Source organism: bacterium, assembly GCA_029210965.1.
GTDB lineage: Bacteria > BMS3Abin14 > BMS3Abin14 > BMS3Abin14 > BMS3Abin14 > JALHUC01.
This window is the reverse complement of the sequence record JARGFZ010000017.1, coordinates 1-53,278: the sequence shown is the minus strand read 5'-3', so window position 1 is coordinate 53,278 and position 53,278 is coordinate 1. Positions and strand designations below refer to the sequence as shown.

The following is a 53,278-nucleotide window of genomic DNA, read 5'->3' as shown; positions in this document are numbered from 1 at the left end:
GGGTGGTGGAACGAATACTGGCCGGGGACATGGAGGAAGCCAAGGCTGCCCTTACAGTGGCGGTTAAGCACGATCCCAACGCGGAGCAGTTCGCTTACCGCTGCGACGCTTGCCACGAGCCCCACGGATTGACGATGAACGCCAACGGCAACCCCAACATCGCCATGCTCAAGGGCAGTGTCGAGGTGATGAACTACAGCGTACCTGGTTCCGGCAGCAACGCCACGACGCTGATCTCCATGGTGTTCGAGTCCAGGACGGGCGCTGACAGCTTTGACGACGGATCGACCCAGGGCAACAACGTGTGCGTGCAGTGCCACCAGAACAACCCGCGCCCCAACGGTACGACGACGACCATGGCCAGTGTTGACGGCGATCACACGGGCCTTGACGATTACAGCAACAACGAGCAGGGCAACAACTGTGTGGCCTGCCACCAGCACGATTACGATGCCAGTGTGTCTACTGTAGACGGTTTCATGCCTCTTTCGTGTGACGGTTGCCACGGGTATCCCCCGACGAGCGATGCCCATCCGAAGCATGTTGGTTCCTACGGTTACAACTGCAACGTGTGCCACCAGAACGCGGGAGTGCACAATAACATCTCACCGGTGGCCAACACGACAGCTTACAATGCGCTGGCCGATTCGACCCTTTCGAACCGCATCGACGTTGTGTTCGACACCACGAACCCCAGCGGCGCCTACACGCCCGCCAAGGGGAGCCGTGCCGGAGTTGGCCAGGGCATCTGTACCGGCCTCTACTGCCACGGGGACACCTTCACCATATCCGCTGGCGGAAGCGACACGACGCCGGTGTGGAACAGCACAGCATCGGGCGCCTGCGGGGCGTGCCACAGCGTGTCCGACCCGGGCAGTTCGAGCCACACACAGCACGTGTCCATGGCATCGACCTTCGGCATCGCTCCCCTGGGCTGTGGCGACTGTCACACGCCGGGGACGCCGGCATCGGGTACCCACGTTGTGGGCACACAGCCCAATTTCATCGGGTCCATCCTTTACACCGGGACCGTCTCGGATGGCGACAATTCGGCGGCAAGGGGCTCCTGCGGCGTCAACGACTGCCACAACGATGGGACGGGCAGCGCGTCAGCCACGGCCTACACCTGGGGCAGCAGCTATGCCGACTGCTCCCTGTGCCACGCAGCGAGTCCTGTCACGGTGGCCCACGATGAGCACCTGGCCCACCCGACGGTGGACTGCATGGATTGTCATGACGCGACTTCGTCCACCTCGATGTCGGGTAAGGCAACGCATATCGACGGCGATGTGACCATGGCAAACGGAGCCAGCGCCTACAACGGTACCACCACGGTGGGTGACGGCGGAGCCTTCGGCACCTGTGATACGGGGGCCTGCCACGACGCTATTACCGACATCGCGTGGAACGCCGCTCCCACCGGCTGCGCCGACTGCCATTACAACACCCTGGACGTGAACAGCTTCAACGGCCGGGACGAAACGGCAAGCGTTGTGGCCAGCGCCGAGTGGTCTGCCTACGGCCACTCGGCACAGGGAGCCGGCGTGGCGTGCTCCGACTGCCACGACCTCGCCGGAACGTCCCACGACTTCAGCGCGACGCTGAGCGCCGGCAACGCCTTCCGCCTCAACGGCACCTTCACTTCGGGCACCGGCTGCAACACCCAGGCTGCGGGCTGCCACTCCATCGCCGTGGTCAACCATTCGGCGGCAGCGATTACCGGAGCAGGCGGCTCACTGAACTACACCTGGTCCCTCGCCCCCGAGTGCCTCAACTGCCACGACCCCCACGGCGACGGCTCCAACAGCTTCATGATCTCCAGGGAGATCTGGGACGAGGAGACGGGCACCTTCACAACCACGGGAACGCCTCCGGCCATGCCCACGGAACAGCTTTCCCTGGCCTACACCGACACCACCACCGGCATTACGTCGGCCCAGGTGAGCTACGCGGACACGACGGTGTACTCGAGTATCTGCCAGGAGTGCCATACACAGACGGGCGGCGGCCTCGGCTTCGTCGACGGCCTCTATGCCAACTACAGCGGCCATGCCGGCTACCCGGGCAACCCAGGCGACTGTGATCAGTGCCACAAGCACGACACCGGCTTTACCGCGGGCTGCGCGGGCTGTCACGCATATCCGCCCACCTCCGGGGCCCACCAGGCCCACGGCGGCACCGCTGGCGGCAAGCCGGAGTTCAACTGCGAGACGTGCCACGGGCCCAACCCCGGTTCGGCTACATGGCACAACCAGTCCAGCGTATCCACCTACGATCCGGACGTTCACTTTGACAACATCACACTGAGCAGCGACCTGAACACGACGTTGCGCGGGGCTGAAAACGCCTACTACAACACCACCTGGACCAGGTCTGGCGCATCAGTGGCGCCTTCAGTGACCAAGTCCGCGGCCTACGCCTTCCAGTGTTCCAACGTCTACTGCCACGGTCTCGAGAGTGTGACCTGGACGTGGGACGCTGATGCCGCAGGCAATCCTGCGAGTGCCCAGGCCTACATTACCTGCGGCGGCTGTCATGGCCTTGGTGGGGATGTGGACGGCGACGGCGCCATCGATTCGGCCAGCTTCCGCAGCCGGGGCGGAACCCTTTACCAGGCCACCAACACCGCAGCCAACTACGCCGGGCCCCTCAGCGGCTACAGCCGCGGCGGCCACGGTGACACCCTGATCAACAACGGCCCGTGGGCCGAAGACACCGCCCCGGGCTTGTCGCTGCCCCTGGCGTGCACCGAGTGCCACGACAGTTCAACAGATCACTTCCCGGTAGACAGCGCTGACCGGTATCGGGTGGGAACAGTGATCACCAACGACGCCCTGCAGACAACGGTGACCAACTTGTGTATCAATTGTCACACCGACAACACCTCCTTCAAATTCCGGGCTTCGCCCAAGCACCCCAGCGATCACTTTACCCTTTGGGGCGGCGGTGGGACGGTGGATGTCTTTGTGGGTGACACAGGCATGTCCGTTTACAGCACTCATGATCCTGTCAACGTTTCCGGTCTCGGCTACCACATAGATCAGTATGTGGATCACTGGTTCGAGTGGGGTAATGAGGCCACTACAGATACAGCTGACGATTTCCAGCCGTTCCTGCCCCTGGGGGACAGCCTCGACAGCGCATGGAACGCCAACAACGACACCGGGGACCGGGTCACCTGCGTTACCTGTCACAACCCCCACGGTTCGGATCTTTTCGTCAATGGGGGGACTCCGGGGAGCGCCGGCACCGAAGCGCAGATCCCGGCCAACAAGATGCTGCGGCTCAGGGACATCGACGGGGAGCTTTGCGGGGCGTGTCATAATTAAGAAAATAGAAAATGGAAAATAGGGAGTAGCGGTAAAAACATCCGGGCAGGGAGACGCGGTGACACGATAACACGGTGACGCGGTGACACGGAGATCCCCGGACGCGGAGGCACGGAGACACGGAGACACGGAGACACGGAGACACGGAGACATGGAGACATGGAGACACGGAGACACGGAGACACGGAGAGAATACCATTACGAAGTGCCTGGTGCGAGGTTCATAAATGTCAGCGCTTGTCACTGCGAGGAGCATCGAGATAGACGAGTGTGACGCGGCAGTCTCGAATCGGGATCGTTTCCGTCTTCGCCTAGGCTTCGACGTGACAAGTCGGCACAAACAATTGCCTCGCGATGACAGGATACGAACAGTTACGACGGCAATAGGGAAGTTTTACTGGATCCTGGATATTGGATCTTGGATCTAAACCTTTGAATCTTGGAAATAACACCGGCCAGAACGGTTGGGAATTGGAATTTACCTTTGAGATATGAGATCTGAGATTTGAGATTGAAACCTGTCTTACATAGCCTGTTTGGCTTCGGGGCCACGCTGATGATGGTCGCTGCTGGCATCCTTGCGACACCGGCAGGCGTTTTTGCCTGGACCTCAGCCGGTCCGTGGGGCGGGGTGATCCACGCCCTGGAAAATTCACCGGCCGAAGGAAATACCATCTACGCCGGAACCGGCAACGGCATATACCTGCGAAATGTAACCGATGCGGGTGGGGCTTGGCAGCCCTTTGAGAATACTCTCGGTTACCGTGTCCTGCAGCTTCTCCCTGACCCGGCCAACGATGTCGTTTACGCCGTCGTCAGAGGATCCCGGGACGATTTTAACTTCGACGACACCATGTGGTCGGGGTACCTGTACGAACTGAACATGACGTCCGGTACCTTTGAGTCACTTTTCGGCGTGGACGACCCTGCCACCGCCGGGACAGATGAGACCAGGGAGGTTTCTTCCATGGTCCTTTGCGGGCCTGGAGACCTCCTGGTGACGACCCACGACGAGGAGTTGTGTACCGAGTTCATCAATGCCCAGGGAGAGTGCGTCAACTCCAGCGGCAATGCGGTATCTCCAATGCAGGTGGGTTATGTGTACCGACGTGCCGCGTCGGGGGGCGCGTTCAGTAGTGGCATCGATCCCGGATGGTATCCTTTCAATCTGCCCATTCAAAGCGCTCTTGGCAGTGCGGGATCGAACACGGTTTACCTCGTACGCTCCAACGATGACGGATCCTATTCCGACATGGTTGTAAGCGATGCAACGGGATCGTGCGGGACCACCTGGCGTGCGGAATTGGACATGAACAAGATGGGGACCCTGACCGAAGGGGAGAAGCCCATTTCCCTCGGTTACAGCTTGGCAGGGCACGTGCTTTTCGGTACCCGGGGAGGGAAGGTTTTCAGAAAATCCGATGCCGGGTCCTGGGCAGCACACGGGACAGGTCTTCCCACCTCGTTCCCCGTGGTGGATTTCGGAATAGACATCCAGGGCCGCATGGTCAGCATCCTGCGTAAGCACGGATATGTGGGCAGCAACGCGGACGATCCCAATGGCGGTGTCTGGTACCTCGACGACGCCACCTGGAGGCCTTCATCCGTCTATAATTATGTTTCGAGCCGTGTGCGGGCCGTGCTCCCCCTCGGAGGAGATGAATGGGTCGCTTATGACCAGGCCGGGATCTGGCGTTACATGGGGGGACAGGGGGCTGCGGTGGAAGATGACCGTGGTATCGCGGCGGTGAGCCTGGACGGTATGGTCATAAACCCGCGGCACCAGGACCGCGCCCTGGCTTTCGGTGCCAGTGGCCTGTATGAGAGAATAGACGGTGACTGGAGCAGGGTCATCCTGTCCTATATCCGGTTTGTGAGCAACCATGCAGACTCCAACCTCGACGTCATGCAGGATATCAGGGACAAAGGATATATCTCGGCGGAGTTTTCCTTCGACGACACAGGTACCATCTGGGTCGGCGGAAAAGCGGGTGTGGGCCTTCTCAAAGGGGTGGTGAGAACCCAGGATCCCGTGAGCTACTGGTTCGACCAGGTATTCTGGGACATCAATACAAAGAGCACCATCACCGACCTCCTGGTGGATCCCTTTGACTTGGATACCATCTGGTTCACGAACGTGAGTAAAGATGGGATCTACCGGTCTATCGATGGTGGTGGGAACTTCGCCTCCATGACCACCCACCTTTCGACTGCCCGCCATTACCGGGCCAACCTCCTGGTGTCCGACCTTCTCGAGCCTGAGCAGCGTTCCATCCTCGTGGGCACCGATTCGATACAGGATATAGTCCCCGGTGTTCTTTTCCTGGAAGGGTCTGGAGCGTTTGAAGAAACAGGTCTTTACATGAACCAGTCCGTGGGAGGCCTGGATTTCAACCCTGCGGAACTGGGCACCAAAAAGGCGGTGGCCGGGGCCAAAAACTGTGTGAGTGGAATGGCTTTGACAAGGTCCAACGACACCTGGGTTCTGGACACAGCTGTTCCCAACCCTGACGGTCTGCCCCAGAGTCAGATCATAAAAGCGTTGGAGATCCCCCACGGGGCGGATGCCGATGGCCTGGCTGACGCCTTTACGGTAGCCCACCAGAACGGGACCAGCTTCATGGGCCTTTACCACTCCCGTGCAGGCACCTATCAGGGCAGCCCCGGGGCCCAGTGGGACCGGCTTGATGGTGAGATCGACCTCTACGGTCCAACATCGGTCACGGTGCACCCCAAGGATGGGAACCTGCTCTGGGTTACCACACAGTGCGGGTCGGCCTTTACCTTAAGGAACGATCATTTCAATGATATGGCCGGGCCTCTGTTCCCATGGGGCAGTGAACTGGAAATATTGAATACAGCTGATGTCCTGGCAGGTATGGCAGGCACCATGGAGCTTTCCTGGATGGCCCCCGGGGACGATGGAGACATGCCGGGGTGGGCCGATCGATATGTGCTTTATTACAGGACGGACCGAGCCTTTGCCGGTACGAGGGACCTGGCGGATGTGGGGGTTGTTTCGGTGAACGGTATGCCGGCTCCCCACATCTCTCACCGTGTGGAAACCTATTCACTGGATATCAGTTCCTATACCGATACCCGCTTTTTTCTGGCCCTGGCCGCTTACGATGAACAGGATCAGGTCTCCGCTCTGCTCACAGCTGCCACGAACCCCCTGGCTGCAGGGACGGAAGACCCGCCACCTGTGACCTCGGGAGGCGGGGGTGGGGGAGGCTGCTTCATTGCCACCGCGGCCTATGGCAGTCCCATGGAAGCAGAAGTGGACCTTCTGAGGGAATACAGGGACAATTACCTTGTCCACAGGGGTTGGGGACGTGTACTTCTTGCGGTCTATTACACGGTCAGCCCGAAACCTGCTGATTTCATTGCCAGGCATCCGTTGCTGAAACAGGGCGCCAGGATCATGCTCAGCCCCATAATAGGCACAGTCCGATCAGGGGCACACACGGGAGCGCTGCCGGTAGTCGTCGGGTTTATGTTGGTGCTCATTCCCCTGGCAGGAGGTTTGGTCCTTCTGTCAGCGGTCTTTAGAGGTTTGAGGAAAACATGGATACTGATCCTGCTGAGAAGCCATGCCAGGCAGGAATAGCTGTTGACAACAGTCAGCAGTCTTTTAATGCTTGACTACTGACTACTGACTACTGAAACGAGGAAAGGGATATGAAGATTTATACGATGCTGCGCAATTTTATTCTACTGCTTGTTGTCGCGGTTGTCATGATGCCGTTCACGGTGTCGGCCAGCCCTCAGCAAGGGGCTGATCTCGTTGCCTTGAGTTATTCCCAGAAATACGGAGTGGGTGTCCTCTCCAATTCCGAGCTTTTCTGGTCCGCTGACGGGGAGGAGTGGAGTCCCGCCGGGTTTACCGACAGAGCTGTCAGGCTTACCGGGCTGGGTATCGGGGAAAGCCTCGTGGTGGTTACCTCAGATCCAGGAACCATCTTCCGGTCTGTTGACGGAGGTTTATTCCAGGAAGTCAACCCCCCGAAGGACCCTTACGGCCGCATTGTTTCCGGCATCCGTTACATCGCCATCCACCCGGAGGATAAGGAAATTCTGGCCAGTTCCGGTCAGGGGCTCATCCGCTCACGGGACAAGGGCGTGACCTGGGAGCCTGTCACTGACCCGTTCTGGTCAAACCCCGCTGCCCGCGAGGTCATCGCCATCGGTTACACAAACGGGAAGCCTGTCGTGGTGACCCGGCGGGGTGTGTACAGGCAGGAGAAAGATCGGTACGAGCTTCTCAAAAAGGGGCTTCCTGATGAATCCCGTCCCACGGTGGCATCGGTGTCTGACGGCGAGGTCCTCATGGCGCTGCCCGGAGAGGGCATCTTTCTTGCTAAAAAAGATAACAAATTCAGCAAGTTAAAGAGCGCCCCGGGAGACCCTATTGCTTTTCTCGGGTTTGCCAGGAATGGATTCCTGGCATCACGGCCCGCAACCGAACTGAACCTGGGCAACAGCCAGGGCAGCAGCTGGTCCCCGGTGGGCCAGTATTCCCCAAGTTTCATCCCTCTGGATTCGGTATCCACTCCCTACGGCGATTTCCTTATTCTCAGAGGTAAGGGGTTGGTCAAGCTGGAGGGGGACCGCTATATCCCCATTGGCCTGCCCGCCAACCTTTCCTCGGTGAACGCATCCCTCGTTGTCTCAGGGAACCGATTGTTAGGTACCCAGGGAGGGGTTTACTTTTCCTCCAGCGCCGGAAAGGTTTGGGAGGATGTGACCCCGGTGGAGCTGGGAGCTGCTGTAAATGTGTTCCTTCCTTTGGAAGATGGTCGTATCCTTCTGGGTTCCAACGGCGCCGGTGTCTTTGTCAGCAAGGATAATGGAAAAACCTGGAGGAGCTGGAATATTCGCCTGGGCACCTCCAACACCATCAAGGGACTGGCACTTTACGATGGCGGTGTTCTGGCCGGGACTGAGAACGGTCTTGTTTGGACCGAGATCGGTGAGGAACCGAACTGGAAGAGGCGGGATAGCGGAGTGGGCCGGTTCCCTGTAGTCTCTTTAGTTCGCCAGAATGATACTTACTGGGTCGCCACACAGGCCGGAGTGTTTAAGGCCCAGGGAAACAGCGATTTTACCCCTGTGCCCGGTTTTAAAGGGCGAATAACGGACTTCTCGGCCCAGGATGGTGTTCTTCTCGCCATTGCCAACGGCAGGGTGATGATGGCCACCGGGGGAGGGAAGGCCGCTGAGCTTGCAAACCGTCCTGAAAGGGTTATCGCCACCCAGGTCGCCCTTCTCGACAAGACCCCTTACATAGGGACCAACAAAGGGGTTTTCAGTTGGGACGGTACGCGGTGGCAGAAAGTGGGCTATATCAACTTTCCCGTCACGCGCCTTGTCCCGGAGCAGGGGAAGCTTCGGGCTGTGACTATGGGAGCGGGAACCTATATTTTGCCTTGAACCAGGGGTTCAGTAGTACTGTCAATAGCCCTATGGGCATAAATGGCAAAATTAAAAGTTTAAAATAATGGGCAAAAGCCCTTGTTTCTATGTAACTTTGAGTTAAGAGAGGCCGTAATAACAATGGAGTCGTTAATGAGCGATGAATTGAACTTTGGAGCCCGATAAGATGAGTCGATACCGGAATGCCTCTTTTGAGAGCACATTAGGCGTGTGCCTGCTGATCCTTGTTCTCCTTGGCCTCTCGGCCCCGGGAACTTTGTTTGCGGGTCACAAGCTGCAGGACTCCCAATGTTACGACTGTCACATCGTAGGCGGCTCCATTGCCGACGCGGTGCTTAATTCCCGCCTGATACGGGGCGGGGATGCCATGACGGAGATCATCAATGGCGGCTGGAGTACAGGCAGCCCGCTGCCGTGTATCTACTGCCATGATGATGCCCCCCGGACAGTCCGGGAGAACATGATCGGCGTCAAGGAAGACTTCACGGCCGTTTCCATCTCCAAGCACCCGGTGGCCCCCTACACATCCAACACCGCCGGGGCCGACGCAACCCTGGATTGCATCGATTGCCACGATGTGAGCGTTGTGAGCTACGTTGCCGGCGGTTCCGCTCCCGGGACAACCTTAAGCCCCAACGTCCACAACCAGAACGTGGCTGCAGTGGGATGGACACCGGAGCCGGGGAACCTGGACTATCGCAACACCTATATGAACGCTTCCACGGCAGCCTCTGTGTCTCCCCTCAACTCACTGAACAACACCTTCTGCACCAAACAGTGCCACGACAACACAACAGGTACCGGCTTCGACGCGGGCCAGGTCTACCACCAGTACAACAACCCTGTGGTGTCCCTTGAGAACGGTTCCAACTTCTTTACCGCTTCCCAGATAGCCGGATGTCTCAACGAAACCGCCACTGGCTCCGGATGCCACGCGGTGCACAACGCCAGAAGCAACACCGATCTCATTACCGCGGTCACGTGGGGAACTTCAACTCCCATCGCCAGGGACAACTGCGGCTCCTGCCATGTTTTTGACGACGGAGGCGCCTCCAGCCCCCTGCCAAGATCAAGCAGTGATTTTGCCACCGACGGCCACGGCCAGGTTGGTATCGGGCTCAACTGCCTGAACTGCCACGATTCGTCCATCCCACACTTCCAGGCCGACGGGACCCCTTCCGTGGGGGATTCGGCCGGTCGGCTCACCTTCGTCCTGGACAATACTCCCAGCGGTTTCTCCACCCCGGCCAAATCCCGCCTGTCCATCTGCGTCAGTTCCAGCTGCCACGACGGTTACCTGGAGCACGCTCCCTCCACCAGCGGTTCCTATCCTGTGGGGTGCCTGGACTGCCACGATCCCCACGGTTACGGTGTGGGTTCCAATATCAGAATGATGCGCCAGCAGGCTCCCATCGCCTCACCCACCGTGACCCTTTCCTACGCCAACTCGGGAGACTGGTACAACAGCGCCCAGTCCAGCGGCTTTACCAACTGGGCCTGTGACAGCGCGGATTGCCATCCCCTTTCCGTGAACCAGATCATGTCCACTTCCGGGACCAACCCGGCCCCTCACGGAGGAGGCACCGGCCTGAAATCAGGCTGCGAGAACTGCCACAAACACCAGGGCGGGGAGTACTCCTGGGCTGCCACCGGGTGCGACCAGTGCCACGGGGCATCAGGCTCCTCCTGGCCCTCGGACACCTCCAGCGCCGACGATGGGGGCACCACCCCCAACAACGCGGGGCGGCACCCCCTCCACAGGCAGGAGATCGCCGCGGCCCTTGGGTACAGTCCGACCACGACCAACGACGGCCAGCAGAAGACCATGTGCCGCTACTGTCACCAGGTGGGCGATTCGGACCACACTAGCGCGACGCGGGCCGAAGTGTTCCCCGCCGGCTACGCCAAGGCGATCTGGGACACCGCCACCGAGACGCCTTCCGAGACCAACGCTGCCTTTGTGGCAGGAACCGACGCCGGGACCTGCAACGACGTGGACTGCCACAACAACAAGTCCACCTCCGGAGTCTATCAGTGGTACCAGTCCGGCAGCGCCGACTGCGTCATGTGCCACACCGCTGGCGGTTTCGCCGGCAATATCGCCAACCCTGTTTCAGGCCTGCACGATGAGACACCGAAGGTGTCGGCTGCCGCCCACGACGAGAGCTTCGCATACAGCAGCGGTGCGCTCACAGGCGACTGCCAGACCTGTCACCCGACGCCTCCCTCCACCCGGCACCTCAACGGTGTGGACAACTCCACTATTAACAGCACCGCCACGACGGCGGTTGCGCTGACGGCCGGCGTCGGGTTCGCCGATGCCGCCACACCCACCTGTTCACCCTCCATCGCCGGGTGCCATTTGGAGCAGTTGGTGGGCGAGTCCTGGACGCGTTTGTGGCACGAGAGCGCCGACCAGACCGACGGCACCGAGTGCGCCGGCTGCCATGGTGACTTCACGGTGGGCTGGACCACGGGGACCATGCACGCCACGGCGCCCTCCACCAAGGGCAACGGCACTCACGCCAACACCGGCCTTTTGACCTACGAGTGCACCGACTGCCACGCCATCGGTGATGCCACCCCCAATTATGCATTTACTTCGTCCACCAACGACTGGGATCAGAACGCGGCGGAGACGAGCAACCACGGCAACGCCCTCATCAGCATGAACGTCAACGGGACCGCCTGGACACGGGCGGCGGGCCGCTCCGGATGCCCGCAGTGTCACGGCGGCCCCGGTACTGCCTACGATTTCGGTCAGACTTCATGGACGGCCGATACGGTCTCAGGCGACGTGCCTCCCGTGGGATGCGACGGTTGTCATGGAGTCAGCGGCCTGTACTGGCCGGAGATCGCCTCGGTCCAGACCACCGACTACCCGGACCGCAGGGGGAGCCACGCGGCCCACATCGACGCCCTCGAAGCGAAGCTCGCATACGACGCAACCCCCGCCGTCTACACGACTAACGACGCCGAACAGCGGCACATGTGCGAGTACTGCCACAACGACGCCAACGGCGTGGGTGGTTCTGACCACTGGGACAACGTCATTCCCGCCGACGTGGGCGATATGAACCCCATGTGGGACACCACGGCCGGTGCTCCCATTACAACCGATACCGATGCTGCCATTGCCTCCTCCAAGACCTGTGCAGGAGTGGATTGTCACTACAACCGGACCACCCCGGACACCTGGTTTAACGGAGGTGGAACTTCTGACTGTACGACGTGTCACTACAACGGGAACGATACTGGTACCCTGGTCAACGCCCATCCGGGCAGCGGCCGGCACGGAACCCATGTGGCCAGCAACACCTACGTGCCCAACGACTGCGCCTCCTGCCACGGGGCCAACGCGAACAACCCGCCCTTGGGCGACACGGCCCACTGGAGCGGGACGCCCAACTACGGCAACAGCCTCACCAGCTATACGGCCCCGGATTGCGCCAACGCCTGCCACGACGTGGTCCCGGCCTCCTACGGCGACTGGCTTGATTTGCCCACGGATCTGGATTGCCTGAACTGTCACAGTGGGTCCTGGATCGCGGGCATCTACACTCCGACCAGCGGTCTGCATACCATCACACCGACAGTTTCGGGGATAAGGCACGCCGAGGCCCTGAGTCCCGCAAGCCGATGCGAGGTATGTCACACCACTATCGCCGCGGGACAGGCCACCCACATCAACGGTACCTGGCAGGCCGACCAGGCAGCGAACACCGAAAGCCGGGGCCTTTATGACGATTATTCAGATGGCTCTCCCGGCAGCTGTTCCAACACCGGTGGGGTGAATGAAGTGGGCGCCACCGGCTGCCACGACGGCCCGGGTGAAGTGGGATCCTGGTCCCGCATGTGGGACACCTCGGCGGCCAACAGCGACGGCAGCGAGTGCGCCAACTGCCACGGCGGTTTTGTGGGCCAGGCATGGACCTTTGGTGCCGCGGCCGACACTGGCGACGGCAGCGTTTCCCACAACTTCAACTATAATGGTACGGGTGGTTCCGAGGTCCTCGGTAACCATGCCGACACGGCTGCAGACGGAACCACGTGCAACATCTGCCACGTTTACGCCGACTCTCCCTACAACAGCGCCGCCTGGGCCAACACCTGGCACGGCAACGATCAGATCGATATGAACGACGCCATGGGGTACAGCCAGACCAACTGGGACTGCTCCAGCAACTGCCATGTCGGTGGAACTCCCATCGCCATGGAGGATTCCGGTTGGACGGTCAACCCGGTCACAGGGCCTGCTTTGAGCTGTACCAGCTGCCACGGAGCATCAAATCCGTCTGCCGGCGTCGGGACGAACAGTTCCCACCTTGCCACCGTGACCGGGGGAAGTCCTCAGGCCTGTGAATCATGCCATCCGGGTAACCTGAAGGGAGGCACACACTCTAAAAGCGGTGACACGGGAGTGGTGGTTATCCGTAACTACCCGGCCGTTGGAGTGACGTATTCCCACCAGCCTGACGGTACCAATTATGGGTTCGTCCTGGGTGGAGATGCGACCGCAGGCACCACAGAGGCCCAGATCTGCTGGGGATGCCACGACCAGAACAACGACGGATTGTGGGGGAGCGGTGATGTTTCGGAGTGGGGGACGAACGTCAGCGTCGTCACCGGTTCCATCACCTTCGATTACGGTTCCCTGAACCAGGTCAACTGGGTGGGGGCGCTGTGGTCCAGCGCGAACTTCTCCTACAAGAACAGCACGGTCCAGTCCACTCATTCAGCTGATAGTTCAGTGGGTGTCTCGGGAACGGACTCAGTATCCAACATCCGCTGCTCCTACTGCCACGACGTCCACAACACGGCCCGGAACAGGAGTTCTGTCATCACGACCACTATGGATCCCGACGGGGAGCCGTACCTGAGGGGCCGCTGGCGAGGCAACCCCTTCAACGAGGACGGTGCGCCCCAGAGCGGCAACGAATTCGTTGAGATCGTGGATTTCGGCAATGTTCCAAGGGCCCGCCCGGTCCACGATACTTCTACGACCAAGGGTGGCTACTGGATTGACCAGAACAGCGGGAGCCCAACTTCCTCTTGGACAGTTGATGATTTCGGAGGACTATGCGAGTACTGCCACGGGGGAGGCAATGGGAGTTGGGCCGATACGGAGATCAACTCCATCAATGAGTTCGGCAGCGCAGGCTCGGATTGGGTGAGCGGCTACAACGGCCACGCCAACGCTGTCAAGGGGGGCTCCATTCCCGGGGCGGGAACGGAATACAGTGCCAGGAATATCTTTGGAGACGGGATTGGTGGTCGTCCGGTGCCTGTCCTGAATACAACCGGCAGAAACTGGGATTCCACCATCGTGGGGAACCTGAACGAGAAAGGCCAACAGTCCACCGGTGAGGGTTTGTGGATCAGGGGACAGGCTGCGGGTAATAAACCAACATGGTACCCCCTGGTCGCTGTGGCACCAGGCGCGGTTCCACCGTTAGTGGATACGGGACAAGCTAAGGTAGAGGGGCTCGGTGCAGATGCCTGGAACCTGACAGTGGATAGTTCGACGACCCAGGACAACTATCACAACTTCCCCTGCTCCAAGTGCCACAACCCCCACGCCTCAAGGCTGCCGAGGCTCATGATCACCAACTGTCTGGATGTGAGCCACAACACCTGGGATGACACCAGGATTGGGCCGCCAAGCGACCTGGGGTCCGCCGAAACGGGCGTCACCATTGACCGGGAGATGTCCGACTGGAGTTCCGCGGTCAACTGCCACAGGCTGGACAGCGATGGAACACCCGGAACCGGCAGCGATGGGGGTTGGAACCGGGTAACTCCTTGGTAGTAACCAATTAGGTGGCGATACGTATTAATTGTCATGAGCGTGCCGAAGAGGTCAAGATGAAAAAGACGTCCATAAAATATTTCCTCCGGGTTGCTCAGGCGATGACAACCGCGGCGTTCCTTGCCCTGTTTTCCATCTGGTCTGTCGACAGTATCTGCGCCGCCCCGCTTGAGGTGCTCTCGGAATCCTTTGAAGGAACACCTCAGGCCACCCTTGTGCGAGGCGGCGTTGCGATCCAGCTGGCTGGTGATGGGGGATGGGCTAGTTTTGTTGGGGGGGATACGAGGGACAACGGGGCCGTCAACTATTTTGCCTACGATATCACCTCCCTGGACCTCAGACGCGGCACGATCGAGGTCCTCCTCGAAAGGGCCAACAAAAAGGACGATGAAACGATCTTCACCTTCGTTGACGAAACCTTCAACCAGATTTTCGATGTGAGTTTCTACTGGAACGGGGACAGACCCGAATTACAGGTGTCAACGGCACAAAACGACGAGAGCGTCTGGATGATGAAGCGAGTCTGGGACCTCCCAGCCTACCAGGGTCTTCTCAGTACCAGGCTTATCATTCCATACATCGGGATGGGTGAGACAGTACATTTTCTGTTCACTTGGGGCCCGACGCCGACGGAAAACTCCATTTTCCTCAATGGTAAGAGACTCAACGCGGAGATAAAGGGTGTCTCAACAATCCCGAATATGGTCGGTCGCTCCGCTTTCCTGGTTTTCGGATCGACCCTGAGTGGTCCTGATCAGGCATGGAATATGATGACGTCGATCATCAGGGACGTGAAGGTCTATAATGACGTTGTCGACCCTAGAAGACCGACCATCGAGGCCGTCGGTCACAACGCCTTTGATGTAGTAGGATACTCTGGGAAGCTGGTTTCCGGTGATGCTCTGAAGTTCTGGCTAAGAGCCGAACCAGGTGGTGTGGCTTCTTTTGACATCGGAGGATCACTTACCGGTATACCCATGGTGGAAGATGCCGATGCTCCTGGTAGCTACACGGGCACCTTTACTGTGCCGCCCGGCCTGTTCCTGCAAGAGACCCAGGTTGTAGGCCGGTTTTCGAATCGGTTCGGATATGCGGCTGAACCCCTTCCCTCAGCCCGGAAGGTTACCATCGACAGCCGGACCCTGATAACAGTCCAGCCCAGCAACGACCTTATACCGGCTGATCGCTCAAGCAGGGCAGGTCTGACCGTCAAGGCTATTAACGCCAACGGTAAAGCCGTCCCCAACCATGGATTGAAGCTGACCCTCTCCACCACCGACGAGTACACCGGGACGGTGGGCGGCGGGTCCTTTGAAGACCAGGTTGGCGGGACCATCGACGTGGACTGGGGCGGGGTCACCGATTCCTTCGGGGAGGTAACCGCTCAATATATAAGCGGTTTTGCCGCCAAAACCATACTTGTCAGCGCCAAGGACATGGTTTCCGGGGACGTGGGTGTGGGCTGGGTGCGTTCCTTCATCAACGGGACAGTTGATATCGTTGTCACCGAACCGAAGGTAAGCGCCCTTTCGGTGACAGGGTCCATGGACGTGTCCCTCTCCCGGGACTGGCTGACCGCCGACGGGCGGAGCCGCAGCCGGATCACAGCTGTCGTGAAGGACGCCTCGGGCAAACCTTTGTCCGGACACCACGTGCGCTTTACGCTCCTGGGCGATAACGGCTCCATCCGTGAGGTCCAGGGCAAGACGGATTCCAGGGGCCGCGCCTATGCCGACTACATAGCGGGTACTCTCATGGGCCAGGTACAGGTGGAGGTGCGGGACCTGACCTCGGGTATGGTCGCCATCGTCCCCATCGAGCTTCGCCCCGACGCCCCGGCTGTCATCGAGCTCGCGGCTGACCCGGGCGAGGTCGTAACCGGCGGACAGAGTACCGTAATGGCGAAAGTAACTGATACCAATAAAAACCCCAACAGAAATGTCGATGTGCTGTACGACATTTCTGTGGGAGAAGGGACCGTAAGCTCTCCGAGCGTAGCAACCGATGAAAAGGGTAATGCCTCGGTTACCTTTACCGCCGGCGATAAACCCGGCCTGGTCACGGTTCGCGGCACGGTCATTTCCCGCGAGCCGACGGCCGAGGAGCTCTCGGCAGCTGAAGGTGCCATATTCCTGTACGGACTTGAGGACGACCCGGGGCGCCTGGAGGTCATCGAGTGGTTGGTCAAGGCAGGGGATGAGGTTGTTGAAGGCCAGGATCTCGTGGTGCTTGAAGACCGCAGCGATAACTCTTATACTGTTGTTGCTCCGAGGGACGGAACAGTTTCCACCTTTGTAGCAGAAGAGCGCGACAGGGTAGAATACGGCGATACGTTAGGGTACATTATTGAACAACCTGAATAAGGGAAACGTCTGTCACTGCGAGCTGATATCGTGCGAAGCAGTCTCGACCCGGGATCGCTTCACACGAATAAGGGTTCGCGATGACAGAAGTAGGTTTTTTCTGAGATCTGAAATATGAGATTTGAAATTAGCACTTAACCTGGAGGATTAAACCATGAAAAAGCGCTATATCGCACCGAAGGTCGTCGGATCTTCATCCGTTCATCCTTGCTAAAGTTGCATATTCCGGAACCCAAAACCAGGAACTGAGACGCCAGTCGCTGTTTCATCTGCTGTTTCGGACTGCATCTGAAACGAGAGACCTGAAATTGGAAGTAAGTTAATAGCGGCGTAAGCCGCTGTCAGTAGTGTGAAAAAGAGCCCTGACGGGCTCTTTTTTTTGTCTGCAAATACGAGGGTCATTTTTCCAGAGGTTTTTTCTTCATTGTCGCTCACCAGGGAGACCGATGCCTGGCGAGCTCTGGTAAATAGTGATTCGTGATTTAAAAGGGCCAGTGATCCCGGCGATGAAGTAATAACCCTGCGATGCGGCCTACCAATGGCCGCGCTGCGTACGCTGCGGTAAAAAACATCGCTTCTTATAGAAATAGAAACTGTGCTTACCCCAAGATCAAAGGTTTCACCCTGTGTCACCCTGTGAACCCTGTGGTAAAAAAACATAATCCGTGATCCGTAATCCGTAAAACCTGGAGACTTAGACACTAAGATATCTAGGTGCCTGGATACCGCTCTTCCTCCAGATTCCAGGTTTAACCTGCGTAACTCTGCGATGGTTTCATGTCACTTCCTCTGCGGCCCTCTGCGTTAAAGCTTTGATCGCATTTATAGAAACCGCTGTTTTAATAAGCCGGTGATTTTCTCAGACTACCCTGAGTCACGCCAACGGCGTGATGCCTCTGTGGTGAAAACATCGTCCTTATAGCAACCGCGCTTTAACCGAGATTAAGCCTCCCTCTGCGTCTTTCGCGACCTCTGCGTTAAAACAATATAGCTTATTATAGTAACCGGGATCGCTTCACATGGGTAAGTTCAATCACCCCCACCTCAATCCTCCCCCCTCAATAGGGGGAGGAAGAATTTGGAAGGGAACTTTAATAGGGTTCGCGATGATCCACCTTCGCTCTGTGTTTAAAAAAATCGCCTTTATAGTAACCGTGCCATAACCGAGATTTAAGGTTTCCTCAGTGTTCTCATTGAGCTCAGTGGTGAAAATAAATCGCAATTATAGCAACCGCGCTTTCCTGAGATTTAGACTTTCTCTGTGTCCTCAATAACTCCGTGGTGAAAACATCGCCTTTATTGTAACCGGGATCGCTTCGGCCCCGGCGACAGCCGCTGAGCGCCTTTGCTGATCAGGGTTGTATCCGGGTCGACCGGTGCCCGCCGACGGCAAAAACGGCCCCGCAAACGCCCCGACCGGAGGCCGATCAAAATCAATCCCGGATTTCGGTTAATTAGGGCATTGGTGTTTAAGTTTGCGGTCAGCGGGGACAATGGTGGGTGGCGTTATTAAACGCTTTTTTTCAGATAGTTGCGGGATTTAGCACTTTAAGGGGCTTGGTGAATCTTATCACTATCGATTTGGTAGAAAAACCTCAAAAGATATGGTAGGTTACCCGAGTTTCACGTAGCCTGTTGTTAGGAATAGCATTTGCAGAACAAACCTGTGCAGAATATTCTTACATAAGACGATCTAGACCCGGTTTTGTTATACCCAAGGTGATTTTATCATTAACAGTGGTCGAAAGGAGCCTGGCCGCTTGAGGACGTCAACATTAGATCGACGATGGGTCACCGTCCTCATAGCGATTCTTATTCCGATGATCATCATGATACCGGATGGGTCACTTATGGCAGACGCTCCTTCCTTTTCCATAGATAACTCCTTTGAGAGTGAGCAGACATATATTCCAGGTGATTGGAACGTCGTGGATACCTATAACCAGGTTTACACCCTTGATTGGGCGGAGACGTACAGCAGCCGCCTGGCGGTCCAGGTGACCTTCGATCTTGAGATGGAGGATATTATCAGGTCCCTCGACGTGGATGAGAAACATGTCACACCCTCCTTTGAGCTGGATCTGACCGGCCTGGTCTGGGACCTGAATTTCCTTGTGCAGGACACCATTGATTATTCCAATGAATTCAACACACCCAGGAAGGACGCCCTGGAGTTTGGGCTGGATCTGGACCTGTCTCCTTTGTACCTGCCGCCGCTAAAAGCACAGCTGCAACGGCTTGTAGATACCCAGGACAACCTGGAGGACAAGGTTGAGCGTAAACTTGACGTAAGTTCCGATTATTCTTTTTCTGAATTCTTCGACGTGGATATGTCCTGGATAGAGGATGATACGGACGATCGGTTGTTTGACAACAACGATATCTCCTCTCACGAGTGGGATTTTAACTTCAACTATAACCAGGCGATGACACCGACCTTCAAAGTTGATTTTCAGTCAGGGTTGTCCGGCCGCAATGAAGAGACCCGAAACAACGCAGGCACGCTGCTGCTCGAAGAAAAGGAACATGATTTTGCCGCGGCGTTGAAATTTACCCTCGACACCTTCCCTGACTTTACTTCCGACCTGGAGATCACCAGGGACAGGGATTTTGTGGAAAGTGTTGAAGATGATGAAATAACCTTTACGGCCGAGTACATTCAGACCCTGATAGATCTTGGAACTTTAACGGAAACCATTGATCTGGGGCGCAGCACTGTGTCTTCTCCCATAGAGGATACCCTCGAGGACAATTTTGAGTTCACCATCGAACTGGCTGGCACTCCCTACAAATACGCGGACTATTCCATTAAATATGATTACACCATTGATGACCTGAAAGATGATGTTACCCCTGCCAACGACAATAAAAGCGTTGGGCAGGAATTTGACCTGAGTGTGACTCTCACGCCCAACGAGAAGATCACACTGGACACCTCTTACAACTGGTCCAGCACCAAAGACAACGGAACAGAGACCGGGTCGGATAATACCTTTAAAATAGAGGGTGTTTTCGATGGCGAGCTTCTTGATGTTCCCAACCTGACCTTTACTCCATTACTGGAGATATCCACTGAAAAGGATTATTCCGCCAGCATCGAATCAGATATCTTCAATCTGGAACTGGATTTTCTTTATGTGTTTGTTATGCCCCGGAACATCAGCTGGGAGATCGAGACAGTCTATTCATGGAACCGGGAAGATGGCAACCTGACCCGGGAGCTGGAGCTGGATTCTGATCTCGACATCGACTATATCACATCCTCATGGGAGTTCAATTTCGTCCATAGTGCTACAACGACCATCAACTACGACACCGATGATGCTGATTTCTGGGACCACGATTTCACCATTGGCGCCATCCGGGAATTAACCCCCAGGATCTTTTTCGACGTTGAATATAATTTTGAGTACAGCGGTGATGCTGAAGATTCCGATGATTTTGAAACCAACCTGGAGTGGCGCGGGAATAATTCCTCTCTCGTCTTCAAGGTAATAAAAGAGATGGTTTTTGAAGGGCCCAAGGATGTAATACGCACCTATGAGGCCGAATTTACAATGGAATTCTGATGTGATTAAATCGGGGAATCGCATTCGTATCAGGAGGAAAAGATGACAATGAAAGCCGCCCGTCTTACCGTATTGTTCATTTTAGCTGCGTTTGTGGGTTCGCTGGCCGGTTGTGCCGGCGCACCCGAGATCAGGCAGGTCAGCAAACCCAGTGAAAGCAAGAGGCAGTATCTCGGGATGAAGAAGGTCGCCGTCCTGCCCTTCACAAATATCGGCGGGATCAAGGGTGCCGAGGAGCATGCGCTGAGTATCACTGTCGCTGAGCTGAATATCCGGGGTACCTTTGAACTGGTGGAGGACCCGCACTATGTTGGCAGCGTTCTCAAGGCCTTGAAACTCAGAAAAATAGAGGATCTTGATCTTGAAACTGTCCAGAAGATGGGTTCCGAGACCGGTGCCCAGGTCGTCCTCTTCGGTGATATCCACGCCTGGGGTCCGGGCGAGGGTGATGCACCGGCTATGCAGGTCTCCATCACCCTGACTCTCATGGATACGCAGACAGGCAAGCCGGTCTGGATCGGTAACGGTTCCAGGAGGGCCAGCTTCACTATGTCCCGCGCACTGGGTCTGAATGAGGGACCTACCGATCTTGAAGTCGCCAGGGAAGTCATTGTGGGTCTTCTCAAGAGCATGGACAGAGAGATCAACGATCGACGGGAGGCGGAGCTGGAGAGGATCAAATCAGAGGAATCAGCCAAGCTTCAGGCTGCCGCTGAGGCAGAGAAGAGGCGGCTTGAGGAGATGCTTCTGGAAGATGACAAGACTGAGAGCAAGTAGTGTTGTCAGGTCGGCAGACTTCTGACTCACCCGTGCGGGCGGCCGGGTATTCATGCAGAGGTCTCGGGGCAAGTAGGCTTTTCAGGGCATGCATGCTCACCTTGTGTCTGTTGCTTATCCCGATGCCGGGCTTTTTGGCTCAAAGTCAGGAAAGACTGCTCATTATTAACGATTCCTTCCCCCTTGAAATAGATCTGGAGACCGGTCGTTTTGGGACAGGGCGACTCTATTTTGATGATCCCATGGACCTGTCCGCTAACAAGGATGGAGATCTTTTCATCCTGGACGCCGGGAACTACAGGATCCAGGTCATGGATGAGGATGGTGATTTCCTGAGGAAGTGGAACCTGCGGGAATCATCAAAAGAGGGGTTTGACGAACCTGTTGCCATGGCCATGAGCTACGATGAGGACTTTCTCGTTGTCCTGGATGGGGATGAGGGCGAGGTAAAGAGGTACGATCTGAAGGGGGAGTTCCTGAACTCCTTTGGCGAATCGGGAACCCGAAAAGGGACTCTTGACAAGCCGGTGGACCTTACCGTTGATTCTTTGGGATATGTTTATGTGCTCGACAGGGCAAGATGCAAGGTGCTTAAGTTTCACCGGAAGGGTGCCTTCGTAGAAGAGTGGGGAAAGAGGGGACGGGGGGACAAGGATTTTGATGATCCCATTTCCATCACCTTCTCGGATGAGTTGACCGGGATCATTTATGTCCTTGATATGGGAAAGAAAGCGCTGCTCAAATTTCAACGGGATGGCGATTTCAGGGAGATCATCCCCATACCCCCCCGGATTCTGGAAAATGGGACAAATTTGTTGAAGTTAGAGGCGAGTAAGGACAACAATCTCTTTATTCTTGATGCAGGTCTTGGTAGATTGGTAAGGATGGAACCACGCAGCTTTAACGTTTACCTGCTGGCCAGTGATTCAATGCAAATGAGTCAACCCCGGGGGTTGGCTGTGGACGAGAACAATAATATTTACATCTCCGATATCAAGCGGAATCGTGTATACAGATTACCAATGGAAGTGAATTGAGGAGGCGTTAGATGAGGCGTTCATTAATTTCCCGGGTCTTTCCGAAAATCCTGGTCATCCTGCTGATGTTTTCATTCGTTACTGTAGGTGTTGGATCGGTTTTCGCTCAGGAGGATCTGACTCCCATACCTATGATCAGCGGCATTGAAATGCTCAAGGTTGGTGACCAGGTCCCTGATTTTGAGGTTGGTGATATCTCAGGTACCAGCTTCAACATGCAGGCAACCCTCGAATCAGGAAAGGGTGTACTGATATTCTTCTGGTCCATTTTCTGTGAACCGTGCAAGGCTGAACTCCCGGTCATCCAGAGCCTCTCTAAAGTATACAAACCCAAAGGGATCTCGTTTGTGGGGGTGTCCATTGATGGTTCCCCCATGAAGGATGCCATATCCGCTTTTGTAAAACAGGAGGATTTTGGTTTCCTGCCGCTAATTGATGAACTTAACCCTGACGAGTCGTTCAAGGTCTCGGATCCTTACGGTGTTGCAGGTACACCCACGGTTTACATTATCGATGGGAACGGTGTGGTGAAGTTTGCCAAGGTCGGTCGTGCGTCTGAGGAGGAGTTGGAAAAAGTCATAAAGCAGATGCTGTGAGTTAAAGGTTGATGACTTCGCAAAAAGTCATAAACCCGCCCCGAGGGGGCGCCCAGATCAATGACTGTCTTTATCGTGTACAGGGTGAGTCATTGATTTGTGAGGAAAGGGAAAATGACAGTTTTCACTTTCCGTGGAGCAAAAAGTCGATAAGGGACTTTTTGCGACCCTGTAAAAGGCCCGGGGGCAACTTGTCAGAGTCAACATCTAAAAGCTCAGGCTCCGTCCGCATAGCTGTTATACTATCTGTTCTTGCGCTTCTGCTTCTTGCCTTCGTTGTCCCATCTTTCGGGGCGGGTCTTGAAGAAGGTGATGATGCAACGGCTTTCACCGGTGTTGACCTTTTTGGCAAACCTGTAGATATCGCTCCCCTTCTTGGAAAACAGGTCATTGTCCTCAAATTCGGATCTATCTACTGCTCTTCCTGTGTCAAATCCATTACCAACCTTGCAGATCTTCAGAAGAGGCAGCCGGAAAACAAGCTCAAAGTTATCGGTATCAACCTGGACATCTACGGTGTGTTCAGGGTGAAAAGGTTCTATCGGGGCTATCGGGATGTGGTCAATTTCCCTGTAGTTATCGACGAGGCGCTTAATATCAGCCGCACCTATGGTGTGGCGACTTTACCGTCCATTATTATTATCAACAAGGAAGGTAAGATCCTTAGGAAGATGATCGGATATCAGGAATCCGAGTTGGGATCGATCATTGAATATGCCCAGAAACTTGCCCTTGACAAAAGTTCCTCTGAATTAGCCGGCATCCTGTCGACCCAGGAAAGGCCTCTATCGATCCTCTTCCCGACAAACTTTACCAAGACACAGCAGGATTCCTTCTATGTTGTCGGTGAGGTAAAAAAGACCGGTACCAGGGTCCAGCTGACTCTCAATGGGGGAAGCAGGCAGGAACTGGTCACGAAGCGGCCCATCTTCTATTTCCGCACTCCCGTGTCCCTTGGGAGCAACTTTATCGAGGTCAGTCTGCCCCGGGATGACGGGAGCAAGATCAGCCAGGCGTTGGTCGTTTTCCGAGATCCCAAGGTCGGGCAGGGGTTCAAGGTTCCCTTCCCCATGTACCATTTTCACCTGGAGGAAAACGAGAAGAACTGTTCCGAGTGCCATGAAGTGACACCGGCTGAATCTTCCGGTGGGAACTTTATGATGATCACCCAGACCTGCCTGGAATGCCACCAGGAACTGTCCCAGAAAAACTATGTACACGGGCCCATCACGGTGGGTGGTTGCGCCCCGTGCCACGATTTTGCCAGTCAACCGGAAAGATACGATCTGGTTTCTACCGGATCGGAACTCTGCTACGGGTGCCATGAAGAAAAAAGATCTGAATTCGCCCAGGACTATATCCACGGTCCTTTGGCTGCTGGTGTCTGCACAATTTGTCACAGTCCCCACGGCACCAATGAGAAGTATCTGCTGCGGTTGCCTCAGGGGCAGATGTGCCTGCTGTGTCACCAGAATGTTAGGGAGTTGACCTACCTGGCCAGTCAGCACAAACCCTTTGAAGAAGGTTTATGCTCAGGCTGTCACGATCCCCACTCGAGCATGAACCCAAAATTCTTTCTTCGTGACTCGGGGAATGACCTGTGCTTTATCTGCCATGATGAGTTAGAAATGGAGGAGCATCGCCATCCTGTCGGCACCGTTCCCACGAACACGTTCCCGGGGATAAAATTAACGGAAGAGGGCGAAACGACCTGTTCCTCATGCCACAGTCCCCACGCAACCGACAGCGAATATCTGCTTCCTGAAAAGGGCTGCGAAGCCTGCCATTCTTACTGACAATCTCTGACAGTAAATTTGCTATAATCCGTGGGAAGGCTGCCAAAGGCAGCACAACAGCTATTGCCAAATTACACGGAAAGTCAAATTTATGAGACCTGGTGAAAACCTTGCAGCTGCCAGATTTATACCAGCTATTCTTCTGTTATCGATCATACTTCTCCTGACAGTGATCCTTGCCTCATTGGGCCGCCAGACTCTTGAGAGAGAAAAACAGCTGCTTCTTGATCTTAAAAAAGGTCAAGCAAGAACAATGGTGAGGTCCATTGCGTCCGCCAGCCGTATCAGCGCCATGATGGGGGAAAGAGGGCAGCAACTAAACCGGTTTATCAGCGACACGGCCCAGACCGAAGAGGTTCTCTTTATCGCTGTATATGGCAATCGGGATGATCTGCTGGCTGCAAGCCCCGGTTTTCAAAGTGAGGAGCCCAGATTGTCTGTGCAGGAGATGCGCCAGAGGCTCGGGGACCTGGATCATACTTCCGCAGTGGAAAATTTCGGGGATCTGGGATCAGTTTTCCTATATGTTGGAAAATATCATCCCATGGACAGCGCCTGGGTCCATTTACGCATGTTGGAGATACCATCCATTCCCGGGATAAATGAGGAGTCAGATACACCTGTTGAAGACTCTTCAAACATTGTACTCATAGCTATGGCGACCGGAGATCTGGATGATGCTGTGGCAGAGGGAATGAGGCAGGCCCTTCTAAACGGTTTTCTCATTCTGCTCCTGGGTACCATCGGATTTTATTTCCTGATCCTCGTGCAGGGTTATTATTCGACCCGTAGTGCCCTGGCTGATTTCAGACAGTACACTCTGGATGTTATCGAGGGTATGGCCGAAGGGTTCATTAATGTGGATCCCGCAGGTATCCTCAGATCGATCAATCCTGAAGCAGAGACAATACTCAATGTCAGGGCCAGGGATTACATCGGGAAGCACTGGCGGCACCTGTTTGTCGGGGAAGAGTGGGATCAGTTAACAGGGCTTCTTGAGAGCAACACCTCTTTCTATGATATTGAAGTGCCTCCCGGCAGTTCAGACAGGAGCCACTTGAGAGCGTCCATGATCCCTGTCAGAGTCCAGGAAGGCGCCAACGGGATGGTCCTTTTCCTCAGGGACATGGGCGAGGTAAAGGGCCTTCAGGCAGAGGTGAGAAGGTCTGAGAGGTTGGCAGCCCTCGGGAGACTCATTGCCGGGATGGCCCATGAGATCCGCAACCCCTTGAACTCTATCAGCGGGTACAGTCAGCATCTGAAAGGCAAATTTGATTCAGATACCTCTGAAGGCAGGGCCCTTGATGTCATCGTTAAAGAGGTGGATCGGCTCAACAGGGTCATCACCGAACTTCTTGATTTCAGCCGTCCCCGGGAACCGGAATTAAAACCGTTGGACCTGTGCGAGATAGTACGCTCGACTCACGCCCTTATCGCAAGGGAAACATCCAGCCAGGGAGTAACCGTGGTTGAGGAACTCCCTGAAACCCAGGTCGTGGTCATGGGCCATGCCGATACTCTGAAGCAGCTTCTTCTGAACCTGTTGCTCAATGCCCTGCAGGCGATGCCTGAAGGGGGTGTTCTGACTATACAGGCTGGTGTGTATGGAACGCGCCCTTTCCTTAAAGTATCTGATACCGGGCCGGGCATTCCGGAGGAGAAGCAGGAAAGTATCTTTGAACCGTTTTATACGACCCGGGAGTCGGGAACAGGCCTCGGTCTTGCCATTGTCCACAGGATCGTGCTGGACCATGGGGCGGAAATACGGGTAGAATCATCTCCAGGTGCCGGGGCGAGCTTTGTTGTACGATTCCCGGGTGGGGAATCAGCTGATAGCTGATTTCCAGAATGCAGAACGCAGAACACAGAACGCAGGAGAAGGGCAGGCGGGGACGCAGGGAAACGGAGTAAGAACTGGAGGGGGCGAGTGGGGGAAAGATCTCGTACGTGCGTGGAGCGTGCGTGCGTGGAGCGAGAATCTTAGAAATACACGCAGTCATCGCGAACCCTAAAATAGTCCCCTTTCCGAACTCTTCCTCCCCCTATTGAGGGGGGAGGATTGAGGTGGGGGTGATTGGAACTTAACCATGTGACCTGTCGCGGCGAAGTTATGCCGCAGGTATAACGAAGACGGAAGCGATCCCGGGTTTTTGAGATTTGAGATCCCTGTCCGCCATAGCTGGTCGGCGGGCGTTAGCGACGGCGGATGAGATTTGAGATTCGTTTTTCTAACAGGGATGAAGGGGATACAGGGGACAGGAAAAACCTGTAACGGCGTATCGGGGAAAGAGCACAAACGAAGGGATAAGTCTGCAAACTGTGAATCGTGAATCGTGAATTGGACAAAAAACTGTTCACAGTTCACTGTTAACTCTTCACGAATAAACATCTGGAATTTGAAATATGGAATCTCATTTATGACCAACAATAAAAACAACCGGATCCTTGTGGTGGACGATGAGGCCTCCCAGCGAGACCTTCTTCACCTTGTCCTTACCGATGAGGGGTATGCCGTTGAAACCGCCTCCAGCGGGGAAGAGGCAGTCCAGAAGGTGGAGGACGGTTTCTACCAACTTGTCATCATGGACATGAATATGGGTGGCATGAATGGGCTGGAGGCTCTCAAACGGATCAAGGATATATCTTCTGCGGTTCAGGTTCTCATCGTTACGGCCTACGCAAGTGTAGATACCGCAGTGGACGCAATGCGTTCAGGAGCCCTTAACTATCTCACCAAACCCATCGATCTTGGAGAACTTAAGGTCCAGGTAGAAAAAACGCTGCAGTTTTCCCACCTGGTGGCCGAAAACGAATCCTTAAAAGCTCAGGTGACGGGGGCCTTTGAGGCCACTCAGATCATCGGGAAAAGTTCCAGGATCCTGGAACTTTTCGATACGCTTCGTATGGTTGCGCCTACGGAGGCCACCGTTCTGATTCTGGGAGAGAGCGGCACAGGCAAGGAACTTGTGGCCGATGCCGTACATCTTAACAGTCCCCGAAAAAAAGGTCCCCTTGTGAAGGTGAACTGCGCGGCGCTTCCGGAGACCCTGCTGGAAAGCGAGCTGTTCGGTCACGAAAAGGGGTCCTTTACGGGAGCCGTTGCAAGGCGCGAGGGCAGGTTCAAACTGGCCGATGGGGGTACACTGTTTCTGGACGAGATCGCTGAGATGAGCCTGCTCCTGCAGGCCAAGCTGCTGCGGGTGATCCAGTCCAGATCCTTCGAGAGGGTTGGCGGCACCGAGACCATATCTTCGGATGTTCGCCTTATCGTCGCTACCAACCGGGATCTTGAGGATGAGGTCAGGGAGAAGCGTTTCAGGGAGGATCTTTTCTATCGGTTGAACGTGGTTCCGGTTACCCTTCCCCCTCTTCGGGAGCGAAGGGAGGATATCCCGCTTCTGGCTGATCACTTCCTTTCCGTAATTGCGGAACGAAACGGTAAGCTGATCAGGGGGTTCTCCCCTCAGGCCATGGATCTTCTGGTGAGAAACAAATGGAAAGGAAATGTGAGAGAGCTTGAAAACGTGGTTGAGCGTGCTGTCATTATGGCCAGAGGAGATGTTATTCAACCCGGTGACCTCCCCGGCCATATCACGGAGGAGGGGAGCGCTCCATCCTCCGGAATTATCCCCGGGCGGCCCCTGAGCGATCTTGAGCGTGAAGCGATCCTGAGTACCCTGGAAATGACAGGGGGCAACAGGACAGAATCTGCCAAACTTCTCGGAATCAGCCGAAGGACACTTCAATATAAGCTCAAAGAATTTAAAATCCAGTAGTCTTTTTGTTCATCACAGGAGACTACCGGATTTTGAATGTGAAAAACCTTCCAGGATTCTTAAAGGTGGGCAATTAATGCGCATATGTGGTCTGGTGCGCATGCAAATAATTCACCATCCATGAGGAATTATGGTGTTTTACATCTTGCAAAATTTATAAAATCGTTTAAGTTAAGGCCGTTTACAGCTCTTTGACAAAAGGTTCATCCATTGGCACGAGCTCTGCATATGTCTGATTGTGCTACACTTAATGCAGAAAGGTGTTTAGGATGTACTTTAAATTGATCCTGGAAAATGGGCATGTTGGATCCGGGAAATCTCTTGAGACTGTTCGTTACTTCAGGGGTGAAAATCCGGTAGATATGTTCAGTATCGCAGCTAGAGTGCCGAGGGTCAAAGGCAAGAATAGCAGCACAGGAGTCAAGGTGGTGCAGTCTGTCAGCAGGGAAGAATACATCAAGGGAGTTCAAAAGGCAGCCGGCGACCGTTACTTGAGCACGCGGGTAAAGAAGAAGATTGCAAAGCGGAAAAAAGAGGTATATTTTCATTAGCATCCCCCAACTCTGATCGCGCTTGTCGTGATCGGAGATGCACCCCCAAGCTCGGTCTAACCGAGCCGGCTCCTCGGCGACCCCCAACGCTGAGGAGCCATTTTTTTGTTTTTAACGCAGAGGCCGTCACGCCTGCTTGTCACGGCGTAGCTTCAGCTAAGACGGATGGCGTGACAGGCTTCGGACGCAGCTTGTCGCGGCGAAGTTCGAAGAACGAAGACGGAAGGAAGGCTTAAGCGGCAGGAAAATCGAACCAGGTACTTCTTCTTCCGTCATTCCGGGCGAAGCGGAGCCGAGACCCGGAATCCAGTCGCTATAAAATCAATGTTTTTCACCACAGAGGAAAATGAGGACACTGAGAAAGGCGAATCCAAAACCGGAAGATAAATAGCCTGTTATTGCGAGGCCAAAGATATGGCCGAAGCAATCCCGGTTACTATTAAATGCAACGTTTTTTTTAACGCAGAGGACCGCAGAACGGCCATTTGAAGGCCGTACCGCCAGTCTTCGCTGAAGCTACGCCTCGGCAAGCAGGGTTACGCAGGGTAAGGCTAAATTCGGGGGAATGAGCGGTATTAAAATGTTTAGGAGTCCAGGTTTTACGGATCAAGGATTATGCTTTTTCACCGCAGCTTGCCACGGCGACTTGTCACGCCATAGCTGACTAGTGAGGGCACCTTGTCACGTCATAGCCTAAGGCGGCGACGGAAGCCGTAAGCGACGCCCCAAAGCGAAGACGGGTCATTCCGGGCCCTGACCCGGAGTCCAGTCGCTTTTATAAGACCTGTGCCACTGGATTCCGGACAATCACGCTGTTGGCGTGATTTCCGGAATGACGCCAGCCTTCTGTGGGAGTCTCAAGTGCTCGTCGCTGTCAAACCTCAGGTTCGCTCGGTCTGCTCAGGTTCCACGTTTCAGGTTCCAGCTTTTACTTACACACCTAGTCACCTAGATACCTGGATACCTGGATACCTTGTCTCTCCCTCCCCTTTACCGTAAACTCCCGCATAGCCACTATATTTGCCTGGCTGGAGGTGGGTAACGGCACAACTCGTGCAAAGGCTTAAAAGGCATGATGAAGGTAGTTGATCACATAATTGGTTCTCATCGTGATGGGAGTCGATGTGCCTTTACTAAGGACCGTCGGCCTCCAATATCGTCGTTTTTTCTCCAACTTCTCCTTCTACTTCTACTTATACTTATACTAATATCTTCCTCCTGCGCAGGTCCCGATATAACAGACTGGTCCGGGATAAGGATCAGGGGAAAGCTGTCAGATGAGGACGGGCATCCTGTTGAAAGTGCCCACGTTTACGCTTATCGTCAGGGTAAGTCCAATACCCTTGGGCCGGCGGAAGGTATGAGCGAGCCCACAGGAGCAGATGGCGCATATATTCTCGTACTTCCCGAAGGCATTTATACTCTCGTTGCCCGCAGGCGGATATCCGGATCCATCAGCGGACCCCTGCGAAACGGTGACATGTCCGGGCAGATGTCAAAACCGCTACTGGCCGGGCCGGGGGATCGAACCGGAGTGGATTTAAAGTTGACTGTTTTTCGACAGGGTTCGGATGGGGATCCAAAGCGGATACTGAACACCCACACCCGGATAAAGGGGATCGTGACCGATCCGGCTGGGAAGGTAATGGATGGCACCCACGTTTTTGCCTACAGGGGAGCCTTTCGATCGGATCCCCCGGATTTTCTTTCACCGGCTACAGGCCTGGATGGGCAGTTCGAGATCAGCCTTCCAGGGGGCGGCTTCTATACCATAGGGGCCAGGACAGGTCTGAGAGGAAAACCGCGGCCGGAAGACAGTATGGGGTTCTGGGGAGGAAAGGATCAGCCCCGGGAGATCATGGAGGGGTCGGTTACTGAAGGAGTGAGGATCGTGGTAACGCCCTATGGAGACGAGGGGACACGGTGACACCCATCGACGCACTGACGTTTGCTCAGGGCAGGCGGGGACACGGTGACACGTAGACGCGGAGACATGGGGACGCGGAGACACGGGGATAGAGTTGGAGGGGGGGAAAGACCCGAGAGGCGGGGAGATTTTAGATTTGGCGACTGAGCGACTTGGTGAAAGGGCAAAACCTTAAACTGAAAGCGCGGATCCTGTAAAAGCGATCAGAGCTTTAATGCTGAGGACCGCAGAGCAGCCATTTCAGGCTGCACCGCAAAGGGCCGCTGTTTAAACCCTTAGTCCTGGTTAAAGGCATGGTTACTATTGAAACGATGGTTTTCACCACAGAGTTATTGAGGACACAGAGAAAAGCTAAATCCAGGTTAAAACATGGCTGCGATAGTAACCATGTTTCTGACCATATAGGAAGACAGTTACCCAGTAGAAATGGACGCAATGTTGATATCGGTTTAACCGCGGCCCTCGGCGACAGCGCCTGTAAAATGGCGCTTCATGCGGCCCTCTGCGTTAAGGCTTTTAGCTGTTTGGTATTTAAAATATGACACTAAATAACAAAAAACCCCACCCCATCTACTTCATCGGCGCAGGCCCGGGTGACGCGAAATACCTCACCCTGGAGGGGAGTGAAGCCCTGGCCAGATGTTCTCTCGTTTATGCTGTCGACCCCTATCCGGAAACCTTTGCCAGGCTGCTTTCAGGCATGACTGTGTCAGACCCCCTCGAAAGGGTGTTTGAGGAGCTTATCCAGGAGATTGACGAGGCGTCCCGATCCGCTCCGGTGGGCTTTCTCGTGCCGGGGGACATTACGGTTTTTTCACCCTTCCTGCCCATCGTCGAGCATTTTGCCGAGAGATCGAAAGTCATCGCCGGGGTGGGGACTTTAAACGCTGCTGCTGCTCTCATCAAACAGACCCTGGACATGCCGGGTGTCAGTCACTCCGTTGTTCTCACCAGCCCCAAGCATATCGATAAAGCGGGTGATGCCATGGATCTAGGCCGGCTTGCCAGGGCCGCCGGAACAATGGTTCTCTACATGAACAACCGCCCGCTGGAGCAGTTGGCTGAGGAGCTGTCCGGAGGGTTTGCACCCGAGACTCCTGCGGCCATCCTGTCCCGTGTGGGGATGGAAGGTGAAAAGGTTTACCGGTGTACCGTTTCCACCATGGCCGAGGTGGTGGGGGAGGATGATATTTTCGGACTTGTTTCCGGTGACCCGTCCCTGGCCATCATCATCGTGGGTGATGTGCTTACAGCAAAATCAGATCCGACCTTCTGGAACAAGAGGAAGGAAAAATTCTGGAACAAGAAGAAAGGCGGACGCGGGGACACGGGGACGCGGTGACGCGGGGGTTCAGGGGAGCGTGGGAGTATGGGAGAAATCAAGTATCTATGTATCTATGTATCTAGGTATCGAAGTGTCGAGGTGCAAAAATAGCGCGGTGTCATTCCGGAAATCACGACAGGTCGTGATTATCCGGAATCCACAGCATAAGGCTGGATTCCGGGTCATCATTTCACTCGGCCCGGAATGACGATAGGCTGAAAGTCGGAACGTGGAACCTGGAACATGGAACTCGAGCGAAGCGAGTATATGAGATTTGAGATATGAGATCTGAGATCAGTCGTGCTGACAACACGCAGCCAGAAATTCTCGCACCCGTGAACGCCATCGAGGAGGTAACACCCCTCATGGAGGCGGGCGCGCACTGGCTGTACGGTGGCGTTCTTCCCATCGAATGGGCAGATCGGTTCCCCTCAACGGTCCTACTCAACCAGAGAACCTTTGAAAGTGCCCAGTTCCCCGACATGGCCCAACTGGAGGATGCAGTTCTTAAAACCAGGGAGCACGGCGGGGCCTTCGCCCTGACCCTGAACGCACCGTTTTACATGGATGAGCAGATGCCCCTCGTTGTTGAGTTGGCCCGCTGGGCAGCCCATGCCGGTATAGGGGCTCTCATCGTAGCTGATCCGGGACTTATTGTCCGTCTCGGAGATGAGGGGATCGAACTCCCTCTGCATCTGAGTACCATGGGGATCGCCGCCAATGCCCACTCCGTGCGTTTTTATGTCGACCAGGGGATCACCAGAGTCATCCTCCCCAGGTTTCTGAACCTTGAACAGATCTCTGCCCTGACAGGGGCCATGCCTTCGGTGGAGTACGAGGCTTTTATCCTTGTGGGCAAGTGCCCTAATATCGAAGGGATCTGCACCTTCCTCCACGACAGCCCGGACAGGCGATGGCCTTGCGAATGGGAATGGGACCTGGCTGATGAAGCCGGGGATCGCCCGCCGCTAAACATCTCGGGCCACTTTTCCGGGATCAGGAAAAGCGACAGGCGGGACGGCTGCGGTTTGTGCGCCCTCCCGGCACTGAAGGCCGCTGGTGTTTCCACCTTCAAGGTTGTTGGTAGAGGGGCTCCCTTGCAGCGCAAACTTCAGCTTGTGGGACAGCTAGGCCGACTTCTGAAAGAGGTGCCTGCCCACCCCAATGAGGCCTGGTTCAGAGCATGCAGGGAGAGTTACCAAAGGCTGTACGGCCGCCGTTGCTGCGAGCATAACTGCTACTACCCTGACGTTGACCCATGTGGGCAGGGACCAGGATGTTGATGACTGGGATCAGGTCAAGCTACCTTGAGGGCCGGGAAAGGGATTCGCTGCCGGAAGGGTTCGATGGTATCAGGATCGGGTCTGAGTTTTGCCCGCAGCTGGTTCCCTCTGCCGGGAAAGTTCGGCACCTGTCCCGACAAATGGATCCTGCCGCCTTAAGCCTGGTGACCCCCGTCGCGGGGCCGGACGAGGTTGCCGATGTGCTGAATGCCGTTACCACTGCGGTTTCCCATGGATGGGGCGAGGTGGTGGTCAACGACTGGGGAGTCCTTAATGAGCTTGGCGATGAGGCGGGGGGCATGGAGGGGGTTGGGATCACTGCAGGCCGATTGCTGATGAGGTTTCGAAGGGGACCTGGAGTCTTCGACTCCCGGGATGAATCCGATCTTCCCACAAGACGGTATTTTGCCTGGGGACCTCTGTACGATAGTCCGTTTCTTGCCTTTCTCAAGGTCAAAGGGGTCGATCGTATTGAACTGGATCCCCCCAGGCACTGGCTGCCGCTGCCGGATATGGACGGGTTCCTGTTTTCCTTTCACCGGGACACGCGCCTGATTGCGGTGTCAGGGGCATGTTCCTGGCTCTATAAAGAGGATAAAGGAGTTTGGAACCCCATAAAGGACTGCGGACGCACCTGTACTGCCCATAAGGATATCGTGATGACCAGTCCTGCGCTCAAGGGGCCTCTCCTCCTGAGAGGAAGGGCCATCCTCGAGCGGGTCGATGTGAAGATTGACGAGTTGGAATTGCCGGATTGTGTGGATAGATTCATTTACGACAGAAAAGCCTGAATTTGGCACGGGAAATGTATAATACGTGGGAATGAGGAATGAGGAAGGATGAAGGATGAAGGACGAAGGATGAAGGGTGAAAGAAAATCGAAAGTGATCCTTTTACTGTAATTTCCCAAATCAGGCCCGACCCTGCATGGGTCTCTGGAATATAAGAAACTAATGTGATATTCCTTCTTCCTCCTTAACTATTCATCCTTCTACAATCGCTAAGGAGCGTACACTTTGCATCGTAAACTCAACCGCATCTACTATGAAGTCAAGGATCCCACCATGACCTGGGACGATATCGGAGGCCTGGAGGGACCCAAGCAGCATGTCAAAGAGATGGTGAGCCTTCCCTTGAAGAAAAAGGAACAGCTGGCCAAACACCACCTTACCCTCCCGTCTGGTGTACTCATTTGGGGGCCGTTGGGTGTAGGTATCACCATGCTGGCCGAAGCTGCCGCCACGGAGGCAGGAGTTTCCTATGTATATGTCTCAGGGCAGGAGATGCTCGGCAAGCCCGACGAGCTTCAGCAGGCCTTCCATGACGCCAAACACGAGGCTCCCTGCGTCCTTTACATTTCCGATACGGAGTGGCTGGCGCCAAGGGCCGGTGCGGATTATGAGTGGGGCCCGGGTAATTTCAGGGGTAAACCACCCACTTTTGCGGACAAGGCGCTCACGGAGGTGTTCATACGGGAGATCGATGGTATCCATGACCGGGATGATATTATGCTGGTTGGTTCAGCCTACCGGGTGGATGCGGTTGATCAGGCCATTATCAAAGAGAAAAGCCGCTTTAATCGAAAGATATTCGTAGCCCCCACCACCGGAAAAGACAGGGAGGCGATGCTGAAGATCTACATAGAGAGGATCCCGACCCTTGGCGGGGAGGTGGACATTACCCGACTGGCTGAGATCACGGAAGGTTTCGTTGGTTGGGACATAGAAAACCTATGTAAAAGAGCCGTTTTGAACGCTGTACAACGGGATTCGGACAAGGTTGAAATGGATGATTTCGTTGTGGCGGCCGGGCAGGTGGAGCCCTGGATCTCGCCCGATATGTATGAGAAATACTGGGAGATCTACCGTGACGACTGCCCTCACCACTACGCTTTCTGAGACCGACCTGGCTCTTATCGAACAGGTCCACGGGCACCTGTGCCCCATGGTCCTCCTGGGCGCCAGGACAGCGAAAACGGCCCGGCAGCTGGTCGCAATCCCGGGTGATGCCCTCCACCTCTACGGTTATTACAGGGGATACGGATGCGCCATCGACGGCATCCAGATCTTTACCGGATGCACCTGGGGGAACCAGAACCTGGTCCTGCTGAGGGGCCGGAACTTTTCTTTCATCCTTACTGTGGAAGGGGCCCGGGAGGGTGTCATGGTCTTACCGAGGCCGCAGCTTCTGGAGCAGATACGGAAAGAAAAAACACCCGAGAGCAGGTCTGCCCTGATGGAAATGTTCACATCGGCGCCCGATGAGGAGATCCTTGAGACAGAGGCCGTAGTGGATATGGGCACCATCAGCGGGTTTCCCGGGAACTGATCTTGAACAGGTTGATCCTTGAAGCGATCGGGATGTACGGAAGGGAGCTTTATCAGCTCCTTCCAGCCTTTATCCTTGGGGTAGGCCTTGCCGCCACTATCAAGACATTCAAATGGGATCTTAAGCTTCGGGCCTACATGAGGGATTCAGGGGCCGCTACCATTCCCCTGGCTGTTTTCCTGGGGGTTTTCAGCCCCCTGTGTGCCTGCGGCGTCCTGCCCATCGTCATTCCCCTGGCCCTGTCAGGTGTTCCTCTCCCCCCACTGCTGGCCCTTCTCGCCACATCTCCCCTCATGAGTCCCGATGCGTTGACGATCACCTGGGCAGGCCTGGGGCCCGCTCTGGCGTGGACCAAGATCGTCAGTGCCGTGGGCATGGGTTTCCTGGTGGGTGGCGTAACATATATCCTTGAAAAACGTAGTAATTTTTCAAAGGATATTGTCAGGATCAAGCCTGTTTTCGAGGAAGACGGGTCCCTGGCCTCCGCCTACGATATAGCGTGTGCCAACGACATCACGGTTCCCACCATGGTTGTGAAGCAGAGGGACAGCAAGGTACTGTTTTTTCTGGAGCGGGCCCGGGATACATCGTGGTTCGTCGGCAAGTTCCTTCTTCTGGCGGTTGCCCTGCAGGTTGTTCTGGAGCTTGCGGTACCGGTGGATGCCATAAAATCCATCGCGGGTGGTTCGGGTGTGACCTCGCTCCTGTGGGCAGCGATCCTGGGAGCGCCGCTGCCCGCTCACCAGATACCGATAGTACCCATCACAAGGGGGTTGCTGGATCTGGGGATGGATCCGGGGGCGGCCGCTACATTTCTGGTAGCCGGGCCGGTGACCAGCATTCCGGCGCTCCTGGTGCTCTGGAAAGTGTTCGAACGCAGACTGTTCTATCTGTACCTGGGGTTGTGCCTTACCGGTGCAGTTGCTACAGGGCTGATTTTCAGGCTGGTGACCTGAACCGCAGTTGAGCCTTATGGAATTTTGAAAAGTGATCACCGGAGATATCATATCTTTTTGAAACAGCCTGTTTATGGTACTATTTTTTACTAAGCAGACCGAAATAATGTGAGCACAATAAGGAGGAATTTCATGAAGCTGAGGGGAAGATCTATATTCTGTAACGCGGCGATCGCTTTTGCCTTCCTGGTTCTTCCAGCTGCTGCCTATGCTCTCCAGTTTACCGATATCACCGATGTGGCCGGGGTTGGTGACAGGGGACACGGCAAGGGTGTTGCCTTTGCAGACGTTGACGGGGATGGCGATCTGGACCTGTACGTTTCCAACAAGGGGGGCGAGAACGGCCTTTTCCTTAACGATGGCACCGGTACCTTCGTGCCCGCTACCCGGGAGGCGGGTGACAGGCTCGATGACAGCGGCATGTCCATGGGTTCGTGTTTCGGGGACATTGACAACGACGGGGACCAGGACCTTTACATCGTCAAGGGAGGCCGTTACGAGATCGAGGCCAACAGGCTTCTGCTCAATGAGAACGGGCGCTTTGTGGATGTGACCCGAAAAGCGGGTGTCGGTTCCAAGGAGTTTACCTACTCCGCCGCTTTTGCGGATGTGGATAACGATGGATTCCTGGATCTTTACCTGGCTAACTACGGCGTTGGGGCCAAAAATACCCTTTACCGGAATAATGGGGATGGGACCTTCGAGGACGTCACTGATACCTCGGGAGTGGGGGATCGCAGCTGGAGCTGGAGTGCCGTTTTCTCAGACGTTAACGGTGATGGTTTCCAGGATCTTTATGTGGTCAACGGACGTTATCCTGCCGGTGAACCCAATCATCTGTATATGAACAAGGGGGACGGTTCTTTCCGGAATGTTTCCAGGGAATCAGGAGTGGACGACGGGAACTGGGGGCTGGGAGCCGCTTTCGCTGATGTGGACAGGGACGGTGACTTCGATCTCTTCGTCTCCAACTATGTCGGCTCCAATAAACTGTTTCTCAACGACGGCTCCGGTGTCTTTACCGATGCTTCTGAGGTTTCCGGCCTCGCCGATGAGGGTTGGGGCAAGGGCCCGTCTTTCGGTGACGTGGATCACGACGGTGACCTGGATCTGTACGAAGGGGATTGTAAACTCGCCAATAAACTCTACCTTAACGACGGTTCAGGGGTTTTCACAGACGTGGCCGACCAGAACCCGGAACTCAAGAACGAGACTGTAAGGACCAAAGGGACTGCCTTCGCCGATATCGACAACGATGGAGATCTTGATCTTTACGTGGTCAACTGGGGCGTGAGCAACCGCCTGTACCGCAACGATCAGAACGACAGTCGCTTCCTGAAGATCAAACTCAAAGGGACCGTGAGCAACGCCGATGCGGTGGGCGCCAGAGTGAGCGTGTCCAGCGCCGGGAAGCTCGTCGGTGTACAGGAGGTCAGGACCATGACCGGTTTCTGTTCCCAGGCTCCCCTGGAACTTCACTTCGGACTACCCGCGGCCGGCGATTACCAGGTGGATGTGGTGTTCCCCAGCGGGCTCAAGGCTTCCGGGACCTACAGCAACGGCCAGACCGTCACCATCGTAGAAGGAAGTTAGGCTGGTCCTCTGGTTTATTAAACTGATAGAGTTTAAATGCTTATTTTGTTTCCAAAAACCTGCCCTAATAACCGCAGGTTTTTGGATTTAGACATGGTTCTTGCAAGGCTGTCGCTGTTTACTGTGGCAGCCTTTGCTTTGTGTTGTCATTCCGGAAATCAGCCCCAGTGGCGTGATTATTTGGAATCCATGAAAAACGTCACTGGACTCCGGGTCCTTTTCTTTCACCCCCACCTCAATCCTCCCCCCTCAATAGGGGGAGGAAGAGAAAGGAAGGTGACTATTGGTTGGCCCGGAGGGACGAACATTACTCCACTTATTGGATTTTAGATTGCCTCAAATACATGAATAATTCGAGAGCCCTATTACTATTACCATTGCTATTTGTGGTCTTTTCCTGCACCACGACGCCCGAAGTGACTTCAAACACTTTTACGCTCACCGGAATAACTCGATATCAAGGAAAGAGCCTGCCATCTGGCGAGGTGATCCTCATGAGAGCCGAACCCGGAGGAGTTGTATACAAGACTGCAATCAGGCAGGACGGCGCTTTTGACATCGATCTGCCCCCAGGTCCATACTTCCTGATGGGATGGAGCTCCGATCCCTTTTCCGGTAAAAAACTTTTCGCCTTCTATACCAATAACCCTGTTCGGGTTCATGGGGACTTGAAGGATCCTGTGGTCCTCCCCTTTGTGGAATCCACTGATCCACCAGCAGTTGTCCCCGGGGAAGGGATACGGGGTAGGGTTCTTCTGGAGGGGAAACCGGTTCCGGGAGCCGTTGTGGCCGCTTTTCTGGACGCCCGCGATGAATTCCATGGATTACCCTATGCAGAGAGTGATCCATCCGATGACAGCGGTAAGTTTATTCTCACCGTGCCGCCCGGAAGATACTTTATTCTGGCGAGATCGAAGGCCGGAAGGGACTCCTACCAGGGACCTTTGCTGAAAGGTGATCTGGCCGGTTTTTATTCTTACAGTCCGATTATTCTTCGCACCGGAGAAGGGCTTGTCCTGGATATACCTATGCTCATGGTGAACCGGCCCCGTGGTGAAGGGTCTCTTGCCCACGGCGAATCGATCATCGTTCAGGGTAAGGTAAGGACCGTAACGGGGGAGTCCGCCATCGGTGTTCGGGTCGTTCTGTACAGTATCCCCGAGATGTTGGGCAGGCCCGCGTTTATCTCATCACCTGCCGGGGAGGACGGTACCTACCGGCTTGAAGTTTCCAGGAGCGGAAAATTTTATGCCGCTGCCAGATCTGTGATCGGCAGACCTCCGGAGACGGGGGAACTCATGGGTTTTTACGACGGTACCGGGGACCACTCCCTGACTCTTCAATGGGGGGACAGGGTGGAGGGGGTGGATATAGTTGTGAAAGAGGTTTGGTAGGAGCAGAATGCAGAACGCACCCTTCGACAAGCTCAGGGCAGGGGAATGTTGAAAAAGATCAGTACGGGAGTATGGAGGTGGTGAGCAGGTGAGTAACACTGTGTCATTCCGGAAATCATGCCTACAGCGTGATTATCCGGAATCCAGTTTGTGGTTTGAAGTTTGAGGTTGGACGTTTAGAGTTTGAAATGGATTCCGGGTCCTTGTTTCACTTGGCCCGGAATGACAAAAGACTGAAACCTGAAATTCGAGCGAAGTAAGCAAGAGAGCATATGAGACCTGAGATCGCTTCACGCAAGCTATGGTTCGCGATGACAAGGGAGTGCTTACCTGAGATATGAGATTTGAGATCTTAAAGAATATTACTGAGTACCGGCTCCCGGGTACTGGCTCCTGCTTTGTGGCCCTATTCCTTCTGCTTTTTGCCTGTTCCAGCCTTCAGGTGAAGCAGCAGGGCATGTCTATTAACACCATTCCCCCCGAGATCCATCAGGACACAACTGTCTCCGGTACCATCCGGGTGAAGGGTGAGGTAAAAGTCTTTCCCAAAGCCACCTTGACGGTCAAGCCCGGTACCCGTTTCCTCTTCGAGCCCTTTGATCCCGATGGGGACGGCGTCAACGATTCACGACTGATCATCGAAGGGGTGCTTATTGCCCGGGGTGATCCGGACGCGCCCATATACTTTTCCAGCGCAGCGTCACAGCCGGAACCGGGAGACTGGCTTGAGCTGAGAATGGATCACAGCGAGGGCAGTGTCCTGGAATACTGCATCCTGGAGCATTCCCGATACGGCCTGCATGTTCATTTCAGCTCAGGATATGTCATGAATTCGGTTTTTCGGGACAATATAGACGGGACACGCTTCGGCAACAGCAGCTTTGAGTTTATTTTTAACCTGATCCGGGGGAATGAAGGTAAGGGGATAAACCTGAGAGACTCCAGGATAAACATCGCGGATAACCGGATTGAAAATAATGGTCACGGGATTTTCCTTTTCGAAAATGCAGGAGGCTCGAATATCGGGTTTAACCTGTTTGAGGGAAATGAGAGATCGGATATCAGGTTCGGCGACTTCTACGAAGGAGAACCGCCGGCAACGATGGGGAACCGGAGGGAGGATGGCGTTTCTCTCCAGGTCGAAGGGTTTCAGGGTGAGATCGATCCTGGGAAGGCCATTGAAGGCTTTCCCTGGTCCCAATGGACACCGGGTCCCATGGTTTGGCAACACAGTGCAAAGGAGATATGGAGGAAACGTGTCGGATCCTTCATTGATGCGGCACCTGTTTTTAAGGAACCCGATCATGAGAAGATCGCTGTGCTCAGCTGGGAGGAGGGGTTGCTGGTTCTGGAAACGGAAACCGGGGCTGAAGTTGCCCGTGTTTCCATACCCGATGTAACCGATGCTACACCTGAATTCATTGATGGTGTTTTATATTTTCCATCATGGGATAGAGCAGTACGGGCGGTTGATATGGATTCAGGCGAGATCCTGACTACCGTTGAATGGGCCCCTTCCATGGTGGATGATCACAGGCAGGCATCTCCTGTGGGAAGCTGGACGGGCCAGATCTATATGGGGCTATGGAACGGCGACTTCAGGGGGCTGGATACAGCAAAAATGGAATGGACGTGGAGCGTTCCCCTGGACGGTCCTGTCAGGGGGGCGGCAGCCCTGGCCCAGGATTTCCTGTGGGTCGGTACAGACGCAGGTTCCCTATTCAAGGTGAGCCGCGAAGGAGAAGTTCTCAAGCATCTTGACCTGGGTAGTCCTGTCAGGGCTGCACCCGCCTTTATCGGCGAGGATGGTTTGGTTGCGGTGACCTGGGACGGGGTTCTTTACCGCCTGAAAGAGGGGCTGATCTCATGGCGTCGAAAGCTCTCCGGGTCGGGGACCTATGGCGCTCCAGTTGTGCTGCGGCATCATCATGATCAGATAATGGTGGGAGACGGGAGCGGGACTGTTTCCTCCTTCACAGGGAGCGGCGCTCTGATGTGGAGCCTGGATATGGGTTCCGCTGTCCACGTCGTCAGTGGACCGGCCTATGGTCTGATGCTGGCCGGTACTGAGAGCAACGGAGTCGGTATCTTTACCGGTACCGGAAGGTTCCTGGGAACTCTTGAATCTCGGGGAGCAGTTCACGGCATAGCTTTTTTTGGCAGAGAAAATGACGCTCTTGTTGTTTATGGTGCCAGGGATGGTGTTGTGCGTGCCTTTAGCCTGACCTTGTCGAAAATACGGTGGGAGATCCCCGAGTGAACCCTCATCGCCGCCTCGGCGCCGCCATTTTCCTCCTGAGCTTCGGTGTCCTTTTGTATGAACTGACCCTCACGAGGTTGTTCTCGGTGCTCATGTGGTACCATTTCGCCTCCCTGTCCATCGCCGCGGCTCTCCTGGGGTTCGCGCTGGGGGGTGTACTGGTACACCTGAGGCCCTCTCTGGTGCCGGAGCGGGATTTTCCGTCCGGCCTGATCCCGTGGACGACCCTGTTCGGCGTTTCGGCGGCGGTGCCCTTCCTCATTCTGGGAATTGCACGTCTTAAACCGGACATCCTGTTTCCGCTCCTGAGTTTTTTCCATCAGCCTTATTTTCAGCCATTTCGCCAGGTGCCTCCGGGTCCCGATATGGCGGCCGTTCTTTCCATGGTTGTACTGTACACGGTCATCACAGTGCCTTTCACCGCTGCCGGGATCGTCCTGGCAGGACTTTTTCTGCGGCTTGGCGACCGCCGGATAGGAGCCATTTACGCGGCGGACCTTGCGGGGGCAGCTGCGGGTTGTGTGATCTTCGTACCCGGACTGCAGGTGCTGGGGGCACCTTCACTATTGCTCATTGCAGGTGTGGGGGCCTTTGGTGCGGTGGCCATCCTGTCAAAAAAAACCGGGAGGTACATAGCGGTGGCCCTGGTCCTGGTGACGGCCGCCCTGGCTCTATACAACGGTCCCGGTGACCGGCTGGTCCGGCTTCAGTATGCCAGGGGCCAGTACGAACCTGACATCCGTTATTCAGCCTGGAACGCCCTTTCCAGGGTGGTCGTCTATCCTCTCAGCCGCTGGGAGGCTGAACAGTCCTGGGGGATCAGCCGCCGGTACACGGGGGCCCAGCCGGGCAACATGGGAATGCTGGTGGACGATGCCGGATACACACCCATTATTGAAAACCGTGATGGGGATCCATCTCCTGAATGGGCTCCGTGGCACATTATTTCTCTTGGCCCGCACCTCAGGCCCGGGGCCGACACCCTCATTATTGGTCCTGGCGGCGGTAGAGACATTCTCGCGATCCTCGGCACCCGAGCCAGTCAGGTCACGGCCATTGAACTTAACCCCCTAATCGTTCAGGCCGCTGATGAGACCTTCCGTCAATATTCCGGAGGGCCTTACTCTTTGCCAGGGGTGAAGGTTATCATTGGAGAGGGACGATCCGAGTTGGCGCGGCTTGGAAAGCGATTTGATGTCATCCAGGCCTCTTCTGTTTTCGGGGAGATCAGCCCCTCTGCGGGCGCTTTCAGCCTGAGCGCCAACTTCCTCTATACCAGTGAGGCTTTTAAAGAGTACTGGGATCACCTTACAGATGACGGGATTTTGTCACTTACACGGTCGGTTTTCGGTCTCCGGGCCCTTCGCCTGGTGTCCCTTGCCAGGGACCTGTTGATAGACCAGGGCGCAGTTAACCCGGAAGAATCCATCGCTGTGATCAGGGAACGTGGGCTGGCCACGGTCCTTGTGAGTCGCCGCGGTTTCACTTCCTTCGATATTAAAGAGCTTCATCGATTGACCTTGGAACGCGGATTTACCATCGAGTACCTGCCCGGCATGGTGACTGAGGGACGTTTCGGTGATGTGGTAAGGGGTATTGATATCACCGCCGGGCGCTTCGATCTTTCGCCCCCTACCGACGACAGGCCGTTTTTCTACAACAACGTCCCCAAGTCAAGGTTTTTCAACGTCTTTTTCAAGCCAACGGAAAGAGGTGAGAGGCACATTGTCGTGCTTCGGACCATGGCGCTGCTCCTGGCGCTGCCTCTTCTGGCCCTCCTGCTGCTCCCTTTTTTACAAGGAAAAGGGGCCCGTAAACAACATGAACTGCCTGTGTGGAGGGCCTCCATCTACTTTGCCGGCATAGGGCTGGGCTACATTATCGTGGAACTTGTCATGATGCACCGGCTGGCGCTTTTTCTTGGAAACCCCACCTATTCCCTCACGGTTGTTCTGGCCGCTCTTCTGCTATCTTCGGCCGCAGGCAGCTTCTGGGCGGGGAAAAAGGGTACCCACGTAGAGACCATGCTGACCCGATTACAGGTGGCACTGTTCTTGCTCATTCCAGGTATATGGATGTTGTCGGGCGCCCTGTCGCCATCCTTAAACCTTTCAACCGGTTTGAGGGTGCTGATCTCGGTTCTGATAATGGTGCCCCCCGGATTCGTGATGGGGATATTCCTTCCCGTAGGCCTGTCCTACCTTTCCCGGAACGGTAGATCATTCGTTCCGTGGGCATGGGCTGTGAACGGGGCCGCTTCGGTGGCAGGTTCCCTCGGATCCATTGTCATGGCCATGAACTTTGGCTACTCCAGGGCGTTGGTCCTGGGCGTCCTGTGTTATGCCCTTACCTTTCCTCTTATCCGGTCTCTGGGCCGGGAGGGGGAGGCTGCACGAAAGGAGGTCGACCTGTGAAGAAAATGCGTTACATCAGGCCCACACTGGTGGGCAGCAGCAGCGTACACCCGTGCTGAGGGAGGCGGGAGGGCGACCTCCCGCCTTATTCAAAATGACTATACGTCCTTTGCTGTTTTTTATGTTTTTGACCCTCTTTTTTCCCGGTCTGACCTTCGGGGCAGGGGGCGGTGTGGAAGGAGCGGTTGAGTATCGCGGTGAGATCGTACCCGGCGTATATGTGGAGCTTTTCGACACACGTAAGCCCAATTCCGATGCTGTCGGATCCACGAACACCGGTTCGGACGGCCGGTTCAACCTTTCCCTCCCGCCGGGTTCCTACCGGGTGACCGCCAGGAAACGGCCGGAAGGTCCCGGGTCGGGGGGGATGCTGTTTGGTTCCACCGGGAAAAGTCCTCTTGAAGTGGGCCGGGATGTGCTTCAAGTTTCCCCTATCCAGCTCAGAGATATGGGTGTAGGGGCGGGTATGGCCGGTGATATCCCGGTGTCTGGATCTGTTCACGGACCCGAGGGGCCCCTGGCCGGCGCCTACGTCTATTTCTACCCCGATGGCACCAGGCGGGGACCAGGGTATCTGGGCCGTGCGAGGGCTGGAGAAAATGGTCGATTTACAGCCGGTCTCGCGCCGGGGGCCTACACGGTAACGGTTCGCTTCGAGGCATCTGGTGATGGTATTGGCGGTAACGGTATGGGCAGTGACGGTATGGGTACGGTGAGCATCGGGGATCTGGTGGGGGATTATCGGTCCAACCCCATTCAGGTGGGGAACGCACCTGTGGAAATGGGGCAGATCCAGCTTCGCTCAGTAGACCCGCGCATGTGGGAGGAAAAGCAGTGGGCCAATGTGCAGGGAGATTTTTTAGTTACGGGACTGGTGGTGGGCGAGGACCGCTCTCCCATGGCAGGTGCCTATGTTTTTCTTTACGATGACCGCAGGATGGTTGGAAAGCCGGTATCAATTTCAGCTCCCACCGGGGAGGACGGGAGATACAACGTCTCCATCTCACAGCCGGGGGAGTATTATATCGGCGCGCGCACCAGGTTCGGGGGACCGGTGGAACCCGGTGAGTTTATGGGAGCATGGGACGAAAAAGGTCCACGGCCCGTGACCCTTAAGGAGGGCACGACCTCGGCCACCTGCGATATAGTAGTGAGGGAAGTATGGTAATGGTTTCCATAATGCATAGGGCAACAGCATCCTGGAAACCAGTGTCTAGAGTCTGGGGTCTAGGGTCTGGCAAGAACTTAATCCAGAACGGAGAATGCATAACGCAGAACGCAGGAGAAGAGCAAATTCTGCCTGATCGCGAAGTCCGCGAAGAAAGATCGTTTTAAATTTGATGTTTGATGTTGGAAGTTGAATGAGCTTTTGTCATTGCGAGGAGTCACGCCGTTGGCGTGAGCGAGGGTGACGCGGCAATCTCAGAACCGGGATCGCTTCATCACGCCAGCGGCGTGATTCGCGATGACTAGCGAGTGCTTATTTGAGATATGAGATATGAGATCTGAGATAAAGAAAGTTACTGGCTCCGGGCTCCCGGCTCCCGGCTTCTGGGTTGGGTTCCTATGCCTTATACTTGCCAGCCCTCCGTCAACCCTGGCCGGTTCAGATTCCGGCATATACGGCCGCGTTGCCTACAGAGGTGAACTGGTTCCGGGGGTCATCGTCAGCGCCTATTCCGACGGGGATAGTGAGTATCTCGCGAACCCTGTGGCGGTTTCAGATCCCGTTGCCACCGATGGCACCTACCGGCTTTCCCTTCCCCCTGGGCAGTACACACTGGTAGCGAGGAGTTCTGCATCTGGGAACCTTCGTCCGGATGCCCGACCTGATACAGGTGACTATTACTGCTACTACAGCGGCAGTCCCGTCATTGTCATTGCGGGCAGCTGGACCCCTGTAGGGTTCAACCTGGTTAAAACCGCGGTTGAAGAACGTATCCCGGACTCGAAAACCTCCATTGAGGGGATTGTTTCCTACCGTGACGAACCTCTGGAAAAGCTTTACCTCACTCTTTACGATGAGGCTCTGGAGGGTTTCAGAGGCCCCGGAATGGCCACCATCCCTGTGGGCAAGGGCGGTCGCTTCCGGGTGTCGGTAAAGCCCGGGAAATACTTTGTCATAGCAAGGAAGAGGAACCGGGGAGGGATGTACGGCCCCATGGAGATCGGGGATTATTTTAACTACTACCCGGGAAACCCGGTGATGGTGAGCGATGGTGAAAAGGTCCGCATCCGGCTTGAGACGGTGACCCGTGTGAGCCAGTTGGAAGAGGGAGAGGCGCCCACGCCAACGATTCAGGGAACTGTGGTGGATGCTGACGGGAACCCCGTGCCCGGGCTGAGAGTCTTTGCCTACAGGTCCGGGGAAGTCACGGGCCGTCCTTTATATTTTTCAAAGCCCAGCAATTCAACTGGTCAGTATTCTCTCCTTGTGCCCGTAAGCGGTGATTTCACTCTCGTGGCCAAGGAACGGTTCGGGGGGCCGGCGGCTGAAGGTGAGTTTACCGGCCGCACGGATGATCTGCACCTGCCCCCTGAGCGGGGCATGGAAAAGATCGTCATCGTAGTTAAAAAGGAGATCCTGCCATGACCCTGTCAGGGATCAAAGGAGCGTTCTTTTTTCTCGTGGTGTTGCTGCTGCCGGTGACAGCTCTTTCGGCATTGGGCCAGGAAATTGTTCCAGAAGTGATCACCGGTGAACTGATTCTCACTGGGCAGCATCTCATGGAAAAAAGTGTCACCGTGGCCAAAGAGGGCGTTCTCGTCCTCAAGGCGGGGGCCCGACTCCGGGCCGCTCCGGATACCTCCCTCACCGTTCAGGGCACCCTTCGGGTCGATGGGAGTAAAGATAAGCCGGTGGAGATGTCATCACCTGATGGGGCTGTCTGGAAAGGGATCACCATGCTTTCCGGCGCCCGGGGTGAGATCACAAATGGGCGTATCCTGAGAGCCCAAAAGGGGATAAGTATTCTGGCCGCCCGTCTGGAAGTATCGGAGACCACGATATCCGGTTCCGAAACAGCTATTCACCTCGTCAGAGAGGCTGTGGCTGAGATAAAAGGGGTTCGTTTCACCAATAACAAGGTGGGTCTGGCAGCGGAGATGAGGTCCACTGGCGAGATCTCCGGATGTATTTTCAAGGACAACAATGTGGGTCTTGGTATCGCTTCGGGGGGTACGCCCACGGTGAAAGGGAACCGTTTTGTTGGAAACGGTCTTGGGATCCAGGTCCTGCAGAGGTATCCCGGGAAGATCGAAGGGAACATCTTCGAGGGCAACAAGGCGGGGATCAGGCTCTACCAGAACGGACCCGACACGATCGTAGAGCGGAACCGGTTCGTAAACAATGCCGATGCTGCGGTTCTGGCGCTGTCCTACACATCCCCTGTGATAAGGAACAACTACATGACGGCCGGCAAGTACGGCATCTATGCCAACCAGTTTTCCTCTCCCACTATTGCGGATAATATGATCCGGAAGATGGAGGAGGCCGTGCACCTTAACAAGAAGAACCTCTCCCAGATCAAAGGCAATGTAGTCGCTGATTCCGTGATCGGGATATTCTGCGACTTTTCTTCCTATCCCCTCATCAGGGGTAACCTTTTTTCCGATAACGGTGCGCATCTGAAACTGGGCAAGTTCCAGTCATCCAACTGGGAATCCAGGGCTGGATCCAAGAACTTTGTACTGGAAACAGCGGCCCGGCAGAATAGCCGCAACCCCAGGCTCGGCCAGGGGCCCATGGAGTTTCCCGAGGCGGTGGACGCCACCGGGAACTGGTGGGATAAAAAAACCCTCCGGGAGATGATGGAAAAGGGTGCGGATGCCGACATCTCCACCCTGTACGATGGTCACGATCTGCCCGAGGTGACCTACGAAGGTTTCGGTGAGGAAAGTTACCGCCTTGACAAGGTCCTCTATCTCCCCGCCCTTGAAACGGAACCTGAAGCTGCCGGCCTCAAAGGCTGGAAAGGGACGGATGATGAACTGTTGCCCGTTCTATAACGCCGGCGCCTGCAGAGGGGTTGCGGCTCTCCTCATGGCGGTTCTTGTTTTTACCGGACCCGCTCCCGGGTGGGCCGCGGCAGGTACTGTTGAAATCCGCCCTGGAGTCGATGGGCGCCTTGTGCGAGGAGAAGAGCAAGTTGCCGGGGGCCTGGTGTCAGCGTACCAGACCATCGACTTTTCTGGTGAACCGGCGGCTGTATCGCCTCCGTCGGGTCCCGATGGGAAGTACAGCCTGGATCTTAAACCCGGGACCTACTACCTTGCTGCATCGGCAGGGGATATGTGGACGTGGTGTGGACAGAACCCGGTTTCCGTGGCCCCAGGCGAAAGACCATGGATCGGTTTTGATCTTGCCCCATGGTCCGACCCGGTGGTTCATTCCACTGGTGAACAGAGCATGGAGGGGACGATCCTGGGTAAAGTTCTCAGGGACGGCAAGCCCCTTGAGGATGTCACGGTGTCCCTTTATTTTGATGAAAGCGACGGGTTCAGGGGTATGGGGTTCATGCGGACACCTCCCACCGGCGCCGACGGGATCTTCAGGATGGATATGGTCCCGGAAGGACGTTATTTCCTGATAGCCCGAAAACGTGATTCAGGCAAAGGTGTCGGGCCCATGATGAAGGGCGATCTCATATCCTGGTACCGGTTCAACCCCATCAGGGTTGAGGATGGCAAGGAGTTGGAGATCGTCCTTCCCATGGTGGTAAAGCGCCTGGATAGGGATATCCATGGGACCAGGATGGCGGGGGCCCGCCCGGGTTTTGAAGGGGTCGTTATGGACAGGGAGGGCCGTCCGGTCCAGGGCGTACATGTATTCGCCTATCTGGAACCGGAAATGGGTCACCACAAACCGGCTGCCCTGTCCACGATCACGGATGAACAGGGAAGGTACCAATTATTTCTGCCGGAGGCTGGCAAGTATTACGTCGGTGCCCGTCATGGATACGGTGACAACCCGGCACCTGGTGAAATGTTCGGTTATTATGAAGGCACCCCCGATCACAGCCTGAATGTCGAATCCAACCGGCTTCTCGAAGAGATCGGAATAACTGTATACAGGGTCCTGGTCCCGTGAAGCATAACCTTGTCTACGGTCTGATGCTGTTGGTCATTGCAGCGGGGGTCATTCCTGGCCGGGGAATTGCCGGTGAGGAGACACCTATCCAGCAGGTTATCAGGCAGAAGGAAACCTGGAGAAAAGAAGTCAAGGTGGACGGGATCGTCATCGTAGCCAAAGGGGGAATCCTTAACATCGCTCCTGGCACCAGGGTGGTTTTCTCTGTGCGGGACGATGACGGTGACGGGATCGGTGACAGCGAGCTCCGGGTCGAGGGCAGCCTGGAGGTAACTGGTACCGAAAAAGTTCCTGTTATTTTTACCTCGGCTGCGGCCGAGCCTGGGCCAGCTGATTGGAAATATATCATGATCAATCACGCTGACAGCGCCAGCGTCAGCAACGCTGTTGTGGAGTACGCCTACAGCGGGATCCAGGTTCACTACACCCGCGGCTCTTTCTCCGGACTTGTGTCGCGGCACAACGTGGACGGGTTCCGGTTTTCCACAGCACCGGTTACCCTGGAAAACAGTTTGCTGACGAAAAACGTCAACGGCATACGGTTCGAGGAGCGGGGAGCGGGCGCTGTCATCCGAAATAATGACATCACACGTAACCGAATCGGTGTTTTCGCCGTAATCAAGTGCGAAGGTCTTACAACCTTTGGAAACAACAGCATTGCCGGCAACAGCGATTACGCCGTCAAGATGGGCATGGAGCAAAGGGACGACATCCCCATGAAGGGAAACTGGTGGGGGGGGGCTGACCCGGAACAGATCAGGGAGTTCTTCTTCGATGGAAAGTTCGAACCGGGACTGGGACGTGTATTGTTCGAACCGTTTCTTACTGATAGACCGAATATGGTTCAAACTCCGTGACGCGGCAATCTCATCCTGAGATCGCTTTGGCACAGTATATTGCCTCGCGATGACAACAACAGAAGCATCTTGAAATTTGAAAGCTGGAACTACGAAAATGAGGATACGTTATGCAGAATATTAATAAACAGATACGGGTCATTTTATTACTTGTGGTAGTAATTGCTGTGGCATTACCCTCCTTTTCGGCCCAAGCCTGTGTTGGCCGAAAACTGGTCCTCGGGTCTGTGGAGGCAGACAGGCCTGCAATGGTGACCCGGATCCTCTCCATCCTGATCCACGATCGCACCGGGACTACGGTGGAAGTGAAGTTTTTCCCCGACCAGATAAAACTGCTTGAGGCGGTAAAGAAAGGCAAAGTGGATCTTTACGTGGATTACGTGGAAAGTGCCGTAGACCGCCTTGAGGTAGAGGTGTCCTCAGCAGAAGCCGCCGACAGGTTTAAAGCTGTCAAGCGGCGGTTCGAGGAAGAGCTGAACCTCATCTGGCTAAAGCCCATGGGGTACTCCGGGCTGGATGGCAATGGCAGATCACTGGGGCCGGCCTCTACCGTCGTTCACAAGGAAACCCTCAAGAAGTTCCCGGCCCTGCCCCGGCTTCTGGAAAAGATCGGGACCAGAGTGGTACTGGACGATGGACGTCTGGACAGTCTCGTGGGTAAATCCCGCTCCGAAAAACGGGCGAAGGTGGCGCGCAACTACCTGAAAGAGGTAAAACTCATATGAACCGGGGGAAGGGGTGTCTCACCAGACGGCAGTTCATAAAGGGTTCCCTGATCCTCCTTGCTGCTCCAGGGTCCGTGATCCCGACATCCGTTGGCCGTGCTGCCGTAAATTTCCCGGGTCCTGTCTCAACAATCTCCTTGTCCGAAGGTGGTGACCCCTATGCAACTACGGTTTCATGCATCGAGGGGTTGGGCGGGATGTCCGCCTTCGTGAGCAGGGGTGACAGTGTCCTGCTTAAGCCCAATATTGGATGGGACAGGCGGGTGGAGCAAGGAGCCAACACACACCCGGAGGTCGTGCGAGCTATAGGTGAGATGTGTCTCGAGGCGGGAGCGGCTAAAGTCGTCATCCTGGACCGGCCATGCAATGACGCCAGGCGCACCTATCGTACCAGCGGGATCCAGGACATGGTGAAGGGCCTTTCCGATGGGCGCATCAGCCTGGAATTTGTCCGTGATAACCGTTTCCTCACGACTGATATTCCCTGGGGAATCGTTATAAAGAAGTGGCCCCTGTACGAGGAGGCCCTGAAGGCGGATATCATCATTAACATTCCTGTAGCAAAGCATCACAGTATCAGCCGCCTCACCCTGGGCATGAAAAACCTCATGGGGCTCATGGGGGGGAACCGGGGGTCTTTCCACTCGGGAATAGGGCAGAAGCTGGCAGATCTGACCTCAGCCCTTGATCCGGGGCTGACCGTTCTGGACGCTACCAGGATCATGGTGAGGAACGGGCCTACCGGAGGCCGACTCGAAGATGTCAAGGTCCTCAACCGGGTCGCGGCAGGCAGGGACCCGGTAGCCATAGATGCCTACGGGGCGACTCTTTTCGGCATTACCCCCGGTGATCTTTCCTTCGTTACGGCTGCCTACAAGATGGGGTTGGGCGAGATGGATCTGAAAAAGGTACAGCTTATTGAAACCTGAGGCGATGAAAGCTTTAACGCAGAGGGCCGCAGAGGAAGGCTTTTGAACCTGGGGAAAGCACGGTTGCTATAAATGCGATGGTTTCACCACGGAGCAAATCTGAGAAAGTCTGAGAAGGGCTCAAACCTCTACTTGCGTAATACACATAAATTTAATATATTTGGTGTATAGATTTGTGGTTTGTATCGAAGAGCAAAAAGCCGATAACGGACTTTTTGTGACCCTATCAAAATCCAATAAGTTAAGTGGAAAGGGGGATAGGACGTATGTTAAGGACAAATATCGAACTTGACGAAAAGCTGGTCGATGAGGCCATGCAGCTTACCGACAAAAAGACCAAAAAGGAGCTTGTAAATTACGCCCTCCAGGAACTCGTAAGTGGTTTGAAGAGGAAAAAAATTCTCGAGCTCGAAGGCAAGGTAGAATGGACGGGTAGCCTTAGTGAAATGAGAAAAAGCAGGTCATGATACTTGTGGACACCAGTGTGTGGGTGGATTTCCTCAAGGGCGCTAATTCACCTCATCGCCGGATATTACACAACCTCATAAAAGAAGATGCGGATATCTCCATTACAGATATCATCCTCACGGAAATTCTTCAGGGGATAAAGAACGACAGGGATTTTAAGAGCGCCAAAGATTATCTTCTCGAGTTTCCGATATACGTGCCGCGAGGTATCGAAACATATATCATGGCAGCTCAACTCTACCGGGATTGCAGGAAAAAAGGAAAAACAGTCAGGAAAACGGTGGACTGTATTATCGCCGCGGTCTGTATTGAAAACGGGTTGATGCTGCTTCACAAGGATGCGGACTTTGATTTCATTGAGGCGTGTACAACTCTCAGGATTTATAACAAATTTGGAGATTAAAGCTTAAGGGATGAAGGGGATAAATGGGATAAGGAATCCCCATACTTGTCCGCTGTCATTCCGGGCAGAGCGACAGCGATGACCCGGAATCCAGCATTTAATTGATGGAAGCTTAACCGCAGGGTACGCAGCGCGGCCACTTGAAGGCCGCATCGCAGGGTAAAATCCAGGAACTTGGGGTAAGCCAGGGTTACTATACAAGCGATGTTTTCCACCACAGATGGGATGAAGTAGGCCGGTACCACCTGTCAACGGGATGCTAAAATAGCTCCCAACTTTTAACGGGGTC

34 protein-coding genes are annotated in these 53,278 nt (G+C 55.3%); 33 read left to right on the top strand and 1 reads right to left on the bottom strand.

Annotation, left to right across the window (positions count from 1 at the left end):
• The 5 genes from P1S59_08435 to P1S59_08415 all read left to right on the top strand — a co-directional run.
• Positions 1-3,329 (top strand): CxxxxCH/CxxCH domain-containing protein (locus tag P1S59_08435; GenBank protein MDF1526279.1); only part of this gene is annotated, 3,329 nt, incomplete at its 5' end.
• Positions 3,330-3,834: 505 nt separating this feature from the next.
• Positions 3,835-6,939, top strand: a complete 3,105-nt coding sequence (locus P1S59_08430) for a hypothetical protein (GenBank protein MDF1526278.1) — start codon at positions 3,835-3,837, stop codon at positions 6,937-6,939.
• A 71-nt stretch (positions 6,940-7,010) separates the two neighbouring features.
• Positions 7,011-8,762: a hypothetical protein gene (locus P1S59_08425; GenBank protein ID MDF1526277.1), complete on the top strand. Its 1,752-nt coding sequence runs from the start codon at positions 7,011-7,013 to the stop codon at positions 8,760-8,762.
• A 169-nt stretch (positions 8,763-8,931) separates the two neighbouring features.
• Entirely contained in the window at positions 8,932-14,574 is a 5,643-nt protein-coding gene (locus tag P1S59_08420) for a hypothetical protein (GenBank protein ID MDF1526276.1), read from the top strand.
• Between the two features lie 56 nt (positions 14,575-14,630).
• Entirely contained in the window at positions 14,631-16,937 is a 2,307-nt protein-coding gene (locus P1S59_08415; GenBank protein MDF1526275.1) for an Ig-like domain-containing protein, read from the top strand.
• A 210-nt stretch (positions 16,938-17,147) separates the two neighbouring features.
• On the opposite strand, the gene P1S59_08410 is transcribed toward P1S59_08415, so the two are convergent.
• Positions 17,148-17,597 (bottom strand): hypothetical protein, encoded by a 450-nt coding sequence (locus tag P1S59_08410; protein MDF1526274.1) that lies wholly within the window; start codon positions 17,595-17,597, stop codon positions 17,148-17,150.
• 1,190 nt (positions 17,598-18,787) lie between these two features.
• Between P1S59_08410 and P1S59_08405 the strand changes: the two genes are divergently transcribed.
• From P1S59_08405 to P1S59_08270, 28 genes are all read left to right on the top strand, one after another.
• The gene (locus P1S59_08405) at positions 18,788-20,506 is read left to right on the top strand and encodes a hypothetical protein (protein ID MDF1526273.1); all 1,719 of its coding nucleotides are present in this window, start codon (positions 18,788-18,790) and stop codon (positions 20,504-20,506) included.
• Between the two features lie 42 nt (positions 20,507-20,548).
• Positions 20,549-21,283 (top strand): hypothetical protein, encoded by a 735-nt coding sequence (locus P1S59_08400; GenBank protein MDF1526272.1) that lies wholly within the window; start codon positions 20,549-20,551, stop codon positions 21,281-21,283.
• Positions 21,284-21,405: 122 nt separating this feature from the next.
• Positions 21,406-22,320 (top strand): NHL repeat-containing protein, encoded by a 915-nt coding sequence (locus P1S59_08395; GenBank protein MDF1526271.1) that lies wholly within the window; start codon positions 21,406-21,408, stop codon positions 22,318-22,320.
• A gap of 11 nt (positions 22,321-22,331) precedes the next feature.
• Positions 22,332-22,916: a TlpA disulfide reductase family protein gene (locus tag P1S59_08390; protein MDF1526270.1), complete on the top strand. Its 585-nt coding sequence runs from the start codon at positions 22,332-22,334 to the stop codon at positions 22,914-22,916.
• 191 nt (positions 22,917-23,107) lie between these two features.
• The gene (locus P1S59_08385) at positions 23,108-24,712 is read left to right on the top strand and encodes a cytochrome c3 family protein (GenBank protein ID MDF1526269.1); all 1,605 of its coding nucleotides are present in this window, start codon (positions 23,108-23,110) and stop codon (positions 24,710-24,712) included.
• A gap of 91 nt (positions 24,713-24,803) precedes the next feature.
• Positions 24,804-26,552, top strand: coding sequence for an ATP-binding protein (locus tag P1S59_08380; GenBank protein ID MDF1526268.1), 1,749 nt, complete (start codon positions 24,804-24,806; stop codon positions 26,550-26,552).
• Between the two features lie 577 nt (positions 26,553-27,129).
• Positions 27,130-28,488, top strand: a complete 1,359-nt coding sequence (locus P1S59_08375; protein MDF1526267.1) for a sigma-54 dependent transcriptional regulator — start codon at positions 27,130-27,132, stop codon at positions 28,486-28,488.
• A 269-nt stretch (positions 28,489-28,757) separates the two neighbouring features.
• On the top strand, positions 28,758-29,039 hold the full coding sequence (locus tag P1S59_08370) for a hypothetical protein (GenBank protein ID MDF1526266.1): 282 nt from the start codon (positions 28,758-28,760) through the stop codon (positions 29,037-29,039).
• A 1,360-nt stretch (positions 29,040-30,399) separates the two neighbouring features.
• Positions 30,400-30,966 (top strand): hypothetical protein, encoded by a 567-nt coding sequence (locus P1S59_08365; GenBank protein MDF1526265.1) that lies wholly within the window; start codon positions 30,400-30,402, stop codon positions 30,964-30,966.
• Between the two features lie 538 nt (positions 30,967-31,504).
• On the top strand, positions 31,505-32,308 hold the full coding sequence (locus P1S59_08360) for an SAM-dependent methyltransferase (protein MDF1526264.1): 804 nt from the start codon (positions 31,505-31,507) through the stop codon (positions 32,306-32,308).
• A 263-nt stretch (positions 32,309-32,571) separates the two neighbouring features.
• Positions 32,572-33,573 (top strand): U32 family peptidase, encoded by a 1,002-nt coding sequence (locus P1S59_08355; protein ID MDF1526263.1) that lies wholly within the window; start codon positions 32,572-32,574, stop codon positions 33,571-33,573.
• Entirely contained in the window at positions 33,573-34,364 is a 792-nt protein-coding gene (locus tag P1S59_08350; GenBank protein MDF1526262.1) for a hypothetical protein, read from the top strand. The genes P1S59_08355 and P1S59_08350 overlap by 1 nt, the downstream gene beginning before the upstream one ends.
• A gap of 225 nt (positions 34,365-34,589) precedes the next feature.
• On the top strand, positions 34,590-35,471 hold the full coding sequence (locus P1S59_08345; protein MDF1526261.1) for an AAA family ATPase: 882 nt from the start codon (positions 34,590-34,592) through the stop codon (positions 35,469-35,471).
• Positions 35,440-35,901, top strand: coding sequence for a formylmethanofuran dehydrogenase subunit E family protein (locus P1S59_08340; GenBank protein MDF1526260.1), 462 nt, complete (start codon positions 35,440-35,442; stop codon positions 35,899-35,901). The genes P1S59_08345 and P1S59_08340 overlap by 32 nt, the downstream gene beginning before the upstream one ends.
• A 2-nt stretch (positions 35,902-35,903) precedes the next feature.
• On the top strand, positions 35,904-36,857 hold the full coding sequence (locus tag P1S59_08335) for a permease (protein ID MDF1526259.1): 954 nt from the start codon (positions 35,904-35,906) through the stop codon (positions 36,855-36,857).
• Between the two features lie 132 nt (positions 36,858-36,989).
• Positions 36,990-38,450: a CRTAC1 family protein gene (locus P1S59_08330; GenBank protein MDF1526258.1), complete on the top strand. Its 1,461-nt coding sequence runs from the start codon at positions 36,990-36,992 to the stop codon at positions 38,448-38,450.
• A gap of 494 nt (positions 38,451-38,944) precedes the next feature.
• On the top strand, positions 38,945-39,844 hold the full coding sequence (locus tag P1S59_08325; GenBank protein MDF1526257.1) for a hypothetical protein: 900 nt from the start codon (positions 38,945-38,947) through the stop codon (positions 39,842-39,844).
• A 337-nt stretch (positions 39,845-40,181) separates the two neighbouring features.
• On the top strand, positions 40,182-42,104 hold the full coding sequence (locus P1S59_08320; GenBank protein MDF1526256.1) for a NosD domain-containing protein: 1,923 nt from the start codon (positions 40,182-40,184) through the stop codon (positions 42,102-42,104).
• Positions 42,101-44,518, top strand: coding sequence for a hypothetical protein (locus tag P1S59_08315; protein MDF1526255.1), 2,418 nt, complete (start codon positions 42,101-42,103; stop codon positions 44,516-44,518). The genes P1S59_08320 and P1S59_08315 overlap by 4 nt, the downstream gene beginning before the upstream one ends.
• A 121-nt stretch (positions 44,519-44,639) precedes the next feature.
• On the top strand, positions 44,640-45,686 hold the full coding sequence (locus tag P1S59_08310; protein MDF1526254.1) for a carboxypeptidase-like regulatory domain-containing protein: 1,047 nt from the start codon (positions 44,640-44,642) through the stop codon (positions 45,684-45,686).
• 330 nt (positions 45,687-46,016) lie between these two features.
• Positions 46,017-47,111: a carboxypeptidase-like regulatory domain-containing protein gene (locus P1S59_08305; protein MDF1526253.1), complete on the top strand. Its 1,095-nt coding sequence runs from the start codon at positions 46,017-46,019 to the stop codon at positions 47,109-47,111.
• A complete protein-coding gene (locus P1S59_08300; protein ID MDF1526252.1) occupies positions 47,108-48,526 on the top strand; it encodes a right-handed parallel beta-helix repeat-containing protein in 1,419 nt (472 codons plus the stop codon). Before P1S59_08305 ends, P1S59_08300 begins: the two co-directional genes overlap by 4 nt.
• Positions 48,501-49,607: a hypothetical protein gene (locus P1S59_08295; protein ID MDF1526251.1), complete on the top strand. Its 1,107-nt coding sequence runs from the start codon at positions 48,501-48,503 to the stop codon at positions 49,605-49,607. Before P1S59_08300 ends, P1S59_08295 begins: the two co-directional genes overlap by 26 nt.
• The gene (locus P1S59_08290) at positions 49,604-50,464 is read left to right on the top strand and encodes a right-handed parallel beta-helix repeat-containing protein (protein ID MDF1526250.1); all 861 of its coding nucleotides are present in this window, start codon (positions 49,604-49,606) and stop codon (positions 50,462-50,464) included. The genes P1S59_08295 and P1S59_08290 overlap by 4 nt, the downstream gene beginning before the upstream one ends.
• A 110-nt stretch (positions 50,465-50,574) precedes the next feature.
• A complete protein-coding gene (locus tag P1S59_08285; GenBank protein MDF1526249.1) occupies positions 50,575-51,189 on the top strand; it encodes a glycine betaine ABC transporter substrate-binding protein in 615 nt (204 codons plus the stop codon).
• A complete protein-coding gene (locus P1S59_08280) occupies positions 51,186-52,118 on the top strand; it encodes a DUF362 domain-containing protein (protein ID MDF1526248.1) in 933 nt (310 codons plus the stop codon). The genes P1S59_08285 and P1S59_08280 overlap by 4 nt, the downstream gene beginning before the upstream one ends.
• A 266-nt stretch (positions 52,119-52,384) precedes the next feature.
• Positions 52,385-52,585 (top strand): type II toxin-antitoxin system VapB family antitoxin, encoded by a 201-nt coding sequence (locus P1S59_08275; GenBank protein ID MDF1526247.1) that lies wholly within the window; start codon positions 52,385-52,387, stop codon positions 52,583-52,585.
• Positions 52,582-52,989 carry a PIN domain nuclease gene (locus P1S59_08270; protein ID MDF1526246.1) on the top strand — a complete coding sequence of 136 codons (408 nt, stop codon included), beginning with the start codon at positions 52,582-52,584 and terminating at the stop codon, positions 52,987-52,989. Before P1S59_08275 ends, P1S59_08270 begins: the two co-directional genes overlap by 4 nt.
• Positions 52,990-53,278 lie beyond the last annotated feature (289 nt).

What these genes read in the sequence shown, in the direction of transcription:
- P1S59_08370 (MDF1526266.1), top strand. Translation starts at nt 28,758, where the DNA reads ATGTACTTTAAATTGATCCTGGAAAATGGGCATGTTGGATCCGGGAAA.
- P1S59_08330 (MDF1526258.1), top strand. Translation starts at nt 36,990, where the DNA reads ATGAAGCTGAGGGGAAGATCTATATTCTGTAACGCGGCGATCGCTTTT.
- P1S59_08280 (MDF1526248.1), top strand. Translation starts at nt 51,186, where the DNA reads ATGAACCGGGGGAAGGGGTGTCTCACCAGACGGCAGTTCATAAAGGGT.
- P1S59_08310 (MDF1526254.1), top strand. Translation starts at nt 44,640, where the DNA reads ATGTTTTTGACCCTCTTTTTTCCCGGTCTGACCTTCGGGGCAGGGGGC.
- P1S59_08390 (MDF1526270.1), top strand. Translation starts at nt 22,332, where the DNA reads ATGAGGCGTTCATTAATTTCCCGGGTCTTTCCGAAAATCCTGGTCATC.
- P1S59_08380 (MDF1526268.1), top strand. Translation starts at nt 24,804, where the DNA reads ATGAGACCTGGTGAAAACCTTGCAGCTGCCAGATTTATACCAGCTATT.
- P1S59_08410 (MDF1526274.1), bottom strand. Translation starts at nt 17,597, where the DNA reads ATGTTTTTTTACCACAGGGTTCACAGGGTGACACAGGGTGAAACCTTT.
- P1S59_08275 (MDF1526247.1), top strand. Translation starts at nt 52,385, where the DNA reads ATGTTAAGGACAAATATCGAACTTGACGAAAAGCTGGTCGATGAGGCC.
- P1S59_08420 (MDF1526276.1), top strand. Translation starts at nt 8,932, where the DNA reads ATGAGTCGATACCGGAATGCCTCTTTTGAGAGCACATTAGGCGTGTGC.
- P1S59_08285 (MDF1526249.1), top strand. Translation starts at nt 50,575, where the DNA reads ATGCAGAATATTAATAAACAGATACGGGTCATTTTATTACTTGTGGTA.
- P1S59_08295 (MDF1526251.1), top strand. Translation starts at nt 48,501, where the DNA reads ATGATGAACTGTTGCCCGTTCTATAACGCCGGCGCCTGCAGAGGGGTT.
- P1S59_08325 (MDF1526257.1), top strand. Translation starts at nt 38,945, where the DNA reads ATGAGAGCCGAACCCGGAGGAGTTGTATACAAGACTGCAATCAGGCAG.
- P1S59_08300 (MDF1526252.1), top strand. Translation starts at nt 47,108, where the DNA reads ATGACCCTGTCAGGGATCAAAGGAGCGTTCTTTTTTCTCGTGGTGTTG.
- P1S59_08415 (MDF1526275.1), top strand. Translation starts at nt 14,631, where the DNA reads ATGAAAAAGACGTCCATAAAATATTTCCTCCGGGTTGCTCAGGCGATG.
- P1S59_08365 (MDF1526265.1), top strand. Translation starts at nt 30,400, where the DNA reads ATGAGCGAGCCCACAGGAGCAGATGGCGCATATATTCTCGTACTTCCC.
- P1S59_08425 (MDF1526277.1), top strand. Translation starts at nt 7,011, where the DNA reads ATGAAGATTTATACGATGCTGCGCAATTTTATTCTACTGCTTGTTGTC.
- P1S59_08270 (MDF1526246.1), top strand. Translation starts at nt 52,582, where the DNA reads ATGATACTTGTGGACACCAGTGTGTGGGTGGATTTCCTCAAGGGCGCT.
- P1S59_08355 (MDF1526263.1), top strand. Translation starts at nt 32,572, where the DNA reads ATGAGATCTGAGATCAGTCGTGCTGACAACACGCAGCCAGAAATTCTC.
- P1S59_08375 (MDF1526267.1), top strand. Translation starts at nt 27,130, where the DNA reads ATGACCAACAATAAAAACAACCGGATCCTTGTGGTGGACGATGAGGCC.
- P1S59_08320 (MDF1526256.1), top strand. Translation starts at nt 40,182, where the DNA reads ATGAGATTTGAGATCTTAAAGAATATTACTGAGTACCGGCTCCCGGGT.
- P1S59_08400 (MDF1526272.1), top strand. Translation starts at nt 20,549, where the DNA reads ATGACAATGAAAGCCGCCCGTCTTACCGTATTGTTCATTTTAGCTGCG.
- P1S59_08395 (MDF1526271.1), top strand. Translation starts at nt 21,406, where the DNA reads ATGCCGGGCTTTTTGGCTCAAAGTCAGGAAAGACTGCTCATTATTAAC.
- P1S59_08305 (MDF1526253.1), top strand. Translation starts at nt 46,017, where the DNA reads ATGAGATCTGAGATAAAGAAAGTTACTGGCTCCGGGCTCCCGGCTCCC.
- P1S59_08405 (MDF1526273.1), top strand. Translation starts at nt 18,788, where the DNA reads ATGGCAGACGCTCCTTCCTTTTCCATAGATAACTCCTTTGAGAGTGAG.
- P1S59_08360 (MDF1526264.1), top strand. Translation starts at nt 31,505, where the DNA reads ATGACACTAAATAACAAAAAACCCCACCCCATCTACTTCATCGGCGCA.
- P1S59_08350 (MDF1526262.1), top strand. Translation starts at nt 33,573, where the DNA reads ATGACTGGGATCAGGTCAAGCTACCTTGAGGGCCGGGAAAGGGATTCG.